The 57,671-nt window shown below is 53.7% G+C and carries 54 protein-coding genes, 1 tRNA gene and 1 pseudogene; 33 read left to right on the top strand and 23 right to left on the bottom strand.

The genetic code is table 11. The features are described 5' to 3' along the window. Positions 1-36 precede the first annotated feature (36 nt). The 7 genes and pseudogenes from L5470_RS10925 (at position 37) to L5470_RS10895 (ending at position 7,006) form a co-directional block, all read left to right on the top strand. Entirely contained in the window at positions 37-1,695 is a 1,659-nt protein-coding gene (locus L5470_RS10925) for a Ppx/GppA phosphatase family protein (RefSeq protein WP_499500000.1), read from the top strand. Between the two features lie 146 nt (positions 1,696-1,841). Then, complete coding sequence (leuB, locus tag L5470_RS10920; protein ID WP_499500024.1) at positions 1,842-2,927, top strand: 3-isopropylmalate dehydrogenase; 1,086 nt, start codon at positions 1,842-1,844, stop codon at positions 2,925-2,927. 117 nt (positions 2,928-3,044) lie between these two features. Further along, positions 3,045-3,575: a YqhA family protein gene (locus L5470_RS10915; protein ID WP_099797559.1), complete on the top strand. Its 531-nt coding sequence runs from the start codon at positions 3,045-3,047 to the stop codon at positions 3,573-3,575. A gap of 117 nt (positions 3,576-3,692) precedes the next feature. Next, positions 3,693-3,917: pseudogene (locus L5470_RS10910) on the top strand (IS1 family transposase); the annotation flags it as partial. A gap of 47 nt (positions 3,918-3,964) precedes the next feature. Next, a complete protein-coding gene (locus tag L5470_RS10905; protein WP_499499997.1) occupies positions 3,965-5,155 on the top strand; it encodes a PP2C family protein-serine/threonine phosphatase in 1,191 nt (396 codons plus the stop codon). Between the two features lie 127 nt (positions 5,156-5,282). Next, positions 5,283-6,734, top strand: coding sequence for a hypothetical protein (locus L5470_RS10900; RefSeq protein WP_499499995.1), 1,452 nt, complete (start codon positions 5,283-5,285; stop codon positions 6,732-6,734). A 113-nt stretch (positions 6,735-6,847) separates the two neighbouring features. After that, entirely contained in the window at positions 6,848-7,006 is a 159-nt protein-coding gene (locus L5470_RS10895; protein ID WP_499499993.1) for a hypothetical protein, read from the top strand. A gap of 14 nt (positions 7,007-7,020) precedes the next feature. On the opposite strand, the gene queG is transcribed toward L5470_RS10895, so the two are convergent. The 6 genes from queG to L5470_RS10865 all read right to left on the bottom strand — a co-directional run bounded on the left by queG (position 7,021) and on the right by L5470_RS10865 (position 12,263). Then, complete coding sequence (gene queG, locus L5470_RS10890) at positions 7,021-7,977, bottom strand: tRNA epoxyqueuosine(34) reductase QueG (RefSeq protein WP_499499991.1); 957 nt, start codon at positions 7,975-7,977, stop codon at positions 7,021-7,023. A gap of 54 nt (positions 7,978-8,031) precedes the next feature. Then, on the bottom strand, positions 8,032-8,706 hold the full coding sequence (gene folE / locus L5470_RS10885) for a GTP cyclohydrolase I FolE (RefSeq protein ID WP_499499989.1): 675 nt from the start codon (positions 8,704-8,706) through the stop codon (positions 8,032-8,034). A gap of 68 nt (positions 8,707-8,774) precedes the next feature. Then, a complete protein-coding gene (locus tag L5470_RS10880) occupies positions 8,775-9,482 on the bottom strand; it encodes an SDR family oxidoreductase (RefSeq protein WP_448515275.1) in 708 nt (235 codons plus the stop codon). Then, positions 9,479-10,453: an acetyl-CoA carboxylase carboxyltransferase subunit alpha gene (locus L5470_RS10875; RefSeq protein WP_099797554.1), complete on the bottom strand. Its 975-nt coding sequence runs from the start codon at positions 10,451-10,453 to the stop codon at positions 9,479-9,481. The genes L5470_RS10880 and L5470_RS10875 overlap by 4 nt, the downstream gene beginning before the upstream one ends. Before the next feature lie 48 nt (positions 10,454-10,501). Beyond that, positions 10,502-11,530, bottom strand: coding sequence for a long-chain acyl-[acyl-carrier-protein] reductase (locus L5470_RS10870; RefSeq protein ID WP_099797553.1), 1,029 nt, complete (start codon positions 11,528-11,530; stop codon positions 10,502-10,504). A gap of 37 nt (positions 11,531-11,567) precedes the next feature. Beyond that, positions 11,568-12,263 (bottom strand): aldehyde oxygenase (deformylating), encoded by a 696-nt coding sequence (locus L5470_RS10865; protein WP_099797552.1) that lies wholly within the window; start codon positions 12,261-12,263, stop codon positions 11,568-11,570. 159 nt (positions 12,264-12,422) lie between these two features. Between L5470_RS10865 and L5470_RS10860 the strand changes: the two genes are divergently transcribed. Beyond that, positions 12,423-12,496 (top strand) — tRNA-Pro (locus L5470_RS10860). A 15-nt stretch (positions 12,497-12,511) separates the two neighbouring features. Here L5470_RS10860 and L5470_RS10855 read toward each other — a convergent pair. Together L5470_RS10855 and L5470_RS10850 are read right to left on the bottom strand one after the other, a co-directional pair. Beyond that, the gene (locus L5470_RS10855; RefSeq protein ID WP_499499987.1) at positions 12,512-14,257 is read right to left on the bottom strand and encodes a phosphodiester glycosidase family protein; all 1,746 of its coding nucleotides are present in this window, start codon (positions 14,255-14,257) and stop codon (positions 12,512-12,514) included. A gap of 104 nt (positions 14,258-14,361) precedes the next feature. Beyond that, on the bottom strand, positions 14,362-14,589 hold the full coding sequence (locus tag L5470_RS10850; protein WP_499499985.1) for a hypothetical protein: 228 nt from the start codon (positions 14,587-14,589) through the stop codon (positions 14,362-14,364). A 432-nt stretch (positions 14,590-15,021) separates the two neighbouring features. Here L5470_RS10850 and L5470_RS10845 point away from each other — a divergent pair, with 432 nt between their 5' ends. The 3 genes from L5470_RS10845 (at position 15,022) to L5470_RS10835 (ending at position 17,668) form a co-directional block, all read left to right on the top strand. Next, a complete protein-coding gene (locus L5470_RS10845; protein WP_499500023.1) occupies positions 15,022-15,141 on the top strand; it encodes an IS1/IS1595 family N-terminal zinc-binding domain-containing protein in 120 nt (39 codons plus the stop codon). Between the two features lie 484 nt (positions 15,142-15,625). Next, complete coding sequence (locus L5470_RS10840) at positions 15,626-16,294, top strand: hypothetical protein (protein WP_499499983.1); 669 nt, start codon at positions 15,626-15,628, stop codon at positions 16,292-16,294. 30 nt (positions 16,295-16,324) lie between these two features. After that, a complete protein-coding gene (locus L5470_RS10835) occupies positions 16,325-17,668 on the top strand; it encodes a helix-hairpin-helix domain-containing protein (RefSeq protein ID WP_499499981.1) in 1,344 nt (447 codons plus the stop codon). Here L5470_RS10835 and L5470_RS10830 read toward each other — a convergent pair. Continuing rightward, positions 17,665-18,915 carry a SufS family cysteine desulfurase gene (locus L5470_RS10830; RefSeq protein ID WP_499499979.1) on the bottom strand — a complete coding sequence of 417 codons (1,251 nt, stop codon included), beginning with the start codon at positions 18,913-18,915 and terminating at the stop codon, positions 17,665-17,667. The genes L5470_RS10835 and L5470_RS10830 overlap by 4 nt on opposite strands. Positions 18,916-19,205: 290 nt before the next feature. Here L5470_RS10830 and L5470_RS10825 point away from each other — a divergent pair, with 290 nt between their 5' ends. Next, positions 19,206-20,441 (top strand): DUF4912 domain-containing protein, encoded by a 1,236-nt coding sequence (locus L5470_RS10825; RefSeq protein WP_499499976.1) that lies wholly within the window; start codon positions 19,206-19,208, stop codon positions 20,439-20,441. A 48-nt stretch (positions 20,442-20,489) separates the two neighbouring features. Here the strand turns inward: L5470_RS10825 and L5470_RS10820 are convergent, their stop codons facing one another. Both L5470_RS10820 and L5470_RS10815 read right to left on the bottom strand, forming a co-directional pair. Then, complete coding sequence (locus tag L5470_RS10820; RefSeq protein WP_499499974.1) at positions 20,490-21,365, bottom strand: alpha/beta fold hydrolase; 876 nt, start codon at positions 21,363-21,365, stop codon at positions 20,490-20,492. Between the two features lie 108 nt (positions 21,366-21,473). Beyond that, entirely contained in the window at positions 21,474-21,797 is a 324-nt protein-coding gene (locus tag L5470_RS10815; protein WP_448525189.1) for a DUF1815 family protein, read from the bottom strand. Between the two features lie 342 nt (positions 21,798-22,139). Here L5470_RS10815 and L5470_RS10810 point away from each other — a divergent pair, with 342 nt between their 5' ends. The 3 genes from L5470_RS10810 to L5470_RS10800 all read left to right on the top strand — a co-directional run bounded on the left by L5470_RS10810 (position 22,140) and on the right by L5470_RS10800 (position 24,153). After that, a complete protein-coding gene (locus L5470_RS10810; RefSeq protein WP_499499972.1) occupies positions 22,140-22,568 on the top strand; it encodes an NUDIX hydrolase in 429 nt (142 codons plus the stop codon). A 79-nt stretch (positions 22,569-22,647) separates the two neighbouring features. After that, the gene (locus L5470_RS10805; RefSeq protein WP_499499970.1) at positions 22,648-23,805 is read left to right on the top strand and encodes a PDC sensor domain-containing protein; all 1,158 of its coding nucleotides are present in this window, start codon (positions 22,648-22,650) and stop codon (positions 23,803-23,805) included. Positions 23,806-23,868: 63 nt separating this feature from the next. After that, positions 23,869-24,153, top strand: coding sequence for an RNA-guided endonuclease InsQ/TnpB family protein (locus L5470_RS10800; protein WP_099798909.1), 285 nt, complete (start codon positions 23,869-23,871; stop codon positions 24,151-24,153). Positions 24,154-24,479: 326 nt separating this feature from the next. Here L5470_RS10800 and L5470_RS10795 read toward each other — a convergent pair whose 3' ends face one another. The 3 genes from L5470_RS10795 to psaA form a co-directional block, all read right to left on the bottom strand. After that, entirely contained in the window at positions 24,480-25,085 is a 606-nt protein-coding gene (locus L5470_RS10795; RefSeq protein ID WP_499499967.1) for a Uma2 family endonuclease, read from the bottom strand. Between the two features lie 279 nt (positions 25,086-25,364). Continuing rightward, on the bottom strand, positions 25,365-27,590 hold the full coding sequence (gene psaB, locus L5470_RS10790; protein ID WP_099798907.1) for a photosystem I core protein PsaB: 2,226 nt from the start codon (positions 27,588-27,590) through the stop codon (positions 25,365-25,367). Positions 27,591-27,613: 23 nt separating this feature from the next. Further along, the gene (gene psaA, locus L5470_RS10785; protein WP_198405929.1) at positions 27,614-29,881 is read right to left on the bottom strand and encodes a photosystem I core protein PsaA; all 2,268 of its coding nucleotides are present in this window, start codon (positions 29,879-29,881) and stop codon (positions 27,614-27,616) included. Between the two features lie 351 nt (positions 29,882-30,232). On the opposite strand from psaA, the gene L5470_RS10780 reads away from it, so the two are divergent. Next, on the top strand, positions 30,233-30,640 hold the full coding sequence (locus L5470_RS10780; protein WP_099798905.1) for a RidA family protein: 408 nt from the start codon (positions 30,233-30,235) through the stop codon (positions 30,638-30,640). On the opposite strand, the gene L5470_RS10775 is transcribed toward L5470_RS10780, so the two are convergent. The 7 genes from L5470_RS10775 to L5470_RS10745 all read right to left on the bottom strand — a co-directional run bounded on the left by L5470_RS10775 (position 30,618) and on the right by L5470_RS10745 (position 34,042). Continuing rightward, the gene (locus L5470_RS10775; RefSeq protein WP_227517300.1) at positions 30,618-31,166 is read right to left on the bottom strand and encodes a DUF4330 domain-containing protein; all 549 of its coding nucleotides are present in this window, start codon (positions 31,164-31,166) and stop codon (positions 30,618-30,620) included. The two genes, L5470_RS10780 and L5470_RS10775, sit on opposite strands and share 23 nt — an antisense overlap. Positions 31,167-31,179: 13 nt before the next feature. Continuing rightward, positions 31,180-32,190, bottom strand: a complete 1,011-nt coding sequence (locus tag L5470_RS10770) for a WD40 repeat domain-containing protein (RefSeq protein ID WP_499499963.1) — start codon at positions 32,188-32,190, stop codon at positions 31,180-31,182. Positions 32,191-32,202: 12 nt separating this feature from the next. Next, positions 32,203-32,652 (bottom strand): ATP-binding cassette domain-containing protein, encoded by a 450-nt coding sequence (locus L5470_RS10765; protein WP_499500022.1) that lies wholly within the window; start codon positions 32,650-32,652, stop codon positions 32,203-32,205. Next, positions 32,653-32,958, bottom strand: coding sequence for an FHA domain-containing protein (locus tag L5470_RS10760; RefSeq protein WP_499499961.1), 306 nt, complete (start codon positions 32,956-32,958; stop codon positions 32,653-32,655). A 73-nt stretch (positions 32,959-33,031) separates the two neighbouring features. Next, positions 33,032-33,262 (bottom strand): helix-turn-helix domain-containing protein, encoded by a 231-nt coding sequence (locus tag L5470_RS10755; protein ID WP_499499959.1) that lies wholly within the window; start codon positions 33,260-33,262, stop codon positions 33,032-33,034. Between the two features lie 25 nt (positions 33,263-33,287). After that, positions 33,288-33,653, bottom strand: coding sequence for a response regulator (locus L5470_RS10750; RefSeq protein ID WP_499499957.1), 366 nt, complete (start codon positions 33,651-33,653; stop codon positions 33,288-33,290). Positions 33,654-33,694: 41 nt separating this feature from the next. Then, on the bottom strand, positions 33,695-34,042 hold the full coding sequence (locus L5470_RS10745; protein ID WP_099798900.1) for a YbaB/EbfC family nucleoid-associated protein: 348 nt from the start codon (positions 34,040-34,042) through the stop codon (positions 33,695-33,697). Between the two features lie 99 nt (positions 34,043-34,141). On the opposite strand from L5470_RS10745, the gene L5470_RS10740 reads away from it, so the two are divergent. Next, positions 34,142-35,836 carry a DUF655 domain-containing protein gene (locus tag L5470_RS10740; RefSeq protein ID WP_499499954.1) on the top strand — a complete coding sequence of 565 codons (1,695 nt, stop codon included), beginning with the start codon at positions 34,142-34,144 and terminating at the stop codon, positions 35,834-35,836. Positions 35,837-35,868: 32 nt separating this feature from the next. Here the strand turns inward: L5470_RS10740 and trxA are convergent, their stop codons facing one another. Then, complete coding sequence (gene trxA, locus L5470_RS10735; RefSeq protein WP_448515407.1) at positions 35,869-36,183, bottom strand: thioredoxin; 315 nt, start codon at positions 36,181-36,183, stop codon at positions 35,869-35,871. Positions 36,184-36,488: 305 nt separating this feature from the next. Here trxA and topA point away from each other — a divergent pair, with 305 nt between their 5' ends. Further along, positions 36,489-39,152 carry a type I DNA topoisomerase gene (gene topA, locus L5470_RS10730; protein ID WP_499499952.1) on the top strand — a complete coding sequence of 888 codons (2,664 nt, stop codon included), beginning with the start codon at positions 36,489-36,491 and terminating at the stop codon, positions 39,150-39,152. Between the two features lie 5 nt (positions 39,153-39,157). After that, the gene (locus L5470_RS10725) at positions 39,158-40,762 is read left to right on the top strand and encodes a B12-binding domain-containing radical SAM protein (RefSeq protein WP_499499950.1); all 1,605 of its coding nucleotides are present in this window, start codon (positions 39,158-39,160) and stop codon (positions 40,760-40,762) included. A gap of 302 nt (positions 40,763-41,064) precedes the next feature. Here L5470_RS10725 and L5470_RS10720 read toward each other — a convergent pair whose 3' ends face one another. Continuing rightward, positions 41,065-41,292, bottom strand: coding sequence for a hypothetical protein (locus tag L5470_RS10720; RefSeq protein WP_499499948.1), 228 nt, complete (start codon positions 41,290-41,292; stop codon positions 41,065-41,067). A 453-nt stretch (positions 41,293-41,745) separates the two neighbouring features. On the opposite strand from L5470_RS10720, the gene L5470_RS10715 reads away from it, so the two are divergent. The 14 genes from L5470_RS10715 (at position 41,746) to rnhB (ending at position 57,499) form a co-directional block, all read left to right on the top strand. Continuing rightward, positions 41,746-42,402 carry a DNA methyltransferase gene (locus L5470_RS10715; protein WP_499499946.1) on the top strand — a complete coding sequence of 219 codons (657 nt, stop codon included), beginning with the start codon at positions 41,746-41,748 and terminating at the stop codon, positions 42,400-42,402. Further along, complete coding sequence (locus L5470_RS10710) at positions 42,386-43,933, top strand: Eco57I restriction-modification methylase domain-containing protein (RefSeq protein WP_499499944.1); 1,548 nt, start codon at positions 42,386-42,388, stop codon at positions 43,931-43,933. The genes L5470_RS10715 and L5470_RS10710 overlap by 17 nt, the downstream gene beginning before the upstream one ends. Then, positions 43,926-46,451 (top strand): GIY-YIG nuclease family protein, encoded by a 2,526-nt coding sequence (locus L5470_RS10705; protein WP_499499942.1) that lies wholly within the window; start codon positions 43,926-43,928, stop codon positions 46,449-46,451. The genes L5470_RS10710 and L5470_RS10705 overlap by 8 nt, the downstream gene beginning before the upstream one ends. 349 nt (positions 46,452-46,800) lie before the next feature. After that, positions 46,801-47,091, top strand: coding sequence for a membrane protein insertion efficiency factor YidD (gene yidD, locus L5470_RS10700; RefSeq protein ID WP_499499940.1), 291 nt, complete (start codon positions 46,801-46,803; stop codon positions 47,089-47,091). 93 nt (positions 47,092-47,184) lie between these two features. Continuing rightward, positions 47,185-48,126 (top strand): AAA family ATPase, encoded by a 942-nt coding sequence (locus tag L5470_RS10695; protein WP_099798653.1) that lies wholly within the window; start codon positions 47,185-47,187, stop codon positions 48,124-48,126. Positions 48,127-48,209: 83 nt separating this feature from the next. Continuing rightward, positions 48,210-49,577 carry a DUF58 domain-containing protein gene (locus L5470_RS10690; RefSeq protein ID WP_499499938.1) on the top strand — a complete coding sequence of 456 codons (1,368 nt, stop codon included), beginning with the start codon at positions 48,210-48,212 and terminating at the stop codon, positions 49,575-49,577. A 700-nt stretch (positions 49,578-50,277) separates the two neighbouring features. Further along, the gene (locus L5470_RS10685) at positions 50,278-50,400 is read left to right on the top strand and encodes a hypothetical protein (RefSeq protein WP_257790478.1); all 123 of its coding nucleotides are present in this window, start codon (positions 50,278-50,280) and stop codon (positions 50,398-50,400) included. Between the two features lie 35 nt (positions 50,401-50,435). Beyond that, positions 50,436-51,797, top strand: coding sequence for an acetyl-CoA carboxylase biotin carboxylase subunit (gene accC / locus L5470_RS10680; RefSeq protein ID WP_499499936.1), 1,362 nt, complete (start codon positions 50,436-50,438; stop codon positions 51,795-51,797). Further along, positions 51,797-52,873: an undecaprenyldiphospho-muramoylpentapeptide beta-N-acetylglucosaminyltransferase gene (murG, locus tag L5470_RS10675; protein ID WP_499499934.1), complete on the top strand. Its 1,077-nt coding sequence runs from the start codon at positions 51,797-51,799 to the stop codon at positions 52,871-52,873. Before accC ends, murG begins: the two co-directional genes overlap by 1 nt. A 20-nt stretch (positions 52,874-52,893) precedes the next feature. Further along, positions 52,894-53,382: a low molecular weight protein-tyrosine-phosphatase gene (locus L5470_RS10670; protein WP_499500021.1), complete on the top strand. Its 489-nt coding sequence runs from the start codon at positions 52,894-52,896 to the stop codon at positions 53,380-53,382. Then, on the top strand, positions 53,382-54,401 hold the full coding sequence (purM, locus tag L5470_RS10665; RefSeq protein ID WP_499499932.1) for a phosphoribosylformylglycinamidine cyclo-ligase: 1,020 nt from the start codon (positions 53,382-53,384) through the stop codon (positions 54,399-54,401). Before L5470_RS10670 ends, purM begins: the two co-directional genes overlap by 1 nt. Before the next feature lie 117 nt (positions 54,402-54,518). Then, complete coding sequence (locus L5470_RS10660) at positions 54,519-55,475, top strand: UDP-glucuronic acid decarboxylase family protein (protein ID WP_448513928.1); 957 nt, start codon at positions 54,519-54,521, stop codon at positions 55,473-55,475. 13 nt (positions 55,476-55,488) lie between these two features. Beyond that, entirely contained in the window at positions 55,489-56,868 is a 1,380-nt protein-coding gene (locus tag L5470_RS10655; RefSeq protein WP_499499930.1) for a UDP-glucose dehydrogenase family protein, read from the top strand. 7 nt (positions 56,869-56,875) lie between these two features. Then, positions 56,876-57,499 (top strand): ribonuclease HII, encoded by a 624-nt coding sequence (rnhB, locus tag L5470_RS10650; protein ID WP_499499928.1) that lies wholly within the window; start codon positions 56,876-56,878, stop codon positions 57,497-57,499. Positions 57,500-57,671 lie beyond the last annotated feature (172 nt).

Here is a 57,671-nt window from a genome sequence, read left to right as displayed (position 1 = left end):
TAGTATAGGGGATGATTGTCTCCCCGCTGAACTCCCATGGCTGCTGAACAACATCTGCATTTGTGGCGACCGATCAATCTCAGCGATCGCATTCTCGCCGCTATTGATGTTGGCACTAACTCGATCCACATGGTGGTAGTGCAAATTCAGCCCAGCTTACCCAGCTTCAAAATTATTGCCGCCGAAAAAGATATGGTGCGGCTGGGGGAGCGCTGCCAGTTGACGGGGCAACTGACTGAGGAAGCCATGGCGCGGGCGATCGCCACTCTACGGCGATGCCGAGAACTAGCGACTAGCCTAAAGGCCGAAGACATCATTGGCGTAGCCACGAGCGCTGTACGCGAAGCCCCCAACGGGCGAGAGTTTCTGGCGCGAGTGCAGGAACAAACAGGCTTAACCATTGATCTGATTTCTGGCGAAGAGGAAGCCCGACGCATCTATTTGGGAGTGCTCTCAGGACTAGAGTTGAACGGTAAGCCGCACATCATCATCGACATTGGCGGCGGCTCAACAGAATTAATTTTGGGAGATGGCCACGAACCCCGCTATCTCAGCAGTACCAAAGTGGGGGCGGTACGGCTAACGGATTTGTTCGTAAAAAGTGATCCCATTAATGACCATGACTATAGCGCCCTGCGTGCCTACGTACGGGGGATGCTCGATCGGGCCGTGGAAGAATTGCGCGACCACCTTCAGCCCGACGAGACCCCCCAATTGGTGGGGACGTCAGGAACCATTGAAAGCCTGATGATGTTGCATACCTGCCTTCGCCTCGGCAGTTGCCCAACCTCCCTACAGGGGTATGAGCTGACTCTGGCGGATTTACAACACCTCCTTGGCAAGCTACGGCGGTTGAACGTTAACCAACGCTGCCAACTGCTAGGGATGTCAGAGCGGCGGGCTGAAATCATTGTGGCGGGAGCCGTGATTTTGGCAGAAGCCATGGATATGCTGGGGCAGTCTAGCCTGATCACCTGCGATCGCGCCCTGCGGGAAGGCATTATTGTGGATTGGATGCTCACCCATGGCCTCATTGAGGATCGGCTGCGCTATCAAAGCTCGGTGCGGCAGCGCAGTACCTATAGCATGGCGCAAAAGTTCCACGTCAACTTAGCCAGTAGTGAGCGGGTGGCGGATTTTGCCCTAACACTTTTTGATCACACCCAAGGAACGCTGCATCAGTGGACAGACGCCGAGCGGGAATTGCTTTGGGCCGCAGCGATTCTCCACAATGCTGGCCACTACGTGAGCCATTCGGCACACCATAAGCACTCCTACTACCTTGTGCGCCACGGGGGGCTGCTGGGTTACACCGATGGGGACATTGAAGTGATTGCTAATCTCTGTCGCTATCATCGCAAAAGTCCCCCCAAGAAAAAGCACGATAATTTTCGCCATTTAACCGGACGGCGACAACGGCAACTCGTGGAAGAACTTAGTGCTATCCTGCGCATTGCCTCAGCCTTGGATCGCCGCCAAATTGGCGCAGTGGATCACATTACCTGTGAGTGGCGATCGCCCCAGAGAGAACTCATTCTCTCCGTTTATGCCAGCCATCCCGACGATCGCTGTGAGCTGGAAGTTTGGAGCGTGAACTACAAGAAAGACCCCTTTGAAAGCCAATTCGGTGTCACCCTAACGGTTGAAGTCGTGAGTGCCTCGCCCCAGCGACTGCCCGCGTCCGCCAATGCCTAGGGCTTGCTTGTGATCTCTTCCCCATGACTGCGTTGGCACGGCAAGAACAGGGGCTATCGGCAAGCTAGCAGGCAGTTATGCCGTCGATAGCGCAAGTACACGGTCAAGATGCGCTACAGTTAGAGATTGCTGCTCTGAAGATGGCAATGACCACTGCGTATCGAATTGCTGTGTTGGCTGGGGATGGTATTGGGCCGGAAATTACGGAGGTCACCCTCAACGTTTTACGGGCGATCGCCCCTCGCTTTAACTTGGACTTTGAATTTGTCCCTGCCCTAATAGGAGGATGTGCCATTGATGCCGTGGGAGAGCCTTTGCCCGCAGCAACTCTGGAGACTTGTCGTCAAAGCGATGCCGTATTACTTGCGGCCATTGGCGGCACAAAGTGGGATACCCYCCCCCSACCCTTGCGCCCAGAAACCGGTTTACTGAAGTTACGCGCTGGCTTGGGGTTATTTGCCAACTTGCGCCCAGCGAAAATTTTGCCCCAATTGATCAATGCCTCCTCCCTGAAACCAGAGGTGGTGGCGGGGGTGGATCTCATGGTTGTGCGCGAGTTAACGGGCGGCATTTATTTTGGCCAGCCTCGCGGTATTTTCACAACAGAGTCGGGAGAGGCTCGCGGCGTGAATACGATGGCCTACACCGCAACAGAAGTGGATCGCATTGGGCGGGTAGCCTTTGAAACGGCTCGCAAACGGCAACGAAAGTTGTGCTCTGTGGATAAGGCCAACGTGCTAGAGGTGTCGCAATTATGGCGCGATCGCCTCACTGCATTGAGTGCCGAGTATCCAGATGTTGAACTAACCCATCTGTACGTGGACAATGCCGCCATGCAACTGGTACGCTCACCCAAACAGTTTGACACCATTGTGACCGGCAATCTCTTTGGGGATATTCTTTCCGATATTGCAGCAATGCTCACCGGTAGTATTGGTATGCTACCCTCTGCCAGTCTTGGTGCCAGCGGCCCAGGAGTGTTTGAACCCGTCCATGGTTCAGCCCCAGATATTGCCGGGCAAGACAAAGCAAATCCACTGGCTATGGTACTTAGTGCTGCAATGATGCTGCGTTACGGCCTTAATCAACCCGCTGCCGCCACGGCTATTGAACAGGCAACCTTGGCTGTTTTAGAGCAGGGGTATCGCACCAGCGATCTGATGACCGAAGGCTGTATCTTAGTGGGTTGTCAAGCCATGGGGGAACAACTCATTGCACAGCTCACCCTGTAAGTGCCTCGCAGAGACTCCTGTAATATCCTGTAACAGTTAATCGCAGTTAATACCAGTTAATAATGAAGACTCTGGTAAGATGTTAGCACCTTCTTCATCATTTTAGGTTTTCACCTCATGAGACGAATGTCCCAGCTAGAGAGACTGGTTGAGCCTGTTCTCTGGTATTTTCGTATCTTTGTGATTATTCCAGTGATTTTTAGTCTTCTGAGTACTTTCGCACTGTTTATTCTGGGCAGTCACGAAATTCTTCAAGGCTTGGGCGTTCAATTTAGTAACTATGGTGATTCGACTATTTATGTTAAAACATTGGGGTATATTATTACCGGAATCGATCTTTATTTAATTGGGATTATTCTATTACTATTTGCCCTCGGCATTTATGAACTGTTTATTTCTAAGATAGATGCAGGCTTATCTCGAGATACAAATACTGATATTTCCTTGATGCAGTCCCAGAGCTTAGATAAATTAAAAGATAAACTACTAAAAACTATTGTTATGGCTTTGGTGGTGACATTTTTTAAGCAGCTTATTTCCTTCAAGGTTAAAACCCCATTAGACCTATTACTTTTGGCTGCCTCAATCTTAATTATTGCTATTAGCACATACCTAATGTATCGCGTTAGTTCAGAGGCTCATCCCTAGGGGATACACGGGAGCGTGAGCAGATTCAGAAGCACGTGACATCCGAGATGGGCGTTTTTTTAGCGAAATAGTGGTAGTCCTAAAGATGTAAGGATAGGGAAGACGACGTTACCTCGTGCAGTCGCTTACACCGATTTTGGGTTGGTCTTTCCGAGCAAGCGACATCACAGTGTGGGTCAAGACAGTGGCAAAAGCAGCGATATTGAGTGGTTTAACTGCCGATTGCGTCAGCGAGTGTCGCGTTGAGTCAGGAAAACGCTATCATTTTCCAAAAAGCTGGAGAACCATATTGGAGCCAGTTGGTACTTCGTCCACCACTACAATGCATCCTCATCTGTTTAGCACTACCGTACACTGGTAGAGATGAGCCTCAACCTCAGCACGGTTTTATGCGTGGCACCCCCCCAACTCCTGCTCAGCAGCCCTACACGATTCTGGTGATTGATGATGACCCCACCACTCGTCTTCTGCTGCGGAAAACTCTGAAGGATTTGGGCTACAGTGTTGCGGTGGCAAGTCATGGGGCTGAGGGGTTGGCGATCGCCACCACAGCAAAACCAGCGCTCATCATCTGTGATTGGATGATGCCTGGCTTGGATGGGTTAGAGGTGTGCCGCCAAATTAAGCAAAACCCAGATCTATCACGGATTTTCTTCGTGCTCCTGACCGCCAAGGGGGAATTAGAGGATCGTATTCAGGGGTTAGATGCGGGTGCCGATGAATTTTTGGCCAAGCCCATTGATCCCAATGAGTTACGGGCGCGCATTCAAGCGGGGCTACGCCTCTATCAACTGAATCAGGATCTTCTGAAGCAGAAGCAACTGCTTGAGGCAGAACTCCATGAAGCCGCTGCCTACGTGCGATCGCTCCTGCCCGCTCCCCAAGATACTCCCCTGAAAATCAATTACTATTTTTTACCCTCGAGCCAGTTGGGGGGGGACTGTTTTGATTTCTTTTGGGTGGGCGATCGCTATCTTGTGCTCTATATCCTTGATGTGTCTGGGCATGGCCTTGGCGCGGCGTTACCCTCGGTGTCGGTCTTGAATCTCTTGCGCAATGCCACTAGTCGGCACGCAGGGGCAACCGTTGACTATCAACACCCGGCAAAGGTGCTCGAAGCACTGAATAATGGTTTTCAAATGAGTGACCAGCACGACAAATACTTTACAATTTGGTATGGCATTTACGATTGCCAAACGCGGATCCTCACCTACGCCAGTGGTGGGCATCCTCCTGCCCTTTTGGTCAGCCCTAGCGATCTTAGCTGCTCCGTCCAACAGCTAAAAACCGCAGGCATTCCCATTGGGATGTTTGAAAACATGAGTTTTAACGAAGACAGCCTTCAGGTTCCTGAGCACGCTGTGCTCTACCTCTTTAGTGATGGCATTTATGAGTTTGAAACCCCTAGTAGCACCGTGTGGGGTCTAGAGGCCTTTGCAGACCTGCTGCACCACGCCCATCAGCAGAACGGCGTGCCCTCGTTGCCCGCCTTGATTCGCCAAGTTCAGCAGTATGCCGCTCCCTATGCGTTTGGCAGTGATGATGTGTCGCTTGTTCAAGCCCAGTTGCACGGTTGCTGAAGCTCTGGCGATCGCCCATGCTACCGGCTAGGATGTTCGGGCAAGGACACTCAATTTGCAGTGGAGATTGCATAAATATGCGTCTTCTATGCAATATCGTAAGCAGTGGGAAAGTAATGGTTCAACTATGGGTGCATGGGAATTTTTATTACAAAAGGAGGGCGATCGCGAGTGGTTGCCCCTAGAGCCGCCATCGGCTGAGGTACTAGAGGGTAGCTATCGCTTGATGGCGCGCTGTCCAATTCCCGATACGTCCGTTGAAGTCCAAATTACCCACCTCTACGATGATCATGGCGTCCCTAAACAGCGTTACCAGCGCCGCATTCACCGCAGTAGTTCCACGGGGCTAATGGGGATTTTGCCCTTTACCTATCTTCAGGGAGGCCGCTGGGAATTTCAGTGTCGAGCAACTCAGGAGGGTGTACTGACCCCTGAAACCTTCACCATTGGCCTTGATGTTCTTGCCCCGGTCGAAGAGTGGGATTGGCTGCCTGCCCCTGAGGCCTCCCCAGCGCCGACCACCTCACCCGCCAGTTCAACGATGGAGGAGGCTGCTAGGGTTGCCGCTGCCACGCCGTTGCCCCAAGCCCTTATCCAACTGTCCCAGAGTGCCTACACGATTTTTGCCGATGAAACCTTGAGTCTTTCTGGTACCCTTGGGGTACCCGGAACAGTGCTCATTCGGTTGCGCAACCCCGTTACCCGCGATGTGGTGCATGAGCAGACCGTGGCGGCCATCGCCCAAGGCTCGGGATGGGTGTTTACGTGCACACTCCCCAACCTATCCGCCTATCCAGTGATGGTGGGGGAAGCGCGGGTCTTCCCCAGTGAACCTCTGGAACGCAGTGATCTGTCCCAAGTACAGGCGTTTATGGTGACGGTGCTGCCGGTACCAGAAGAGACGGTTAGCCCTCCCCCCAAACCCGTTACCCCCGTGAGGGAGCTTGACTCCCCCGAACCCGCCTCCCGTTCCCTCATCGCCACAGGCCCACAGTTACCCATTCTGGCCGATATTCCCTTAGAACCTGTTCCTGCGGCTAAATTTCAACTGCCACCACAATTGCAACCCACCAAGGTGCCCTTAACGGTTGATCTCCCCAGTTTTTGTCAACCTCTTTCAGTAGTCACGGTGCCCCCTCCAGCCCAACTCCCGATCGATCGCCAAGAACGATTTTGGTCTCGTTTGCAACAGTTAGCGGAGTTAGCTCCGCCACCGGACTTTACACCGGAAGATAGACCAACCGCGACCACCACGCCTTATCTGCTCAAGCCGCCCGAACTCTCCCTTACCCCCGATCCGCTGGTCTCCCCGCTGCACCTCAAGGTTAACTTGCCGCTAGCACAGCGAGGATGCTCTGTTAAAGTTTGGATTACCAATGCCGCCACTGGAGAGTTAATTGCTGGGCCACGCTGGCTAGTTGAGTTTGACTTTTACCGCCATGGCGATCTGTGGCAGGCGGTGCTACATATCGATGTACCAGCCACAGTTCGAACCATTGCCCTGATGGCGATCGCCATTGATCCTGCCACTGGGGCTGAAAGTCCTACCGTTGCCCTGCGGCGTGAGTTACCCTTGTGATCTGGAGCAACCCACTGCTGTCGATAAAATCACCTTGAGAGCAGGGCACAATCACTGGCAGTTATTGCCGTCCTTGGCATCCTAAGGGTATAGATGTTTTGAGGACTCTAGATATGCGTTCCCGGTTGCAAGCCATTCTCGAGCAAAAACAGCTAACCGCTCAAGGGTTTGCCAGCCCAACCCCTACCTCTAGCGACCCGGCCACAGATGTCAGCGTCATCCGCAAAGAGCGAACCACCATCTGGGGTAGCCGTGATTGCTACGTTAGTTGACTTTAATAGGGATGCTAGGGTCTCTTCCTTTGGGCATTAGCCAGAAGAGCTTGGGCATTGCGTCGCCACTGCGCCGGCTTGATCCGCCGTAGGGCAGAGCCACGGGTGAGGTGATCCCAGTCTGCGTCGGAGAGGGTGGCCAGTTGCTCTAGGCTGGTATCGAGGAGGGGCGATCGCGCCGCAAAGTCCTCAATATCAGTTGGTTGGGCAAAGCGCTGGTTCCAGGGGCACACCTCTTGGCAAATGTCACAGCCGGCGACCCATCCCTCCAATTTAGGGACAATCGCTGGGGGGAGTTCCGGTTGGCGGTTTTCAATGGTGTGGTAGGCAATGCAGTAGTTGGCATCCACGACGTAGGGTTCAACAATGGCGCCTGTCGGGCACGCCTCTAGGCAGCGGGTACAGGTGCCGCAGTGATTTAGGTGGGGGCGATCGCCCTCGAGGGCTAGGGTTGTAATCAACTCGCCTAAGGCGATCCACGAGCCATACTGGCGAGAAATGACATTACTGTGCTTGCCGATCCAGCCAATTCCCGCCTGCTGCGCCCATACTTTATCCTGCACAGGCCCAGTATCGACATACCAGCGGTAGGAAACGTCGGGAACCTGCTCCTTAAGCCACTGTCCCAACGCCTTGAGGCGTTTTCCTAAAACCTTGTGGTAATCTCGCCCCCAAGCATAGCGGGCAATCTTTCCCGGGCGATCGCCCTGAGGCGGAGAAGCCCCCGGAAAGTAATTGAGGGCAACAGCAATCACCGACTGAGCGCCGGGCAATACCGCTTGCAGGTTTTGGCGGTGGGGGGCACTCATCCACGCCATATCTGCGTGATACCCCTGAGCTAACCAGCGCCGGAGTGCCGCTGTTCCTGACGGATGATCATCGCAGTAGGTGCGTAGATCAACAATGCCCACGCGATGAACGCCCAAGCCATAGGCGTAGTCTTTAATCGTGGCGGCGCAAATCAATGGCACCTCCAATGAATCCCAAAGCCAGCTCCGTTGAATGAAACTGCTGGGGACAGCAAGCTAAAAATTGGGCTGGTGGCGAATCAAGTTAAGGAACTCCTCCCGCGTTTTTTGATCATCACGGAACACCCCTAGCATTGAGCTTGTCACCGTCCAAGAGCCGGGTTTTTGCACCCCGCGCATCACCATGCACATATGGCTTGCCTCCATCACGACTGCCACCCCTTTAGGATCAAGTACGGTTTCAATGGCTTCGGCCACCTGCCGCGTCAACCGCTCCTGCACCTGCAATCGGCGTGCATACATTTCGACAATGCGGGCTAATTTACTCAGGCCAATCACCCGCTGGTTAGGAATATAGGCCACGTGAGCCTTGCCAATAAACGGCAGCATATGATGCTCACACAGGCTGAAAAAGTTAATGTCCCGTACCAAGACCATTTCATCGTGGCCTTCGTCAAAAATTGCCCCATTGACCAAGGTGTCTAAGGATTGGCTGTAGCCACTGGTGAGGAATTGCATGGCCTCTGCCACTCGCTTTGGCGTTTTCAGCAGACCCTCCCGTTCTGGGTCTTCACCCACATTCAGCAAAATGCTGCGCACCGCTGCCATCATTTCCTCCTTGGCCGCTTCAGCCTGGGGGGGGTGGAGAATGGCTTCTTTCCCTTGGTGGGTATTCCGGTCAGGCAGGACAGTGGGAGTGGTCACTTTACCGTTGGCGATCGATTCAGACATAGTTAGGCGGTTAGAAGAAGAACTCGTCATAAAACTAGGGAAGATTCAGGTGCAAGGTAAGGATGAGCTTAGAGGGTTCCGCCAAGGGGCATCATCACTAGCTCTTCAACGAAGGCGTTTTGGGGGAGTAAAACAGTAGTCAAAATAGTGTCAGCAATGATGTCGGGCGTAAGCATACCGCTGCGGTCAAAGGTTCCCTCTACCTGTTCCCAAATGGGCGTATCAACGGCGCCTGGGCAAATAGCGGTGACACGAATGCCGTGGGAGCGTTCTTCACACGCTAAGGATTTGGTCAGCCCCATTAAAGCAAACTTAGAAGCGCAGTAAGCCCCCCAATCCGGAAAGACTTGTTTTCCAGCGATCGACACCACGTTTACTATCGTACCGCACTGCCGCGATCGCATCTGGGGAAGAACTGCTTGGGCACACAGTAAGGCACTGGTGAGGTTAACATTGAGCATGGTTTGCCAGTCCGCTAGGGGCTGCGCAATCAACGGCACCGTTTGCGCGATGCCAGCATTGTTGATGAGGCAGTGCACCTCACCGACGGCAGCTAAAATTTCTTCAAGGCGCGATCGCACAGGCAGTGGGTCAGCAAAGTCAAGGGTATGGCTGCTGGCATTGACGCCACAGGCCACTACTTGGGCATGAACAGTCGCTAGCTTGGCCGGCGATCGCCCCAAGAGCACTACGTTAAACCCTGCTTTGGCAAAGGCAATGGCCGTCGCTGCCCCGATGCCACTACTGGCTCCGGTAATGAGAACCTGTTGGGTCATACTGCTTGACTGAAGACCCCCATGCGGCGAAATTTTTGATAGCGTAGCTCGCGCCGCTCACTGCTACTGAGGGCTTGAACATCCGCTAAGTTACGCAGCAGAGCAGCTTTTAGGTTCTCGGCTGCTTCCACGGGGTTGCTATGGGCTGCCCCGACCGGCTCCGGAACAATTTCGTCAATGATGCCTAATTTCAGTAGGTCACGGGCGGTAATTTTCAGGGCTTCTGCGGCTTGGGGTGCTTTTTGGGCATCGCGCCAGAGAATGGCGGCACAGGCTTCCGGTGGTGCCACACTATAAACGGCGTGCTCAAACATTAGCAGGCGATCGCCCACGCCAATCGCTAGGGCACCGCCCGATCCGCCTTCACCAATCACCGTACACAGAATCGGCACCTCAAGACGGAACATTTCGCGAAGGTTATAGGCAATGGCTTCTCCTTGACCAAACTTTTCGGCCTCCACCCCCGCCCATGCCGCAGGGGTATCAATGAAGGTGAGAATCGGCATTTGAAAACGGTTGGCGTGCTCCATCAGCCGCAGGGCTTTGCGATAGCCGCCAGGCGAGGCCATACCAAAGTTGCGCGCCACATTATCTTTGGTGTCGCGGCCTTTTTGCTGCCCCAGCATCACAACAGGTTGACCATTAAGGCGACCCACCCCCCCCACCAAGGCAGGGTCATCACTGCCACGGCGATCGCCATGGAGTTCAAACCACTCATCACTAATGGCCTGAATATAGTCCAGCGTACTGGGGCGGCGGGGATGCCGTGCCACTTGCAGGGTTTGCGCCGGAGTCAACTTACTAAAGATTTCGTGGCGCAAGTGCTTGGCGCGCTCTTCGAGATCGCGGATTTGCTCCGAGACATCCACGCCAAACTCCGAAGACTTATCTCGTACCTGCTGGATTTGTGCCTCTAGCTCGACAAGAGGTTTTTCAAATTCCAGTAGGAGCGTGCGGCGTTCATTTGCCATAGATCGTTCAATTCCTTAAAACGTGAGTTGTAATAGTGATTGACTGAACTAATTCATATTGAATAACAGCGGCTGAAAACCATGTTTGCGAGACACCACTCCAATCTGTTTCATTTTCTCAACGGTAATTTGGTTGCGCCCCCAAGAAAAATTGGTGTGCCAGCCTTCAAACTCTAGGATCATAGCCTCCGCAAAACAGGCAAACATCTGCCGTGAGGGCACATTCATGTTGACGATTTCCATAATCTTCCAGTCAATATCAAGGGCGTGCTCAACAATGCCGCCATTCAACACATGAATGTCAGGGTGCTGAATTTTACTGCCCATGTTTTTGGGGTAACCGCCATCAATCATTAAGGAAGGTATCTTGAGTTGCTCTGGTGCGAGGTCTACCCCCTTGGGCATACTCGCCACCCACACCACAATATCCGCGAGGGGAAGCGCTTCCATCAACTCAAGAATTTTCCCCCGACCCAGTTCCGCTTGTAGTTCCTCAAGGCGATCGCGGTTGCGAGCCACCAGCAACAGATCGTGAACATCTAACTGCGTGTTTAACCAGCGGCACACCGCACTACCAATATCCCCCGTGGCACCACACACAGCCACGGTAGCATTCTTGAGATCAATCCCCACCTGCGGAGCCGCCTGTTCAATTTGCTGACAGATGATGTAGGCGGTGTGGGTATTCCCTGTTGTAAACCGACGAAAATCGAGTTCAATGTTCCGCACATGGGACATTTTCTCGAGGTCGAAATTTTCAAAAATGATTGAGGAAAAGCCACCCAAGGCAGTAATGTCAATGTTGTGCTTCTGAGCGTGAGCCATCGCATTGATAATTTTGCGGGTCGCTGCCTTGACCCGCTGATGAGCCAGCATTTCTGGCAAAAAGCACGACTCCACGTATTTACCGTAAATTGTTTTCCCCGTTATACTGGTCACCGTGATGTCATCGACGATCTGCGGTGGTGCCATGCACCAAAACTCAAGACCTTGATCAGCGTATTCGGGATAGCCTAACTGATGGGCAACCGCCTGAGCATGCTCAAGATTCGTCAGATGACCAATTAATCCAAACATATAGGGTGACTAAACGTAACAGTATATTAAGCCACCATTATGCCGCAGTCAGGCCATAAACAGACATTTTCATAATTTCGCGGGTGGTAAAGCCGATATTTTCTAGGGCACCACTGTACTGAATCATGAAATCTTCGACGAGGGCATCTTTTTCCATGCCTAACACCTTGGCATCCGCCTCCACCGCGTTGAGCATTTTCCACACAATGGGTAAGTTGTCGCGGTTGGCCTGCTCTAGTTCTGCTTTCACCGTGGCAAAATTAGCTTTGAGCCACACTTCGCCAAAGTTGAGGTGGGTGTATTCGTCCTTCACAACCCCCTCCGTAATTTTGCGGGCAAAGGGGTCAGCCATGGGGATGTAGATGTTGTAGGCGGCGATCGCAAAACATTCAATAATCAGGGCTTGAATTAACAGGCACGTTGCAATTTTGCCCTCAGCCGCTGCCGCTTGGAAGTTACCGTGTAGCTGCGCAAAGAATGCTTGGGCAAACTCCATGTTTGGCGTAACACTCAGGTTGCGACCACAGGCTTCAAAGCCTTTTTTGTGGCGGGCTTCCATTTTTGCTAAACGCACCAGCTCGTCCGTGTGCTGTGGTAGCAGTTCACCCAGTTGAAGATAGTTATCGTGAGCCTCCCGCTCCCCTTCAATGACAATGGCATTGATGCGGCTATAGGCATCTTTATAGCTGTCACTGGTGTAGTCCAGTACGGTCGTTGCAGTAGCCGTTGTCATTGCGAACTCTCCTAACACATACACTGGGATAGCAAGACTTCCGTTATCATACCGCAGACGGGATTGGATAGGGGCAGGTCTTGTTCCAGAAATTTTTAAAGCTCTCCATAGACAACGATGAGTTGCGTGGGTTCAATGCTAAGCTAGGGTAGGTAGTTGCGGGATGTAGCGCAGCTTGGTAGCGCATCTGCTTTGGGAGCAGAGGGTCGCAGGTTCAAATCCTGTCATCCCGATAGAGTCCGAGGGGGTCAAGGTGTAGGTTGCCAAAACACACCAATAGCATTATTCACGCGGGTGGTTGTCACTGAGTGCCGATCCACCAATACACCCCCTAGGTAAAGGGCGCTTGAGCTACCGCCATCGAGGTTCACCGCATTCACTAAGCCTAATTGCTGTACCACCTGTGCCCATTCCCCTAGGGTGGGGCCCGGGCCACCCACACGGTTATGGGTGGTTACCAAAACAATACTGCCATCACTGCGATTCCCCATGGCACTGCGGGGGGCGGCTTGGGCATCTAGACCGGCACCAAATTGCTCAAGGGCTGCATTGAGAACCACTCGTCCCTGCTCAACAAGGAGTGGTCCGGCACCCATAATATTGGCAAAGCCATCGAAGCTAGCGGGCACAGCACTCGTATTAATTTGGAGGGCAGCTCCTGGGGGAAAGTTACCGAGGGCAGAGTCAAAGTTGCGTGCAACCAGTAGGTAACCATCCCGGGGAATTGCTACGGCTTGGGGCTGGTTGCTGCTGGCGGGACGTTGGCTGATGACTTGTTCATTGCGAACCGTAATCACTGTTTCAGTCCCTGTTTTGGGGGTGTAGCTTGCCCCCCACGCCGGGGTATAAAGGGCAAGACCCGCCTGAACATAGCCAGAGTTAACGGTGACGATGGGCAGTGCACCGCTCGGCGTCGTAACGGTTTGCCGCAGGCTCAGACGACCAACGACGATCTGACCCGTGTCATTCCAACCAATGGCGCCACGGTTGAGAATGGGGCCTGAGATCCATTGGTTCTCACTGCGAATGGCGCCAAGGGGAGCTTGGCGATCGCGATTAAAAAACCCTGCATTAATGGCAGCCGCAGCTTGCCAGCGTTGTGCCAGTTCTGGTAGGGTTGCCAGCCCCACTACGGTGGCTGAATTCATCCACAGCGGGCGGATTCGCAGTCCGGGCGTTTGGGGGGTCATGACTAACAGGCTGACGGGAAACTGGCGTGCCCCCAAATTGACGGTCTGCTCCTGCCAGCGAAGGCCGGGTGCCCACTGAATTGTGCGGGCTGGGGGGGCATCATTGCGGAAATCGATCACGAGGCGCGGTGGGTTCAACAGCATGGAGGCCACTGGCCGAGTCGTCCCACCGATTTGGGTTTCCAATACGGTTCGATTGGCTGCCGCTGTAATTTTTACCCCCGCAATAGCGGCCAACTGACCGCTGGCTTCAATGGTTAAGCTGAGATCCCGGGGGGTGGTGCCCGTGCGACTAACGGTGAGGCGATTAACCTGCCAAGGGGTTGGTCGATCTAGCTCAAAGACCCAGCGATCGCCCCAGGGTTGCCGACCCTGCCGCCAACTAAGGATGCGACTGGGGGGCGTAGTAATCCGCAGCGTTGTACCCTGAGGCTGCACTTGCCACTGGTGCTGCTGGATCAGTGGGGTGATGTCTAGGTAGCGGTACATCCCATTTGGGCTAAAGCGAACGGCCAAGGGGCTAAATTGCTCTTGAAACCAAGCCACGGGCTGCTGCCACGGATCACTGGTATCACCTAGGAGTAGGCCAAACCGATTGGCAAGGGCGCCATCGCTAATGCCGGTGATCTGTTGATTTTGATCGTTCGTCCACTGACTCCAGGCCACAGGATAATCGCGCCCGTTCAAATTGAGGCGATCGCCCTGTAGAGTTTGCGCCTGTAAAGACGCTGTCGCCAATAGCGTTGAAGCGGTAACCGCAACGAGCACTGCCCCCCGCCGCCACAGGTCACTATGCTGAGACAACAACACGTTCCGCTACCTCATCCCTTGAACCTTAGAAATATTCAGTATCTTGGCATTATAGAGGGACGTTTCAGCAAAAACGTTTCCCTAACCCGCTGGGTCAATTAGTAAACCACCAGTACTCGATGTTGCCCCTCACCTTCATTGATTAAGTGAACCTCCGGTTTGACTGCGTTATTTTGGCGATTGCTAGAGTGCCAACACTCAAGACGGCGATCATTATTGGGCGATCGCTGTAATCCCGCCACCACCGAGTGGTTTATATTACAACTATTGATGACTACGGCTCCAACGCTAAGGGTTCCCGACGCAGAGTTCTGACTAGATGCCATTGGTATGCAGAACATCTGTAACCCAGCTAATAAAGCCACCACAAAGCTCACGGCAAACGACTGCCGTCCAAAGTATAGAATACAGCATAGTAACCCCCGCCTTCCCCCGCCGGAGACGTATGTTACCTGCCTCAATTCCTCAAAAGCAGTTTGAGAAATGATCAAAAGCCCTAGTATTTCTGTTGAAACTAAAGACTATAGGCAGCTAGGAACGAACGTTTATCCCCCGCAGAAGAATTATTGTTAATAAGTGTGAATGAGCGTCTGAGAAAGCATGATCTTTCTTAGTTCATACCTTTATTGTAAAGCGATTGCTACGCTTAAAAAATTACAGCTAATTTCGATACAGAATGTTACCCGCCGCAAAATATCGTTACCCTAGCCCCAAAATACGGCGTTGCATCATAAAGGGAGAAATTAGGATGAGTTCTCATACAATGCCCAGAATGCCAATCTACTCATATCTGTAAGAATGGTAAGAGAGGAGGTAAGCAAAATTACATGTGTGTCAGTTGTCATCATCAATTCATTGATACCTACCACAGGTGTTAAATTCTGCACAAAATTTAATATTTCTACTGCAGTGAAGCCCCTATCAGGTACCGCCTGCCCCAACGGTACACGTTCTGTTCCTCTCGTGTCACAATGAGCGTATATCTCAATTTATTTAGTAGTTGCTGTGGATATATCTTCGGACTGTCTAACAACACTAAGATTAAATACACAATCAAGGTTATGAAGGCTTGAAACAGCGCTCCTCGATCATGTTTTAATAGCATTTGGTTTGGCTTTAGATGCATTTTTGCAAATMAAAACATTCACTCAACCCGCCAGCGTTGGCGATAAATGCTCCCAATGTCTTCATCACTCAATACCTCAGCACTCAAGTTTGTTGCAAACCAATACGCTGTTCTACTTTCGATGTCACACAACTATACTAGACGACAACAGGCTTGCTTCTTGGCACCTAAAAAGGTTGCATTGGGGTCTGTGGTGAAGGATACTGACGTTTTCATCTAAACACTGGAGACAGCCCATGATGCATCAGACGAATGCCAAAAGAATTTGCATTTGGTGTAGCGCACAGCCTAGCGAACACGAGCTGTCCTACGAGCAGACGGTGGATCAGGTGGTACCGCTCCTGAGACAAGCCCATCCGGCAGCCGTAATTGAGGTGGGCGTGCTGAGTGCCCCTAACACCTACACTCCCTCGCTAGAACAGCTAGACTATAGCCTCACGTTTATGGCACCGTTAGCCTTACCAGTGTGGCAGCAGTGTCAGGAAGTGGGAGCGTTGCGTGCTCAGGTGGCGCAGTGGGGGATTCGGGTGGCTGAGGGCGGCACCTATCAGTTACCCCTTGCCCAAACGGCTAAGGGAACGCTCTTTGGCGAGGTGTTGGGTCTGGTGGCAGGGCAGTGGCAGGKACCAATTCATACCGCGGATCGTGACCGGCAACAGCTCTATGGTCTCGCGCGGCGATTACTGAGCGCCCTCAATGCCCCGGTCGGTTGTTACTTTCTGCAATTTAGCTGGCAGCAGGGGGTCATTTTTGATCGGCTGTGGCCGTTTCCGACGGTGGCGGCATTGGCCAGTGTGGGGGTGCAAACCCCTGATTGGTTCACGGCCTATTACTGTTGCCTAGCGGGTCAGCCCTTGCGGGATCTGCGCCTGCCCGATCTGCCCGCGGTGCCATGCCTAGAATAGAGAGCAGCGGTTATTGGAGCGGGCAAACCTATGAAAATTATTGGCCGACGGGTGATTGGCTGGGAGGCAGTTTACGATATTGGTTTGGCCGGAGATCATAACTTCTTGCTGGCCAACGGGGTGGTTGCTGCCAACTGTTTCAATAAGTCCCACTCCACCGCCTACGGCTACGTCACCTACCAAACGGCTTTTCTCAAAGCTCATTTTCCCGTAGAGTACATGGCGGCGCTGCTCACCTCCACGAGTGGCGATCAAGATAAGGTGCAGCGCTACATTGCCACGTGCTTGAGTATGGGGATTGAGGTACTGCCCCCAGATGTCAATCGTTCCAGAATTGACTTTACCCCAGTGGGCGAAAAAATTCTCTTTGGCTTATCGGCGGTACGCAATGTGGGGCAGGGAGCCATCGAAGCCATCCTGACAGCGCGAGAGCGCGGCGGTGCGTTTCAAAGCCTTGGGGATTTTTGCGATCGCGTCGATAGCCGTGTCCTCAACCGTCGTGCCATCGAGGCATTGATTAACTGTGGTGCCATGGATGAGTTGCATCCGCAACGGAACCGCAACCAACTCCTTGCGGATCTGCCGTTGGTGCTGGAGTGGGCGCAAGGGCGAGCCAAAGATCGGGCGATTGGCCAGGTCAACCTCTTTGATCTGCTGGGGGGCAGCACGAGCACTGAACCCACGGGCAGCTATGATCCGGCTCCTACGGCTCCGCCCGTGCCAGATTTGCCCGAATCCGAGAAATTACGGCAGGAAAAARAACTCCTTGGCTTTTACGTCTCGAACCATCCCCTCAAGGATGTACATCGGTCTGCGGCCATGGTTGCCCCCGTTAGTTTGGGGGATTTAGAGCACGCCAGTGCCGATAGCACGATTAGTGCCATTGTCTTAATTACTGAGTTAAAGCCGATCACAACGAAAAAAGGAGATCGCATGGCGATCGCCCAGCTAGAAGACCTCACCGGCCAAGCAGAGGCAGTTATCTTTCCCAAAGCCTACGAACGGATTCACGAGCACTTGCGTGTGGATCACCGCTTACTGGTGTGGGGCACCGTGGATCAGCGGGATGAGCGCCTCCAACTCGTCATTGAAGATGCCGAACCGCTGGAAGAGGTGAAACTGGTCATCGTACAGTTGCCGGTTGAAAAAGCCAATGACATTCAGGCACAGAATCGTCTGGCGGAGGTACTTAAGCAACAGGGGGGAGATCTCCCGAAGGTACCTGTGGTCGTGAAGGTGACCGATGGCCGCCACCATCAGTACGTGCGCTTGGGGGCACAGTTCCGGGTTGAAGATGCAGACCGCGCCTACCGTGCCCTCAGCAGTGCCGGCTTTGAGGCTCAGGCCAAGGAACTCCTGCGCTTAACCCCCTAGGCAAAAACCTCCCCAAAGAAGTCAATGGCTTCGCCAAGCGCCACAATAAACTGATCAATTTCCTCGCGGGTGTTGTAGAAGTACAGGCTGGCTCGTGCCGTCGATTGCACACCTAGATAGCGGTGTAGCGGCTGGGTGCAGTGGTGCCCCGCCCGGATAGCAATCCCCGCTTGATCCAAAATCGTCGAGAGATCGTGGGGATGAACCTGGGCCACCGTAAAGCTGGCCAAGGCTGCTCGCTCGCCAGCGGTTGGGCCGTAGAGGGTGACATTGGGTAGGGTCTGCAATCGCTCAAACAGATACGCTGTTAGCTCTTGCTCGTAGGCGTGGATGCGCTCCATCCCCCATTGGTTTAAGTAGTCAATAGCTGCCCCGAGGGCGATCGCCTCGGCAATGGCGGGGGKACCCGCTTCAAACTTGTGGGGAATATCGGCGTAGGTGGCATGGTCAAGAAAAACATCGGCAATCATTTCACCGCCACCGAGGAATGGGGGCATCTGCCGCAATAACTCCGCCCGCCCCCACAGAAAACCGATCCCGGTAGGGGCGCACATTTTATGACCAGAGGCCACCAGCCAATCACAGCCCAACTGCTGCACATCGATGGGCAGGTGGGGCACACTTTGGCAGGCATCCACCAGTACCCGCGCTCCCTTGGCATGGGCAAGGCGGACAATGTCCGGAATGGGGTTGAGGCAGCCCAAGGTATTCGAGACATGAGCCACCGCCACCAAACGGGTGCGATCGCTGAGCAACTCTTCATAATGCGCCAGATCAAAGGTCTGCTCTGGGGTCAGCTCCACAAATTTAAGGCAAGCACCCGTCTGCTGTGCCACAAACTGCCATGGAATTAAATTACTGTGGTGCTCCATCACCGAGAGGATGATCTCATCCCCCGCCTCCAGCGTTGTCATCCCCCAACTACGGGCAACCAAGTTAATGGCTTCGCTGGCATTGCGAGTGTAGATAACCTCGGCAGCACTAGAGGCATTGATAAAGCGAGCAACCGTTTCCCGCGCCCCTTCGTAGGCCGTTGTGGCTTGGGCGCTGAGGGTGTGCACCCCACGGTGAACATTGGCGTTGTAGCAGCGATAGTAGGTCTCAAGAGCATTTAAGACCGCCAGAGGCTTTTGGGAGGTGGCGGCATTGTCAAAGTAAATTAAGGGGCGATCGTGAACCCGCTGCGCCAAAATCGGGAAGTCGGCGCGGCACAGATCGGCGAGGGAGCGGCTAGAGGCAATTGTCATGGTTGAACCCATCACAGCAACGAAATAGACCCACGCGGGTACGGCTTAGTTCTTACTATACTCTTTGTCCCCGTACCCCAACGACATCCCTGCTGCTGCAGGAATGAAACGCGTGTGATCCCCAGTCGCTATAAATGTCATAGATTCATGACATACGATCCCCGAATTTCGGGGAATTACGTATCGGTTGGTCAATATTACGTTTTATTGCCTTGACGGCGCGGATTTTTTTTGCCAAATATGAAGGGCAAGGGATAGCAAGGTCTATCAACACTACTTAGGAGGCACCTATGCCGAAAGATCGCCCCCCCTTAGAAGAAATGACGTTGCGGCAGTTGCGGCGAGTCGCCAGTGAACTGCAAGTGTCCCGCTATAGCCGTATGCGTAAAGATCAACTCCTCGCTGCCATCCGTGAAAAACAGGCAGAAGCCAACGGAACAACTACGATTCCGGTACAACCTGTCCCCTCTAAATTGGAGTCGCAAGAAAAAGTGGAAGCAGCAAAATTCGATCTCGGTCCTGCTCAAGATGAGGTTCTTTTAGCCACAGTGGATGAAGGGCTGGGGGATTTACCCGGCGGCTACGGCGAAAGCCGCATAGTCCTGATGCCCCGGGATCCGCAGTGGGCTTATGCCTACTGGGATGTGCCTAACGAGCACCGTGAAGATCTGCGCCGCCAAGGCGGGCAGCAACTGGCTCTGCGCCTGTACGATGCCACCAATATCAACCTCGACAGTCAAATTCCCCACAGTGTTCAAGAGTATCCCTGCGATGAATTGGCGCGAGAGTGGTACTTACCTATCCCCGTCAGCGATCGCGACTATGTTGTCGAAATTGGCTATCGTTGCCCCGATGGGCGCTGGTTAGTGTTGGCACGCTCTGCCCCGGTTCATATCCCGCCGACCTATCCCTCCGATTGGGTGTGGGATCAGTTCATTACCGTGGATTGGGACATGGATTTGCGGGGCAAGACCCTCTTTGATCTAGGGGCACCCCTAGCGGGTACCGCAGAACCCAACCCCATTTACGAAGGCATCTTTGCCATGGCGGAAGGGGCAGAGGCACAACGGGTCGCCGGGTCTCTCTTTGGTTCTATGCACCAAGTTCCCAGTTCTATCTCGCAATTGCCAGAAATGGCCATTAGCTCCTACGTGTTCCCCTCGGGCGTGGGGTTGTGGGCAGTCCCCACTGTTTCTGGCCTGACAATGTCAGGGGTAGGCTTCTCAGCCTCGGCAGCACCGATCCGTCCCCGCAAGTTCTGGTTAGTGGCAGACGCAGAACTCATTGTCTATGGTGCCACTGAGCCGGATGCCACCGTTACCATTGGCGGTCGTCCCATTAAGCTGAACCCCGATGGCACCTTCCGCTTCCAGATGTCGTTCCAAGATGGGTTAATTGACTTCCCAATTTTGGCGGTGGCAGCAGATGGCGAGCAAAACCGTGCTATCCACATGAAGTTCACCCGCGAAACCCCTGAGCGCCGCACTAATACCAAAGAAGAAGCGGTGTTGGAGTGGTTAGCTTAGGCTGAACCCTTCGCAGGCGTCCCTCTCCCAAGGTGGGGGAGGGATTTTTTATGCCCGTAAAAAGGCGAGGAGTTCACGATTGACGAGGCCGGGAACTTCCTGTTGTGCCCAATGGCCACACTCCGGCAACCACTTGAGTCGCCATGGGGCATGAATCCACTGTCCCATACCGTCTGCAAGGGTTGGTTGCGCAAGGGGATCATCGGCTCCCCAGAGGACGAGGGTGGGGCTAGTAATGGCTTCTCTGTGCTGTTGCAACAACTGCCACCATTGCTGGGGGGAGCATAGGTGGCGATAACTTTTGAGGACAGCGGCGATCGCCCCCGCCTTTTCGAGAGCCGCTTGGTACAGTTGCAGCGTCTCTGTGGAAAAAGCTGCCTTGCGAATGGAGTACCGCTGAAACAGATCGTGGAGAAAGCCCTGTAAATTTTGGCCGAGCCAGTATTCTGCCACCCCAGGAATATGACAGGCCAACAGTGGCCAAGTGCGCCAAAACTGCTCTAGCTGTTGCCATAGTTCTTGACCCGTGCGGTAAGGATGGGGACTATTCAGTACCGCTAAGTGCTGCACCATCTGGGGGAAGCGAGCCGCCACATGCCAAGCAATCAGCCCGCCACAGTCGTGGCCTACAATATGCGCCCGCTCATAGCCCAGTTCCTGAATGAGGGCAACCACATCTTGGCTGAGGGTATCGAGATCATAGCCGTGGCTCGGTTTATCAGAGTCGTTATAGCCCCGCAAATCTGGCACCACCACCTTGAAATGCCGCGCCAAAACGGGAATTTGGAATCGCCACGAGTACCAAAATTCCGGGAAACCGTGGAGCAAAACGACGAGATCACCTGTGCCTTGGGTGACGTAATGCAGGCGAACTTGGTTAACGTAGAGGTACTGATGCTGCCAATTAAAAGACAATTCGGTCATGGATTATGGCGTGGGATCAACGCAGAGGCCAAGGTGTATTTCTAACCTAGCACTACAGCGTTGTTGCTAGCTCAGGGAATGGTCAGCCTTAGGAATAACCGGCAGCGCCTAGGCCGTGACTGCTACGATGGGGGATTGTTTTAAGAGGTTGGCTAATTCTTGCAGTTGATTAATGGCATCTGCCCCCTCTAATTTCATGAGTTCGCGATCATCGCGCATTTCTGTCCAGGTAATGCCATAGTCCGACACTAAAAAGCGGATGAGGTGGTTGTCGGCCAAACTGACCATGAAGGAGGCACTGTTCAGCTCGCCACCACAGGTGTAGCACGAGGCCATGAACCCACGATGCTCAAGGGCAGTGGCTAAGGCTTGCAAATTCAAGACCAGATCTCGGATAAACTGGCGATGTTGCTCGGCTAAGCGATAAAACATAACACAACAAACTCCACAAAACGAATAAACCGATACGACAACCCCCAAGAAAATATTAAGACAATCTTAAGAGTGTGCCACTATATACCAGTTTGTAAAATCTTATGCAAGGGATGAGTTCGTACAACAATTGCTATAGGAGGAGTAACGATAGGGCACTTAACGGTGGTTTCTTGGATTGTCCCTAGGCAGCGCATGGGTCTCAAACAGGTCTCAATGGTAGGGGTTAGGGAAAATTACGCTGCGCGGTCTGATACATCTAGGGGATAGATAGCTTCCATTTTACTTTACAAATGTCAGTCATGGGTTAAGGTGTCTCTGGATACCAAATACCTCAGATGTATGGCCGCATCACCCCTGATCCAAGTTTCCCTTGCTATTCTCTACCAAGGCGATCGCGTCCTCATGCAGTTGCGCGATGACGTTGCAACGATTCTTTACCCCGGGCACTGGGGCTTATTTGGCGGTCACTTAGAGGCCGGCGAAACCCCTGAAATGGGAGTGGTGCGGGAAGTCTATGAAGAAATTGGCTATCGCCTTCCTGAATGCAGGTTTTTTGGGGACTATGTGGATCCCTATGCGCGACGGTCTGTGTTTGTTGCCCCCCTAACCTGTGGTCTCGATGCGCTTGATCTACAGGAAGGCCAAGGGATGGATTTGGTGCCCTATGCGTCCGTGGTGCAGGGGGTTCATTTTGCCACCACCCTTGGGGAACCCCGCCCCCTGGGGAGTATGCATCAGCGCATTCTCCTCGACTTTTTTCACCAGTAGGCATTTGCAACACCCTGCAGTCTGTCTCACCCTAGGATAGAGACATTCAGTTGCGCCGCATCCTTGGAGGGCGATCGCCATGGTGGGTCAATTATCCTTCCGCCACAAACTTTTGCTGTGGACGCTGTTACCCATTGTGGTGATCTATACAGGGCTGTTTTTGTACATTCGCTCCCGCATCGTGCGCCGCAATACCCTTGATTACGAGGAATGGCAGCAGCATTTGGTGGTGCTGTATGCGACGCAGTTTAACGACAACTTGAGACAGATAGCAGAGCTAGCCAGCACAACGGCTCATGCCCTTGAAGTGCTTCCCACGGCTAGTGAGGCAGAGCTTTATCAGTTCTTAACAAAAAACGTACAACTGAATCCGTTGACCTACGGGTCGGCGATCGCCTTTGCCCCCTACAGCTTTTCACCCCAAAAACGCCTCTTTTGCCCCTACGTGTTTAAGCAGGGGAATCAACTGCGCAAGGTGGACACAGGGCAAGTCTATGACTACACCGAGCCCCAATGGCAGTGGTATAGCGAGGCTGTACGGACAGGTCAAGCCCGCTGGAGTCAACCCTACTTTGATAAGGGGGCTGGCAATGCCCTCATGGTCACCTTCTCAGCACCATTTCGTCGCAACGGCCAAATTCGTGGTGTTGCCACCGTAGATGTTGCCCTAGAGAGCCTTGAAGAGCAGATAGATATTGAGGGGTTGCAAGAAGCGCAGTTTTTTGTGCTGGATCATCAGGGACAGGTTATTTTCCATGGCGATCAGACCTACATCGGACAGTCTGTTTTTGAGGTTGCCCAGGCACAGAATCGGTCAGATTTGAAAGAACTAGGGGCGGCGATGGTAGCTGGCCAAACCGGTCATCGCTGGATGCAGGACTGGAGCTCAAGCCGACGACAGTGGATCTTTTATGCCCCAATTTCCCAAGCCCAGTGGAGCTTAGCCATTCGCCTTTATGAGGCAGAATTTCTTGCCTTTGTCCATCAAGAAACCCGGTTTGGCCTACTGATTCTCGTCACCTCCTTTGGCCTGATTAGCATTGTAAACTACTCCCAGCTAAAGCAGGGAGCTTTTAGTAGCCCTGCAGTTAGCAAGCCAACCGCGAGCCTCTGGGGTGGTTTACAACACCCCCAATCGACCGTTACCAGTGCCTTGAACAACCGTTTCTGGTGTCCGCAGTACAATTATAACCTAAAACAACTGAAGTTGCTAAAGGAGCTTTCCTCCCCGCACTGAAGTACGGGGCTTCCAGCCCTACCCGATGTAACGTTCGCCTTTGGCGGCGCGGAGCGCTTTGTCGTGGCGTATGAGGACGTGCAAATCAGAAACGTGGTGAAGACCCATCAGGTAGCCAAGTCGATTGTTGATGCAGCGTGGTATCAATTCCGCCAGTGGCTGGACTATTTCGGGACCGTATTTGGGGTGGTAACTGTCGCTGTCCCACCTCAGTACACCTCCCAGACATCCTCGTGTTGCGGCCATTTGGTCAAGACATCCCTCAGCACTCGTACGCATTTGTGCCAGTGCGGAACTGTGCTGGACAGAGACCCCAACGTAGCTATCAACATTGTGGAGCTAGGTTGACGTACTGTGGGGCACACAGGCTCTTACGCCGGTGGAGAGGAGGCCGCTACTCATCTTCTGGAGATAGAGGTTGAGCACGTCACCTCGTTGACGCAGAAACCTTCATCGGCGACGATGAAATCCCCTCCCTTCGCTGCGCTCAGGAGGGGGAGGATGTCAAACTCATTGCATAACTGGGATGCACTCAACGACAAGCGTACGGCTTTGTAAATTTCAACAATTTTCGGTAAAGGTTGTTAGCTTGCTTCTCTAATTAGTAAAAGTTATCACCGTACTAATAATACTTTGTCTCTAGTTTTCATTGCATTTGATCCTTTTCTGATTACTCATGCCATCTGTGACAACGGCTCAGGTAATTCCACCTCTTCATAGACCAACGCCAAGGGACACTGAAAATCCAAACTCACCAGTTCTAAAATGGGGTTTTCCTCATCCGCTACATCATCTGGATAGGCCGTCAGTTCCCACTTGCCCCCACTGGTTTTGCGATAGCAGTCTATCCCCACTTTCTCGGCATCAATCAACACATATTCCTGTAGAGTAGAGATGCGGCGGTAAAACCTAAACTTATCCCCCCGGTCAAAACCAGCCGTGCTGGGCGAGAGAACTTCAACAATGAGCTTAGGATATTGGATAGCTTCTGTGGCTCGGCGATCGCGCTCATCACAACTCACCACCACATCGGGATAAAAATATGGTCCTCTTTGGCTAACCTGTACCGTCACATCTGCTACATTAATGCGACAGCCCCGTTTCCGTAGGTGTGGTCGTAATTGGCTATAAAGATTCAGGGTAATGTCATTGTGGGGCAATGTCCCACCCGTCATCGCATAGACTTCCCCATCCATGTATTCGTGTTTGATGGGTTGCTCCCTTTCCCATGCCAGATATTCATCAGGTGTTAAACCGCTAGCTTGAGGGTTGGCAATCATGACGGACCTCCATTGGGGGCGAACTCCTCTATCAGTGTCTCCATTTCTTGCAAGGTATTGGCTAAATGGGTGGCGATCGCGGCGGCAATTTTCTCCGGCTCCGTCAGATCATCTTCTGGATTGTTGCCAATATCCCGCAGCCTAGATTTGTATCGTTACACCGTTTCTGTTTTTGGTAATCAATTTGTCCAGATTTAAGTGCATCTTAAGAAATTTTCATAAAAAATCCCCCACCAGAGCAGCAGGGGATTTTGTAGACGTTAACCTAACCTAGCTAGATCAACCGTACTTCGAGGCGGTTGAAGCAATCAGGAAGGCGGCGTAGGTCAAGACATACCCGACGCTAAAGTGAGCTAAGCCAACCAAACGAGCTTGCACGATAGAAAGCGCCACTGGCTTATCTTTCCAACGCACTAAGTTCGCTAATGGTGTCCGCTCGTGCGCCCACACCAAGGTTTCAATCAACTCTTGCCAGTAACCGCGCCAGCTAATCAGGAACATGAAGCCAGTGGCCCACACGAGGTGACCAAACAGGAACATCCATGCCCACACGGAGAGGTTATTGGTGCCAAAGGGATTGTAACCGTTGATGAGTTGAGACGAGTTCAACCAGAGGTAATCCCGCAGCCAACCCATAAGGTAGGTCGAGTTTTCATTGAACTGTGCCACGTTGCCTTCCCAGACACCAAGGTGTTTCCAGTGCCAGTAGAAGGTGACCCAGCCAATGGTGTTCAGCATCCAGAACATCGCCAGATAGAAGGCATCCCACGCAGAAATATCGCAGGTACCGCCCCGGCCAGGGCCATCGCAGGGGAAGGCATAGCCGAAGTCTTTTTTATCGGGCATCAGTTTGGAGCCACGGGCATCCAGCGCACCTTTCACCAAAATCAGGGTGGTGGTGTGCAGCCCCAAGGCAATGGCGTGGTGAACCAAGAAGTCACCGGGGCCAATGGTTAAGAAGAGCGAGTTGTTGCCACTGTTGATGGCATCTAACCAGCCGGGCAGCCAGACGTTACCGTAGTTGGGCCAAGCAGTTGCAGCAATACTATCGGGATTCGACAGCAGCGTGTCAAAACCGTAGAGCAATTTACCGTGCGCCGCTTGGATAAACTGGGCAAAGACTGGCTCAATAAGAATTTGCTTTTCAGGGGTGCCAAAGGCCACCACGACATCATTGTGAACGTACAGACCTAAGGTGTGGAAACCCAAGAAGAGGGAGACCCAGCTAAGGTGGGAAATAATCGCCTCTTTGTGCTGCAACACCCGATCCAACACGTTGCCTTTATTTTGTACCGGATCATAATCCCGTACGAGGAAGATGGCACCATGGGCAAAGGCACCCACCATCAAGAAGCCAGCAATGTACTGGTGATGGGTATAAAGAGCCGCCATGGTGGTGTGATCTTGGGCAATAAAGGCATAGGGCGGCAAAGAATACATGTGCTGTGCCACCAAGGAGGTGATAACCCCTAAACAAGCCAAGTGCCACCCCAGTTGGAAGTGCAATGAGTTGTTGTAGGTTTCGTAGATGCCTTGGTGGGGCATGTTAAACGGCCCCTCTACCTTCGTTCCAAAGAAGTCTTTGGCATCCATCATTTCTTTGATGCTGTGGCCAATACCGAACTGGGTTCGATACATGTGACCGGCAACAATGAAGAGGACGGCGATCGCCAAATGGTGATGCGCCATATCGGTGAGCCACAAAGACTCGGTTTGGGGATGGAAGCCACCCAAGAAGGTCAGAATTGCGCTACCTGCTCCTTGCGAGGTGCCAAAGACATGGCTCGCGGTATCGGGATTCTGGGCATATACCCCCCAGTTACCGGTAAAGAAGGGTGCCAACCCCGCTGGGTGAGGCATGGTGCTCAGGAAGTTATCCCAGCCGACATGCTGCCCCCGGGATTCGGGAATAGCAACGTGAATCAGGTGGCCAGCCCACGCCAAGGAGCTTACCCCAAACAGCCCCGCCAAGTGGTGGTTCAAGCGCGATTCAGCATTTTTGAACCAAGAGAGGCTAGGACGGAACTTGGGTTGCAGGTGCAGCCAACCAGCAAACAGTGCCAAGGAGGCCAACACCAGTAGGAAGATAGCGCCTTGGTAGAGGTCGCCGTTGGTGCGCATACCGATGGTGTACCACCAGTGATACACACCGGAGTAGGCAATATCCACAGGGCTGGACGCACCCGCTTGGGTAAACGCATCAACCGCTGCTTTGCCAAATTGGGGATCCCAGATCGCATGGGCGATGGGACGGGTGTTCAGGGGATCTTGAATCCACTGCTCAAAGTTGCCTTGCCACGCAACGTGGAATAGGCTACCAGACACCCACAGGAAGATAATGGCCAGATGCCCAAAGTGGGAGGCAAAAATCTTTTGGTAAAGATTTTCCTCGGTCATACCATCATGGCTTTCAAAGTCATGTGCCGTAGCGATGGCATACCAAATCCGGCGTGTGGTCGGATCCTGTGCGAGGTCTTGGCTAAACTTAGGAAATTTAGTTGCCATAGTCGGTAGTATCCTCCTCGCCCCTATCCTACAGAAATAATTCGAGCTAGGAAGAATGCCCATGTGGTGGCAATCCCCCCTAGGAGGTAATGCGCCACACCGACCGCCCGACCTTGAATAATACTCAGGGCACGGGGTTGAATTGCTGGCGCAACTTTTAGCTTGTTGTGTGCCCAAACAATGGACTCAATCAGCTCTTGCCAGTAGCCACGGCCACTGAACAGGAACATCAGACTGAAGGCCCAAACAAAGTGAGCACCCAAGAAGAGCAAGCCGTAAGCGGATAGGGCTGAACCATAGGAGCCAATCACCTGGGAGGCTTGTGCCCACAGAAAGTCCCGTAGCCAGCCGTTAATGGTGATGGCACTTTGGGCAAAGTTACCGCCCGTAATATGAGACACGGTGCCATCGGGGGCAACCGTCCCCCACACATCCGATTGCATCTTCCAACTAAAGTGGAAAATAACCACGGAAATGCAGTTGTACATCCAGAACAAGCCAAGAAAGACGTGATCCCAACCGGAGACTTGGCACGTGCCACCCCGACCGGGGCCGTCGCAGGGGAACCGGAAGCCCAAATTGGCTTTATCGGGAATTAAGCGAGAGCTACGGGCAAACAGCACACCCTTGAGCAGAATCAATACCGTCACGTGAATGGTGAAGGCATGGATGTGGTGCACCAAGAAGTCAGCGGTGCCAAGGGCGATCGGCATCATGGCGACTTTGCCACCCACTGCCACAACATCACCCCCAAACGCCACGCTAGCAGTGGCTGCGGCGTTGGGAGCAGTACCGCCCGGCGCAAGGGTATGCAGGTGCTGCACCCACTGGGCAAAGACCGGCTGCAATTGAATGCCAGTGTCAGAGAACATATCTTGGGGACGACCAAAGGCTCGCATGGTGTCGTTGTGGACGTACAGTCCGAAGCTGTGGAAGCCCAAGAAAATACAGACCCAGTTCAGGTGAGAAATAATGGCATCCCGATGCCGCAGAACGCGATCCAACACGTTGTTTTGGTTGACGGCTGGGTCGTAGTCCCGCACAAAGAAAATTGCCCCATGAGCGGCACCGCCAACAATCAGGAAGCCGCCAATCCACATATGGTGGGTGAATAGCGATAGCTGGGTTGGATAGTCGGTGGCAAGGTAGGGATAGGGCGGCATCGCGTACATGTGCTGCGCCACGATGATGCTAAGCGACCCCATCATGGCCAAGTTGATCGCCAGTTGGGCATGCCAAGACGTGGTCAGCACTTCGTAGAGACCTTTGTGCCCAGTCCCAGTGAAGGGGCCTTTGTGAGCTTCAAGAATTTCTTTGAGGCTATGGCCAATTCCCCAGTTGGTGCGGTACATGTGACCGGCAATGATAAAGAGGACGGCGATCGCCACGTGGTGGTGTGCCGTATCCGACAGCCAAAGGCCACCGGTAACGGGGTTTAAACCACCTTTGAAGGTCAAGAAATCTGAGTAAGCGGCCCAGTTAAACGTGAAGAACGGAATCACACCGCTGAACACCCCCCAATTGATGTTGGGGTAAAGCTCTGCCATCAAGCTGGGGTTGAGAATGAACTCATGGGGCAGCGGAATATCCTTCGCCGCCACACCCGCATCCAGGAGCTGATTGATGGGGAGCGAAACGTGAATTTGGTGACCCGCCCATCCCAAGGAACCGAGGCCGAGTAAACCAGCCAAGTGATGGTTGAGCATGGACTCCACGTTTTGGAACCATTCCAGCTTGGGAGCGCGCTTGTGATAGTGGAACCAGCCTGCAAAGAGCATTAAGCCAGCCATGACCAAGCCACCGATCGCGGTGCAGTAAAGCTGGAACTCATTGGTGATCCCAGAGGCTCGCCAGAGTTGGAATAGCCCCGAGGTGATTTGGATGCCGTGGAAACCACCGCCGACATCACCGTTGAGGATGCCTTGACCGACAATGGGCCAGACAACTTGAGCACTGGGCTTGATGCCGGTAGGATCGGCCAGCCAAGCCTCATAGTTAGAGAATTTTGCACCGTGGAAGTACATCCCACTCAGCCAGATGAACACCACTGCCAGATGGCCGAAGTGTGCACTGAAGATTTTGCGGGAAATATCTTCGAGGTCGCTAGTGTGTGTATCGAAATCGTGGGCAAGAGCGTGAAGGTTCCAAATCCATGTGGTGGTTTGGGGACCTCTGGCCAAAGTGCGATCAAAATGCCCAGGTTTTGCCCATTTCTCAAAGGACGTAGGTACCGGGTCATTGTCAACCACGACTCTGACTTTTGGCTCTCGCTCCGGTGGACTGATGGTCATCGAGTCTCTCCTCTCTCTTAGGCAAGGAAGGAACGAGGGCATTCGCTTCATTTAATAGACTGGTCGTTAGGATAAAGATTATGAAGAATCTTTACTCTAATGACACCGAATGGAACGATAAAGCCCGTTCTGGAGGCGAATGCTCAATTCAGCATTATAGAAGGGTAGTACAGGCTTTGCCGATAATTAACATTATTTAAGATGCTTGAATTCTTGACATGTTTATGGGGGTATAAATGCATATCTTTGCGCTATGATACCCATTGATTTGTTGCTGGTATGGGTTTGACAATGCCCTATATCATCAGCTTTTAGGGCGATCGCCCCGCTTTGTAAACTATTTTAAGTTTTATGACGAAAGTAATTATTTATACACCGGATGCCCCAGCCCCCGTTGGGCCTTACAGTCAAGCGGTACAGGTGGGGGAGTGGGTCTTTTTGGCGGGGCAAATTGCCCTTGATCCGCAGACGGGGGAGGTGGTTGGTGGCGAAGATGTTGTTGCCCAAACCCGTCAGGTGATGCAGAACCTGAGTGCGGTGCTCAGGGCAGCGGGGAGTGACTGGTCGCAGGTGGTGAAAACAACAGTATATTTAGCGGACTTAAATGATTTTGCTGCCATGAATAGCGTCTATGGTGAATATGTTGACCCCGACACAGCTCCCGCACGGGCGTGTGTTGAGGTTTCACGTCTGCCCAAGGGGGTGAAGGTGGAAATTGACTGTGTGGCAATGGTTCCTAAAATGTCCTCACGGCAATGACGGATGCGCGAAAGTTATACTCTTTGCCCTCTAGTTCGACAGGGGTACCTACTTTGATGGCACTGTTCCCAAGGACAGGGCCACTGTTAGTCACTTGACCTTTGCCTTCGAGGGTGACTAAAAGATTGCTGCTAAAGGCCATTTCGGGGCGCGGGTCGGGTAGGGCTTTTACCGAGCCGTCGGGCTGCGAGACGGTGACGGTGCGGGGTAGCACTTGGACATTTTTGACTGTAATTTGGCCGTAGGGCTGGTTGCGGATAATAAAGTTTGCCGTACTGCCGTTGGGAATTAAGTCTTGGGGCGTTGGGGTACTTAAGCCCAACACGAGGATATCGACTTCTATGGGCTTGGCGGTGGTGATTTGGGCAAGGGAGGTGCCCGATCGCCCCGGCAACACAAACAAGCCCACAAGTACGCACAGCAGCACAACTCCGGCACCAATGTCTAGCAGACTGAGTTTGCCAAAAAGGCGGCCATAGCGATCGATCAACTGCATCCACGTTGCCCCATACCTGAGCAGCAACATCCTACCACAGGCATTACCCCGCTTGAGCGCTCCAAACCCAGACCTCCCCTTGAGAGCCACCAGCGGCAAGATAGTGCCCTAAGGGATGCCATGCCAGCGCACTCACATCCCCAGCATCTAGGAGTTGGCGGGGTTGCAACTGCTGCCAAAGACAGAGCCACCCCTCATCCCCGCTGGAGGCAAAGCCTTGGCCATTGGGATGTAGGCTCAGCGCTCGCACGGTGCCACGATGCAGCTCCAAGAGATTGGGTTGCCAACTGTCCTGTTCTGGGCTGAACTGCCAGAGGATGATCCCCTCTTGGGAGCTCGTGAGAAGGCGCGGCGCGATCGCCCCTAGGGTAGGACTCAGCCAGTTCAAGTTTCGCACTTTGCCGGGGAACCCCTGCATCTGCCATGGATACTGATCGCCCCATCGCCAGACAAAGAGGGTGTGATCCATGTTGCTGGCGGCTAGGTAGTCGCCTTGGGGCGACCATGCGAGACCCACAGCGGCGGACATAAACCCAAGGGCGAGGGGATCGGCATCCCAATCTGCCACCGCCCACACCTGAATCCCGCGGTAGCCTGCCACAGCCAAGGTCTCTCCCGTGGGTTGCCAAGCAAGTGCTAAAACGGAGGACTCGCCAAAGTCGAGGGTCGTGATCACCTCTGCGGCAGCTGCATCCCATACTTGGACGTAGTGCCCCAAGCTAAAGGCCACCCATGGGTGGTGCGGGTGCCATGCGAGCTGATCGATCCACACTGAACCATAATTCAGAAGGTGACGGCGATCGTCTCCTTCGTGCCAAGAGCCGATGATCAGCCGTCCTTGCTGGCCAGCCGCCGCCCAGCGATCGCCTGCGACCGCAAGCACATCAAGGCTTTGCTCGGTTGCTGGTTGCAGGATCACCTGTTCCCCTAACAGCGGATCAATCTGATACACATCCCCTGCGGCAGAAGTAGCTAAAAGATAGCGATCGCCCCACGCCACGGCGGTAACGTAGTCCTGAAGTTGGGTCTGCCCCAACAGGGTTAAGGTGGCCATGGGGTACCTCCCTTAGTGCAGGGTGTCAATGAGAACAACGGTGCAGCCATCATTGGCTAGACCCCGCAGTAAGCACATGACCTCTGCTTCGGTGCCCGGATCCAAACCGGAGGTGGCCTCATCTAGAAAGAATAAGCTGGGTTTGGTCAGCAATYCCACACCAATAGAGACCCGCTTTAGCTGACCGCCACTCAAGTTTTTGATAGGGACATCGCGGCGATCGCTCAAGCCCAAAATGGCCATGACCTCTACAACCCGCTGCTCACGCTCACGGGGAGTTACATCGGCAGGCATCCGCAACTGAGCGGCAAAGTTCAAGGCTTCTGCCACGGTTAATTCTTTGTGGACAATATCTTCTTGGGGGACGTAGGCAAACTCAGACCGGTAGGCATCAAAATGGCGGTAAAGGTCGTTGCCGTTAATGAGAACCGTACCACTGGAGGCGGGGGTAAAGCCTGTCAGTTAGCCAATAAAAAATGTGTCGCCATCCTCGAGATGTTTATGGTTGACGGGGCGATCGCCAAAAAGCAACCCTAATTTACTTCCTAAATCCTGAATGGTGTAGCCTGTATCAGTTTTACTGATTTCAAAATGGTGCCGCGAAATGGTGGGATAGGAAATGACAATTTCATTGTGGGGCGATCGCCCCGCTCGCATTCGCGGTTGACTTAGGCGAATCTCTTGGACTGACGCTGGCGTTGTAATTTGTAAAACTGGCCACTCTTCATCGGGGGCTAAAATTGTTGCTGCATCGCTCTGAGATGTCATGGGACACACGCTCAACGCACGGATAAACAGGTCTCCTTTACAGTAGCAACTGCTCCGATAAGCGTGTGGGTAGTTATACCAAGCCGTTACGAAGTGCAACAACCGCCGCTTGAACGCGATCGTCCACGGCCAGTTTATTTAAGATACCCCGGACATGGGTTTTAATCGTATTGGGGCTGAGGAACAGCTTGCCCGCAATTTCTGGGTTGCTATAGCCCTCCACCATTAACCGCAATACATCCAACTCCCGCGGAGAGAGGGAATGCTCAAGTTGGGGATGAACTGGTCGCAAGTGCTGAATCACGTGGCGGGCAATTTGCGGATCTAGGTTAGGTGGCTCCCTCGCAGGCAGCGGCGATCGCCGTCACTAATCGCTCCACTGTAACCCCCTTAATACAATAGGCATCAGCGCCACTAGAAAGGGCAGCAACTGCTTCAAGGGCGGACTGATGGGACGTGAGCATCACCACATGAATCTCTGGTAACTCTTGCTTAATGCGCTGCGTTGCCGCAATCCCATCTAAGCCAGGTAGGCCAATATCCATGACCACAACATCCGGTCGCAGCTCTCGTGCCAAGCCCACACCGCGATAGCCATCCTCAGCAAAGCCCACCACCGTAAACTGCCCTGCTAGAGACTGCTCTAGCCCCAACTGCATCATGGGGTCGTCTTCCACAATCAGAATACGCAGCACGATAGCCTCCACAGTGAGATGGCGGGCAGGAACGGGCTAACTCAACCTAAACCAGACACATTCAAGCCACCAGTCAATTCTTCCATCCGTTCTCGCATGGTGGCGGTGGACTTCTGGTAGGCATCTTTCATCGCCGCAGTCACCAGATCAGAGAGAACCTCTGCCCCTTCGCTGAGCAGTTCGGGGTTGATTTCCACCCGACGCGGCTCTTGGGTGCCGCTCATAATCACCTTGACTGCTCCCCCCGCAGCTTGACCCTCAATATCCATTTGTTCAAGGTCTTCTTGGAGTTTTTTGGCGCCTTCTTGAACCTGCTGTGCTTTTTGGATGGCCGCGGCCAACTCTTTCATTTTGCCCAGACCAAAGCCAAATCCTTGTCCCTGTGCCATATGGTTGCCTTTATCGATAGCGGACTATTGCCTGCTATCTTATCAGCAAGTGAGAAGCTAGGTAAAATGCGGGTTTAGCCACGGCAGGAATAATGGGTAATGGGGTTGATGCTCTTGGGGAATGCTCTGCGCCGCTACTGGCGTTATCTGGCGCTGTTTTGTATAGGGGTGCTCCTTGCCCTCGTGGTGCTGAGCCAGTTGCGCTCCAGTCCGTTGGTAACCACGTCCCTAGAGCCGCTGCCGCAACACCCCCAGATTGCGGTGCATATGAATCACTCCCAAGCCCATCGCTATCGGGAACCCTATCGCCCCTACACCCGCGACGGCGAAGATCTCGAGGCCATTCTTATCGAAGCGGTTAAGGCAGCGCGTACCCGTATTGATGTAGCTATCCAAGAGTTTCGGCTACCTCATTTAGCCAAGGCACTGGCAGCTAAACAGCAAGCGGGAGTGCCGGTGCGAGTGATTATGGAAAACACCTATACCGAGCCGTGGGCAACCTATAGCCCAGCGATGGTGAATCGGCTGGATCCGCGAATGCGGCAGCGCTATGATGACTGGCACGCCTTAGTGGATACCAATGGCGATCGCCATCTTAGCCCCCAAGAGCTAGCGGAACGCGATGTTTTGACGATTTTTGATCAGGCTCACGTGCCGTGGCTCGATGATACTGCCGATGGCTCAAAGGGCAGTATGCTCATGCACCACAAGTTTATGGTGATTGATCATCAGCGGGTGGTGGCCACAACGGCAAACTTTACCCTCAGCGATATTCACGGCGATCTAGGCCGACCGGAAACCCGTGGCAATGCCAACTCGCTACTGGTCATTGACAGTCCAGCGGTGGCGCAACTATTTACCGAAGAATTTAACATCATGTGGGGGGATGGGCCAGGGGGCAAGCTGGATAGCCGCTTCGGCGTGCAAAAGCCCCTCCGGCCAACGCGACAGGTACAGGTGGGGGATGCGATTGTGGCGGTGCGCTTTTCTCCGACCTCGCGATCGCGCCCGTGGGCAGAGTCCACCAATGGTCTGGTTGGCCGATGGCTGGCCAGAGCACGGCACGCCATTGATCTGGCTTTATTTGTCTTTTCGGATCAAGAGTTGTCCGACGTGCTTGAGGCACAACACCAGCGGGGAGTCACCATCCGTGCCCTGATCGATGAGGATTTTATCTACCGCGATTTTAGTGAGGCGCTAGATATGCTGGGGGTGGCCATGGCAAACACGGCTCAAGCGGGGCGCAGCCAATGCTACTACGAAGCGGGGAATCGACCTTGGCAGACTCCCCTTACGACCGTGGGAACCCCAACCCTTCCCCAAGGGGATAAGCTGCACCACAAGTATGGACTGATTGATCGTCAGACCGTCATTGTTGGCTCCCATAACTGGTCTGAGGCGGCCAATCGCGGCAATGATGAATTCCTGCTGGTGATTGAGCACCCGACCGTTGCGGCTCACTACGAGCGAGAGTTTGAGCGGCTCTACGCCAACAGCCGTTTAGGATTGCCCCCCCAAGTGCGCGATCGCATCGCCCAACAACTGGCCAAGTGCGGCGGGGKCATTGAAACGCGCTCCCCATCGAGAACCACTGGCAGCAGTACCCCCAAGATAAATTTGAATACCGCCACCGCGGCTGAGCTACAAACCCTACCGGGGATTGGCCCCAAACTGGCGGCAGAGATCCTGAAGGCACGGCAGAAAAAACCCTTTACATCTTGGGCAGAGGTGGACGCCGTTCCGGGGATTGGACCTAAACTCATAGAGCGGCTGCGAGAGCACGCCACATGGTAGCCCCCTCACGCAGGCTGATGCTCTCAAGCAGCCTACAGTCGCCGAATGGCATCAATCAATACTTCAGGTGGCTGAACCCCTTCCCACCGCTGCACTTCCTGACCACGGTAAAAGAGTAGGAGCGTAGGTAAGGACTGAATCCGGTACTGGCTTGCTAGTTGTGGGTAACGTTCAGAATCTATCTTAACGATCTCAACCGCTGTTTTAAGATGCTGCTTCACCTGATCAAGAATTGGCACCATCATCCGGCAGGGGCCACACCAGTCTGCATAAAAATCAATGAGGAGTGGCTGGGAGGTATGGGAGATCAGATCATTGAAGCTGCTAAATTGTCGTGTTGTGGCCATGGCATTATCCTTAGGACAACCTCTATGTTCCATGTTAGATGCCAGCCAACTGACCTGGGGCTAACTCCCCATCGGCAACTCCAACCCCGTGGTTAGGTAGTCCTGCTAGGTTGCCTGCCATTTCTAGTGCCTTAATTCCAGCCGTACAGACAACAAAAGACAACAATAGACAGCTAGGGTACGCTAAGTTATGGATCAAGGTCTTGCCCCTTTGCTCCCCATGATAGGGTGAGATAACATCACTCAAATATAATGCCCTGTCCTATACTTGAGTGTGCTTGAGAGCCTATTCCGCAGCGTTTGCCATGTCCACCCTTGTTATTGTTGAATCGCCCACCAAAGCCCGTACTATTCGCAAGTTCTTGCCCGCGGACTATCGCGTTGAAGCCTCCATGGGACACGTTCGGGATCTTCCCCGCAGTGCTGCCGATGTACCCGCAGAATTTAAGGGGGAAGAGTGGGCGACCTTGGGCGTGAATGTGGCCGCAGGCTTTGAGCCACTGTACATCGTCCCTAAGGATAAGCAAAAAGTTGTTAAGGAACTAAAAACAGCCCTTGAGAACGCCGATGAGTTACTCCTAGCAACTGATGAAGACCGCGAAGGGGAAAGTATTAGTTGGCACCTACTGCAACTTCTCAACCCTAAGGTGCCCGTACGGCGCATGGTCTTTCACGAGATTACCGATGAGGCGATTCAAGCTGCCCTCCGCAATTGCCGCGAGGTGAACCAGCAACTCGTGCGCGCCCAAGAAACGCGGCGAATTCTAGATCGCCTAGTGGGGTACACCCTATCCCCCCTGCTGTGGCGCAAAATTGCCCCCCATCTGTCGGCGGGGCGGGTACAGTCTGTGGCGGTGCGCCTACTCGTGCAGCGGGAGCGGGAGCGCCTAGCCTTTCGTAAAGGTCAGTTTTGGGATCTCAAGGCGGTTCTTGATCAGCGGGGAACTCTATTTCCAGCGCGGCTTGTGAGTGTGGGTGGGCAGCGGGTGGCTGCGGGCAATGATTTTGATCCGGCCACTGGGCAACTGCGTCATCCCAACGCTGTCCTGCTGCTGGATGAGGCTGCGGCTAATGCCCTGCGCGATCGCCTCTTGACGGAAACCTGGACGGTTAGCGAACAGGAAGAGCGCCAACAAGTCCGCAAACCTGCTCCCCCTTTTACCACCTCTACGCTGCAACAGGAGGCCAACCGCAAGCTGCACCTTTCAGCGCGCGAGACAATGCGGATTGCCCAAAAGCTTTACGAGGAGGGCTATATCACCTATATGCGTACCGACTCGGTGCATCTGTCGGAGCAGGCGATCGCCGCTGCCCGCAGTTGTGTTGAAACCATGTACGGTAAAGCCTTTCTTTCCCCCCAGCCCAGGCAGTACACCACCAAAACCAAGGGTGCCCAAGAAGCCCACGAAGCCATTCGCCCTGCTGGCAGCCAGTTCCGCACCCCCCAAGAAACAAACCTGCGGGATCGCGAACTAGACCTCTACGAACTGATTTGGAAGCGCACCGTTGCCACCCAAATGGCCGATGCCCGCCTCACTCTCTTAACGGTGTCCATTACTGCTGGCGATGCCCTCTTCCGGGCCCACGGCAAACGGATTGATTTTGCGGGCTTTTTCCGTGCCTACGTCGAAGGCTCCGATGACCCCGATGCTGCCCTCGAAAGCCAAGAAGTGGTTCTGCCGCTGATGCAGGTGGGAGAGATTCTGCGCTGTCAAACCCTCGAAAGTGCGGGGCACGAAACGCAGCCTCCGCCACGCTACACCGAGGCCAGCTTAGTCAAAGCTCTAGAACAAGCAGGAATTGGCCGCCCCAGCACCTATGCGACCATCATTAGCACCATCCAAGACCGAGAGTATGCCCTGCGTCGGGGCAATGCACTTGAGCCAACCTTTACGGCTTTTGCGGTTACCAGCCTCCTTGAAAAATACTTCCCCGACTTAGTGGATATAAACTTTACTGCCCGGATGGAGCAAACCCTTGACGATATTTCTACCGGCGAGGTAGAGTGGCTGCCCTACCTAGAATCGTTCTATTTGGGGGAGCAGGGTCTAGAGCAGCAGGTCAAAGAGCGCGAGCGCACCATTGAAGCGACAGAAGCCCGAGCGATCGCCCTGCCGGAACTGAACGCTGAGGTGGTGGTGGGTCGGTTTGGACCGTTTATTGTTTACCAAAATGGCAATGGTAGCGAACCCATCAAAGCCTCCCTTCCCCAAGATGCAACCCCCGGAAGTCTGAATCGTGAACAAATCGAGCAACTGATCCGCCAAAAGCTCGAAGGCCCCGATAAGCTGGGGGTACACCCAGAGACAGGCGAACCCATCTTTTTGCTCACAGGGCGATTTGGCCCCTACGTACAACTGGGGGAAGCTACCGCCGAGAACCCCAAGCCCAAGCGCGCCTCATTGCCTAAAGGGGTTAGCCCCGATGAAGTGACCCTCGATTTGGCAGTGACCCTTTTATCATTACCGCGCACCCTTGGGGTACATCCAGACTCCGGCAAGCTTATTCAAGCGAATCAGGGGCGATTTGGCCCTTACATTGTGCTAGATCCCGATGGCGAGAAAGAGTACCGCTCCCTCAAAGCCGAAGATAGCGTCTATACCATTACCCTTGAGCGGGCGCTGGAACTACTGGCGATGCCAAAGTCAACCCGTGGCCGCGCCAAAAAGCAAGTTCTTGCGGTGTTAGGCAACCACCCTGAAACCGATGAGCCCGTGCAAATTTTTGATGGTCCCTACGGCCCTTACGTCAACCACGGTAAAGTGAATGCCGCGTTGCCCGATGGTGTGAGTGTTGAGACCATAACCCTTGAGCAAGCCCTGCCACTGCTTGCCGCTAAGGCACCGCAAAAGACCTCGCGGCAAAGGGGGAGTGCAACTGGCGCAGCCGGGAAAACCCGAAAAACTAAAAGTGCACCTAAAACAACAAAAACAACAAAAACGGCCTCGCGTAAGCGGGGGTCTGCCTAGCGCCTGTGAACCATCCCTTCACTGCGGAAACGTACCTTTTTGAGCCAGCACACCCCAACAGTGATGCATTACAGGTGATTTATGGCTTTCCCAACACCTACAGTGTTGGCATTACTAGCTTGGGCTATCAGCTGGTGTGGGCCACCTTAGCCCGCCGCCGAGATGTTGCCGTCAGCCGCCTATTTACCGATGTGCACGAACCCCTCCCCCGGCATCCAGAGTTGGTGGGGTTTTCTCTCTCGTGGGAACTGGATTATGCAAATCTGTTGGCGCTTCTAGAGCAGTTAAACATTCCTATTTGGCAGCGCGATCGCCACGAGGGGCATCCCCTTATCTTTGGCGGCGGGCCAGTGCTAACGGCAAATCCTGAACCCTTTGCCGACTTTTTTGATGTGATTCTCCTAGGGGATGCCGAACCCCTGTTAGAGCCGTTTTTGACCACCGTTGCCCACGAACGAAGCGCACCTCGCCAGACGCAGTTACACCGTCTTGCTCAGGTTCCCGGCCTCTATGTTCCCAGCCTTTACACCGTTACCTATACCAGCCCCAGGGGTGACATCAACGGGATTGAACCCACCCAGCCCTCTGTGCCGAGAGTGGTGCAAAAACAAGTCCATCGGGGACACACCTTAGCCGCTTCGACTGTGGTGACCCCTCTTGCAGCGTGGGAGAGCATTTACATGGTGGAGGTGGTGCGCAGTTGCCCAGAACTGTGTCGCTTTTGCTTGGCAAGCTATCTCACCTTACCCTTTCGCACCCCCAGTATCGAGACGCTGATTCCGGCGATTGAGCGCGGCTTGGCAGTGACCGATCGCATTGGCCTGCTGGGTGCCTCTGTGACCCAACATCCAGAATTTGTTGCCTTGATGGACTACCTAAGCCAGCCCCAATTTGCACAGGTGCGTCTGAGTATTGCATCGGTACGCACAAATACGGTAACAGAAGCATTGGCGCAACTGCTGAGCCAGCGGGGTACCCATTCCCTGACCATTGCGATTGAAACGGGGTCTGCCCGTCTGCGGCACGTGATTAACAAGAAACTCGAGACTGAGGAAATCCTCGCAGCTGCCACCCACGCTCAAGCGGGAGGACTCAGGGCGCTCAAATTCTACGGCATGGTGGGGTTACCCACAGAAACCACTGCCGATGTTGAGGCCACGGTGGCTTTATTTCAAACCCTCAAGAAAACAGCGCCGCGCTTACGCTTCACCCTTGGCTGTAGTACCTTTGTTCCCAAAGCGCAAACACCGTTCCAGTGGTACGGGGTACAACCCTTGGCGGAGAAACGTCTTAAGTTTCTCAAAAAAGAACTGGGGAAGCTGGGGGTGGAGTTTCGTCCAGAGTCCTATAATGATTCCCTCATTCAAGCCTTGCTCTCCCGGGGCGATCGCCGCTTGGCACCGTTGCTAGAGCGCGTTCGCCATTATGGCACGTCTTTGGGCAGCTATCGACGCAGCTTTAAGGAGTTGCAGGGGCAGCTTCCTGAGCTGGATGACTATATCTGGGCTGATTGGCCGCAGGATAAGGTTTTACCGTGGCAACATCTCCAAAGTGGGTTGCCGGCGAACACCCTTGCTAAACATGCGGCGGTTGCTTTGCAGGTGTCTTAGCAGCTCAGAGGCTAAGGAGTTTTAATGACACGGCAGGCTAAATAACGGCCAATGCCATAGCCCAGCCACTCTAGGTCTTGCGGTGTTAAGTAAACTACTCCCAGCTAAAGCAGGGAGCTTTCAGTAGCCCTGCAGTTAGCAAGCCAACCGCGAGCCTCTGGGGTGGTTTACAACACCCCCAATCGACCGTTACCAGTGCCTTGACCAACCGTTTCTGGTGTCCGCAGTATTATTATACCCTAAGGCAACTAAAGTTGCTAAAGGAGCTTTCTTCCCCGTACTGAAGTACGAGGCTTCCAGCCTTACCCGTTGTGAGACTGGGCTTCCTCTAGTTCGATGGTTTGCGTTCCGGCTCGAATGATCATCTTGGCAGTCACTTGTTCCCGCTCGCCATCGCGGTTGCGATAGAACCCCTTGGGCTGCACTTCCACCTGTTCGATGGCAGCTACGGGAAGGACTTTAGACCGCTGCCAGCGCAGCCCTAAAATATGCTGGTGAAATCGCACCTCTGTTGGGGTAATGGCGAGCACTTGGGAACCAAACAGGGTATGGAGAATGGTGCCAATGAGTTGTCAGTGCGAATCATAGGTTTACGGATTATGATAAAGCAATTGTACCAGCATAGTGTGAGACTCAAACCCTACGGACCCTGTTTCGGAGCCATCAATATCGAATCTGATCGGAAAACCCCGTCTGCTTGCGGCGGAGAGTATGTCAATAACTCTCCAATAGATTAAGCTAATGTGCTGATGCCAGTCGCGATCGCCACACAACGTTAAGCTACCAGCGCCAGAGTTGTGCCCAGTTAAGGTTGTCGGTGAAAGGTCGGTGGGTAGCAGAGGCGATCGCTGCAAAAATTTACACAACATAACAAGAACAAATCACTGCTTCCGACTTACAGCTATACTTTCGAGCATTACCCAAAACTACTAGTAGCGGGTGAGATTAGCCGTTAGCCCTGCTACGATGAACATGCAAAAGCAATGATGTCACATGTAAAATCCAAGCACCGCGTCGCCCAATACGGCGAGGTGCTGACGCCAAGGCATATCGTCAATGCGATGCTCGATCTCGTCAAGCAAGAGACTGAGCGGATTGATTCGCGCTTTCTCGAACCTGCCTGCGGGACGGGTAACTTCCTCCTTGAAATCTTGGAACGCAAGCTAAGAATGGTCGAGAAGCGCTACAGCAAGAGTCAATTGGACTATGAGCGCTACGCCATCCTAGCCCTATCGTCCATCTACGGCATCGAGCTTCTGGAAGACAACGCCGAGGAGTGCCGCAAACGTCTTTTCGAGGCCTTTGATGCGGCGTACACGCGGCTTTTCAAGACCAAGGCTAAAGAGCAGTGCCGGGAAGTTGCGCGCTATATCTTCAAACACAACATTGTTCACGGCGACGCCCTTACCCTAAAGACCGTAGGCGAGAACCCTCAACTGATCGTTTTTTGCGAGTGGTCGCTGGTTAACGGCAGCATGATCCAGCGGCGGGATTTTGCCTTCCATGAATTGGTGAATCATGGCTCGATGCGGGAGCTTCCCCTTTTTTCCGACCTTGGCGAGGAAGTGTTCATCCCTGAGCCGGTGAAGGAGTATCCGCCCGTCCATTTTCTTGAGGTAGCCCATGCCTACGATGACTAGCTACAACCCCGATGTGCTTTTGTGTCTGGCCAATCTCTCCAGCGACGAGGTCTTCACCCCGCCGCAACTGGCCAACCAGATGCTCGACCTCCTGCCGCAGTCGCTCTGGAGCGATCCCGAAGCCCGCTTCCTCGACCCAGCCTGCAAGACCGGCGTGTTTCTGCGCGAGATCGCCCGGCGGCTCGACAAGGGGCTGGAAGCGCAAATCCCCGACCGGCAGGAGCGCATCAACCACATCATGAAGCACCAGCTCTTCGGCATCGCCATCACGGAGTTGACTGGACTCATGTCCCGGCGTTCTCTATACTGCTCCAAGATTGCCAACGGCAAGTACTCGATCTGTACCACCTTCGATACCCCTCAAGGCAACATCCGCTTCCGGCGCATCAAGCACACCTGGGAAAATGGCCGATGTAAGTTTTGCGGGGCGAATCAGGCAAACTACGAGCGCGGTGAAGAGCTGGAGACACATGCTTATGAATTCATCCACACCGAAAACCCGGAGGAGATATTCAATATGAAATTCGATGTCATCATCGGCAACCCGCCGTATCAGTTGAGTGATAGTGGATATGGAGCGAGCGCAGTCCCTATTTACCAAAAATTTGTCCAGCAAGCCATGAAACTTAATCCGCGCTTCCTGACGATGATCATCCCTTCTCGCTGGTTTGCGGGTGGACGCGGTTTGGATAATTTTCGCAAAAGCATGTTAACCGACAATCGTTTGCGCATACTCGTGGATTATCCTGACGCAACAGAATGCTTCCCTGGAATAGACCTCAGCGGCGGTGTTTGTTACTTTTTKTGGGACAGAGAGAACAAGGGTTACTGCAGGATCACAAATATTGTTGAAGGCAAGTCTTGCACTTTGGAACGCCCATTGCTTGAAAATGGAGCAGATGTTTTTATCAGATACAATGAGGCGATTCCAATTCTTCACAAGGTATTCGCCTTCAAGGAGAAAAGCTTTAGTGAGTATGTAAGTACGCAAAAACCTTTCGGCCTGCGAACATATGCTAAAGGAAAAAGCAAACCCTTTCCAAATTCCATTAAACTTTATGGAAGTACAGGTGTCACTTACATTTCAAATGATGAAGTTACCCAGAACGTTGGATGGATAAACAAATATAAGGTCTATATTTCAGCGGCTTATGGAGAAAGAATTGCTAAATCCTACTGGGTAACAGGCAAACCTTTTTTAGGCGAACCGCAAACTTGCTGTTCAGAAACTTATCTTGTGGTGGGACCGTTCGCGTCAAAGCGTGAATGTCTTAATGTGATGAGTTACATCCGCACAAGATTTTTCCGTTTCCTGGTTTTGATGATCAAGAATACTCAACACGCCCCACAAAAAGTTTATTCCTTCGTTCCCATGCAAGACTTCAGCAAGCCATGGACAGACGAAGAACTCTACAAGAAATACGGCTTGACCGAAGACGAAATCGCCTTTATCGAAAAGATGGTTCGCCCGATGGATGCCGGCACGGAGCCAGACGAGATGGAAACTCACACGGAGCCGGACGATGAGTAAGGACTTTTTCCCGCCGCGGCCGCAGGTACAACCCAAAATCTATGCCTACGAGGACACTAACCCGCAGTATACTGGCCTGCTCAAAATAGGCTACACCACGAAAGATGTCCGGGAGCGCGTGGCGGAACAATACCCCACGCTTCGGCCTGGGCCACTTCCCTATCGCATTGTCCTGGAAGAGCCGGCCATGCGCAGTGACGGCACGGTGTTTACCGATCGAGATGTCCATCATATGCTGCGCAACAACGGCATTAAAAATCTAAAAGGCGAGTGGTTTCAGTGCACCGTCGAGCAGGTAAGAGCGGCGATTGTGGCCGTGCGGGAAGGTCAACTGTTTGAAGAACAGCGGTCGTTGGACTTCACGATGCGGCCGGAGCAGGAAGCCGCGGTTGAGAAAACGATGGCGTATTTCCAGGCCTATCGTCGCGAGAACAACAAACCGCCGCATTTTCTCTGGAACTGCAAGATGCGCTTTGGCAAGACCTTTGCCGCCTACCAACTGGCCAAGCGGATGGGCTGGAAGAAGATTCTCGTCCTGACCTTCAAGCCGGCGGTGCAGAGCGCCTGGGAAGAAGATTTACGATGTCATATTGATTTTCAAGGCTGGCAGTTCATCGCCAGCAAGGACGTCCCGACGTGCGGTGCCCCGTTGTATGACAAGAACCGCCCAATCGTGTGCTTCGGCTCGTTCCAAGACTATCTAGGCCGCAATCCCAACACCAACGGCATCAAAACCAAAAATGAGTGGGTGCATGCCACGCATTGGGATTGCGTGATTTTTGACGAATACCATTACGGCGCTTGGCGCGAAAAGGCCAAAGAGCTGTTCGAGGCCGAGGATAAAAACGAGCGCAAGTTCGCTGAAGGCGAGGGCATCGAATACTTCGATGAAGACATCCTGCCCATCACCGCAGACCATTATCTCTACCTTTCCGGGACGCCATTTCGGGCCATTGCTACCGGTGAGTTCATCGAGGAGCAGATTTACAACTGGACCTATTCGGATGAACAGAAGGCCAAGGAAGAGTGGCAAGGGCCAAATAATCCTTACGCTGTCTTGCCGCGCATGGTGCTGATGACCTATCAGTTGCCGGATGCCATCCGGGAAATTGCCATGCAGGGGGAATTCAATGAGTTCGATCTGAATCTGTTTTTCGCGGCGGAAGGAATGGGCCATCAAGCACGCTTCAAGTATGAGGACGAGGTGCAGAAGTGGCTGGACCTGATTCGRGGGGCGTTTCTTCCCGCCAGCATCGACAACCTCAGGCTCGGCGCGCAGAAGCCGCCGCTACCCTTTTCCGATGTCAGGCTTTTGAGTGTGCTCTCCCATACGCTGTGGTTCTTGCCGAGCGTCGCTTCCTGCTGTGCCATGCGCAATCTGCTCAGGCAAAAACAGAACAAGTTCTATCATGATTACAGAGTCATCGTCGCCGCGGGCAGTGCCGCTGGGATCGGCCTTGCCGCATTGCCGCCAGTGTTGGAGGCGATGGACGACCCCCTCAAGACGAAAACCATCACGCTTACCTGCGGCAAACTGACTACCGGGGTCACGGTCCGTCCCTGGACAGGCATCTTTATGCTGCGGAATTCCTCCAGCCCGGAAACCTATTTCCAGGCGGCTTTTCGGGTGCAGAGTCCGTGGGGCATCAGAAATGCCGATGGTGCATCGCCCAATGAGGAACTGATCCTCAAAGAGGAATGCTATGTTTTCGACTTCGCCCCGGAGCGTGCCTTGCGGCAGATTGCAGATTATAGCTGCCGCCTCAATGTCAATGAGGACGACCCAGAAAAGAAGGTGGAAGAATTCATCCGTTTCCTGCCGGTGCTGGCTTACGACGGTAGTTCCATGAAACAGATCGATGCCGCCGGCGTTCTGGACATGGCCATGAGCGGAACTACGGCGACCCTGTTGGCGCGACGCTGGGAAAGCGCCCTGCTGGTGAATGTGGACAACGACACCCTGCGGCGGCTGATGAACAATGAGCAGGCCATGCAAGCCCTGATGAGGATCGAAGGATTCCGGAACCTCAACCAAGAGATTGAAACCATCATCAACAAATCCGAAGCCGTGAAAAAGGCCAAGAAAGCGGCGAACGACCGGGAACTTGCCCCCGGCGAGAAGAAAGAATTGACGAAAGAGGAGAAGGAGTACAAGAGCCTCAGGAAGAAGATTCAAGAGAAACTGATCAAATTTGCTACGCGGATCCCCGTCTTTATGTATCTGACAGATTATCGCGAAAGAACTCTCAGGGACGTGATCACGCAATTGGAACCGAGCTTGTTCAAAAAGGTAACCGGGTTGACGGTCAAAGACTTCGAGCTGTTGGTCAGCCTCGGCCTTTTCAACAGTGCTCTGATGAACGATGCGGTGTACAAATTCAAGCGCTATGAGGACCCAAGCCTCACTTACACAGGTATCAACCGGCATGAAGGAGAAGACATCGGGCTTTACGATACAGTCTTGCGGCGGTCAGACTACGATGCGGCATTGGTAGAGGTGAAATTGCAAGAGGCTTGAAAAGTTCAGCTAACAAGGGGTTGCAGCCGACGTTGCTACACATCAAGATGATTGGCGCGATCGGCGCTGGCAGTCGCACTTAGTGAGAAATTTATTAGCGTATTAGCGATTATTAGCGTATTAGCGATCGCGCCACAACGAGAGATAACAAATCACTGCACCCGACTGAGAAGTATACTTTTACTTTGGTCATTACCCAAAACTACTAGTGGCAGGKGAGTTCAGCTGTTGTACCTTAGCTTGGGAAAATCTAATGGAAACTGCGGTTATTGTTGTGGGTTATTTTCTGCGGCTACGCTTGGCTGTTGTATGCTGTGGACATACCGTTTGAATACCACTGTCAATGCTAATGGTTAACTGGGTGAGCACCCTCCTGATTGGATTGATCCGCGCTTATCAGCGGTGGATTTCGCCGCTGTTTTTACCGACCTGTCGCTATACACCTACCTGCTCTAGCTATGCTGTTGAGGCGATCGCCCGTTTTGGGCCGTGGCAAGGCACCTATTTAGCGGTAAGACGCATTTTGCGCTGCCATCCCTTTGCCGCCGGTGGGTATGATCCAGTCCCTGAGGCATCGTCCCCAGAGCAGTCGCGAGGCGATCGCCCCACACCCTGCGATCAGCACTCAGAACCGCACTGACCCTGAACTGCGGATTGCGGATCCGGATTTTCTCTTGCTGAGGGATGTTGCGCTGAGGTTTATGATAAAGGAGTCTGTTTTCGCTCTAATTGCGTGAAAGAGCTTTTTACGACCCTACAGCAGCGGCTCAGTGAGATTGTTATTGGTCAAGCGGCGATCGCCAACGGCCTTTTAGTGGCACTTCTAGCTGAGGGACATGTTATTCTTGAAGGCGTTCCCGGCACTGCCAAAACGCTTTTAGTAAAGTTACTCGCGCGGTTAATTCAAGCCGAATTTCGCCGCATTCAACTCACGCCCGATGTCTTGCCCGCCGATATTTTGGGCACCAGTATTTTTGACTTTAATAGCCGCACCTTCCGCCTGCGTAAAGGCCCGATTTTTACCCAAGTGCTGCTGGCAGACGAAATTAATCGCACGCCGCCAAAAACCCAAGCTGCCCTATTAGAGGCAATGGAAGAGCGGCAAGTAACGCTTGATGGCACAACCCTGCCATTGTCAGGACTGTTTTGGGCGATCGCCACCCAAAATCCCCTAGAGTTTGAAGGCACCTATCCCCTGCCGGAAGCCCAGCTAGATCGCTTTCTTTTTAAGTTGGTGGTGCCCTACCCCGCCGCCGCCGCTGAGCGGCAAATGCTAGATAATGCCCTTGAGGGGTTCGAGGCACGGAATCTAGACCAGCTCAATTTGGTACCCCTCGTCACGGTGGATCAGGTGCTAGCGGCACGGCAGCAAGTGCGGCAAACCCACGTAGAGCCACCCGTGTTGGACTACTTGTTAGCCTTGGTGCAGGCCAGTCGGCAACATCCAGAACTGTTGCTGGGGGCATCCCCGCGGTCTGCCATTGGTTGGTTACGCGCCACCCAAGCCCAAGCATGGCTAGAGGGACGGGAGTATGTGACCCCCGAAGACGTGAAAGCGATCGCCGTGCCGCTGTTGCAGCACCGCCTCATTCTCAAACCCGAAGCGCAACTGGACGGCACCACCGTTGAGCAAGTGATTCACGGTATTCTTGCCAAAGTACCTGTGCCCCGATGAGTGTCTCCGCTAGCTATCGTTTTGGAGCTCACCGACCACGGGTTGTTCCCACAACCCGATTTTATGGCCTGTTGCTCCTAGGCATGATATGGCCGGTACTGACCAGTTTCCTGCCCCCAGAGCTACTGCCCCTGTCATCGCTGCCGCGGGGGGAACTGCGGCAATTGCTCAGTTACTGGCCCGTTGGGTTAGGGTTAGTGCTGATGGCGCTCTACGATCTCCTTGTAGGGGCACTGACCCTCTGGGACTATTACCAATCGGGTCAATGGCAAATAACCCTGCAACGACAGTGCGACCCTCGGCTTTCGATTGGTCGCCAAAATCCCATTCACCTAATTGTGCAGATAGGAGCCAGCCTTCCCTTGACGGCCACGACTCGCGTTGAACTGTACGATCACGTCCCCGCCGAGATACAGAGCGAGGTTCCGTATTTTCTTTTCAATGCAGTGCCCAACGGTGAGCTAACCCTGCTCTACCATGTGTTCCCACCACGACGGGGAACCTTTACGTGGTCTGGCTGTGATGTGCGTCTGCGCAGTCCGTGGGGCTTAGCGTGGCGGCAGTGGTTTGCAGCTCTCAACACCAACGTAGACGTGTATCCCGACCTAGTCGGGTTGCGATCCCTGTCCATTCGTCTCAGTCTTGAGTCCAGCGGCAGCCTACGGCGACGACGGCACGCCCTTGGGGGCACAGAATTTGCTGAACTGCGGGACTACCACCTTGGAGATGATCTGCGGATGATAGACTGGAAGGCGACCGCGCGGCGCGGGCGACCCCTCGTGCGCGCTATGGAGCCAGAGCGAGATCAACTGCTGATTATTCTGTTGGATCGCGGTCGCTTAATGACCGCCACCGTCGCTGGCTTAAAACGGTTTGACTGGGGCTTAAATGCTGCGTTGGCACTCGCCTTAACTGGGCTGCGGCGCGGCGACAAGGTGGGACTTGGGATCTTTGATAAGCAACTGCACACATGGCTTGCCCCCCAAAGTGGTGATTCTCATTTGGGGCATATTCTTAGCCATGTGTATCAGTGCGAACCTGTTTTTGAAGAGTCTGACTACATGGGTACCGTTAGTGCCATTTTAGGTCACTACACCCGCCGTGCCCTTGTGGTTGTGCTCACGGAAATTATTGACGAGGTAGCATCTCAAGAGTTGCTCGGAGCAATGGCGCGGCTCACCCCCCGCTTTTTACCCTTTTGCGTGGCGCTGCGCGATCGCCACATTGAATCCATTGCCCACCAGCCCCTGACCCCCCAAGCAATCGATGTGCCCGATCAAGTTACTGCCCTGTACGAACAGGCGGTCGCGCTGGATCTGCTTCATCAACGCCAACGAGCGTTTGCGCGGCTAGAGCAACAAGGTGTACTGGTATTAGATGCCCCCGCCGATCAGATCAGTACCCTGCTCGTAGATCGCTATTTACTCCTGAAGGCACGTGGCCGCCTCTAAGGGGTGGTATAACCATGAGTAAGCAAATATCGGCGACTGAAGCCAAGCACATTATGGGCTGACTGCAATCTATGGATCAGACGCTAGAACTCCATAATGTAAAAAATACCAAAGCTTGCAAGCACGGATAGATTCAAAGTCGATCCTTCAAGATAATTTTTTCGTATTGGCATCAGGCTGCAACAGTTGTGGACTAGAACATACTAGAACTTGACTTCTCCCCTCTTTGAAAGAGAGGGGATTCCCAAAGGATGCTACGCAACGGGCTGAAGCCACATTGCTTCGCTTTTCCCTTGAGCTGTCACCCACAACTTAATGCGGGTGGGAGCAGTCAAAGACCCCCTACTCACCTCAAGCATTCCTGCTATTGGGACTACGTTTATGTTTCGGTTTGTGGTTTCGCTCTTTTCAACACTAGCCAATTCGATACGCTCAACATCCTGCCATTGCTTGCAGTGGTTTAGGCTTGCCGCCAAAGCGGTAGTGACTTACTTGCCTGGATTTCTCCGTACTAGGATGTTTCTTCGCGTAGTTGATACGCCTACTTTCCACGTCTCTAGTTTAACACATAGAGAGGGCTAAAGCCCCCTAGTTGGCTGTATCTCCTCGCTAAAGCGGAGGGGTTTTAGCCCGCCCACATCACTCCTATAACAGTTCTTGCCTGATCATAGGCATACTGCGCCAACATTGACACTCTGCTATGCCAAATCTCAGGCGCTGGGCACAAGCTCGTCGTTGCTGGAGTTTTCGCGTTAGGGAGCGGTATCCTAGCGATCTGAGCAGTGCCGAGGATGAAGGGGCGTGGGTTCACGCTCCATGGTAGCATTAAGGATCGCTTCCCCCCTATCGTTCTCGGTCATGGCATTTACAAAAATTCTCATCGCGAATCGCGGCGAAATTGCCCTACGCATCCTGCGTACTTGTGAGGAGATGGGGATTGCCACGGTGGCGGTGTACTCGACGGTGGATCGCCATGCCCTACATGTGCAACTGGCGGATGAAGCCGTTTGTATTGGTGAAGCTCCCAGTGGTCGCAGTTACCTGAATATCCCCAACATTATTGCGGCGGCGCTGACCCGTCATGTGTCGGCCATTCATCCGGGCTACGGATTTTTAGCGGAAAACGCCCGCTTTGCTGAAATTTGTACTGACCACAAAATTGCGTTTATTGGACCCAGTCCAGCGGCAATACTGGCAATGGGAGATAAATCCACCGCTAAAGCCACGATGCAACAAGTCGGGGTTCCTACGATTCCGGGGAGTGAGGGGTTGGTTCACGATGAAGAGACGGCTCGGGCGATCGCCAGTAAAATTGGCTATCCCCTCATGATTAAAGCCACCGCAGGCGGGGGTGGGCGCGGTATGCGCCTGGTGCGATCGCCCGAAGAATTGGGTCGCTCCCTCAGTGCTGCCCAAGGCGAAGCGGAAGCAGCGTTTGGCAATGCGGGGGTGTATCTAGAGCGCTTTATTGAGAATCCTCGCCACATTGAAGTGCAGATTCTCGCCGATAGTTATGGCAACGTCATTCATTTGGGAGAGCGGGATTGCTCGGTGCAGCGGCGCCACCAAAAACTCCTTGAAGAGGCACCCAGTCCAGCCCTAACACCAGAGCTACGCGCCAAGATGGGTGCTGCTGCGGTGGCGGCTGCCAAGGCCATTGACTATGTGGGGGCTGGCACCATTGAGTTTTTGCTAGACAGCCACAACAATTTTTACTTTATGGAGATGAATACCCGCATTCAGGTAGAGCATACCGTTACTGAAATGATTACGGGGCTGGATCTCATTGCCGAGCAAATTCGCATTGCCCAAGGGGAAGCCTTACGGCTCACACAAGCTGATGTCAACTTAAGAGGGCACGCCATTGAATGCCGGATTAATGCCGAAGATCCCGAGCGCAACTTTCGCCCTCACCCCGGTCGCATTAGTGGCTATCTGCCACCGGGTGGGCCTGGGGTGCGCATGGACTCCCATGTTTACACCGACTACGAAATTCCACCCTACTATGACTCCCTCATTGGTAAGTTAGTGGTGTGGGCCAGCGATCGCCCCGCGGCCATTGCCCGCATGAAACGCGCCCTGCGCGAATGTGCCATCACCGGCGTTCCCACAACGATTCCCTTCCACCAGCAGGTAATGGAAACGCCAGAATTTCGCAGTGGCGTGGTTTACACAAACTTTGTGGATAAACTCATGACCACCTTAGGCTGGAACACCTAATGGCCACGCCGCCGAAGCTGCTGATTGCCGCCAGCGGTACCGGGGGACATCTCTTTCCTGCCCTCGCCGTGGCCGCCACTCTCACGGACTATGAGATCCATTGGCTGGGGGTGAGCCACCGCCTAGAAGCAGACCTTGTGCCCCAGCAGTATCCCCTGCACACGATTAACTTTAGTGGCATGCAGGGGAAAACACCCTGGGCAAAACTACGACCCCTGTGGCAGTTCCTTGGAGCATTTTGGCAAACCCGGCAGTTGCTCAAAACCGGTCAGTTTCAGGGGGTCTTTACGACGGGTGGCTATATTGCTGCCCCTGCGATCCTTGCGGCGCGGAGCTTAGGGTTAGTGACCATTCTCCACGAGTCTAATGCTCTACCTGGCAAAGTGACCCGCGCTTTAGCGCCGTGGTGTACCGTGGTGGCCTTAGGAACCCCTGCCAGCCTGCCCTACCTTGCAAAACGCAAGGCTAACCTGCGGGTCACGGGTACGCCAGTCCGACCCGATATTCTTCATCCTGGACCATTGGATCTGCCGATTCCACCAAAGGCTCCCCTCATTCTGGTGATGGGGGGCAGCCAAGGTGCCGTGGCTATTAACCGTCTGGTTCGGGAGGCCGTGCCTCAGTGGCTAGCGGCGGGAGCATGGGTGGTGCACTTGACTGGCCAAAACGACCCGGAGGCAACAGCCGTGCAGCATCCCCACTATGTGGTGTTGCCTTTTTTTGAGCCTATGGGGCCACTGTTACACCGCGCTGATCTTGCCATTAGCCGTGCTGGTGCGAGTGCCCTCACAGAACTGACCCTCACGGGTACCCCCGCTCTATTGATTCCCTATCCCTACGCCGCAGAGGATCATCAAACCGTCAATGCTCAGGTGTTGGTGAGCGCAGGTGCTGCGGACATGATTCCCCAAGCTCAACTTACGGGCGATCGCCTCGGACAAATCATTTTAGAATGGCTAGGGCAGCCGCAAAAACTGCAACGGATGGCGGCCAATGCCCGGCGCTTGGCCGTGCCCGATAGCACCCAGCAGGTCGCTGGGCTGATCCGCTCCCTGATTCCACCTGTTGAACCCTAAAACCAGCCAAATTTATGCCAATTCGACTGTTGTTTGTTTGCCTTGGGAATATCTGCCGCTCTCCTGCTGCTGAAGGCATTATGCAAGATCTCGTGGCCAAAGCAGGGCTTGCGGATAAGATCCAGTGTGATTCTGCGGGTACCAGTAACTTCCACATTGGCGATCCTCCCGATGCCCGAATGGTGATGACCGCCCGGCAGCGCGGCTTACACCTGAACAGTCGAGCACGCCAGTTTCACCACGGCGATTTTGAAGAATTTGACCTCATCTTAGCCATGGATCGGGACAACTATCAGGATATTCTCCGCCTTGATCCGGAGGGAAACTACCGCGATAAAGTGCGTTTGATCTGTGACTTTTGTCAGCAGCACACCACCAAAGATGTCCCCGACCCTTACTACGGGGGTCGCCAAGGCTTCGAGAAGGTCTTAGATTTGCTAAACGATGCCTGTGCCGGACTGTTAACCTACCTTCAGCAGACCTATCCCCAACTACAGGAGCAGCCTTGATGGACTATCGCACCGCAGGAGTTGATGTGGCAGCAGGGCGGGCATTTGTGGAGCAGATTCGCCCCCTTGTGCAACGTACTCAGCGACCAGAGGTGGTGGGTCGCTTAGGGGGGTTTGCCGGACTGTGTCGTCTGCCGAGTAACTATCGCCAACCGCTACTGGTCTCAGGCACCGATGGGGTAGGCACCAAGCTGAAGCTAGCACAAACGCTGGGTCGTCACGATACCGTGGGGATAGACTTAGTGGCGATGTGTGTGAACGATGTCCTCACCTGTGGAGCAGAACCCCTCTTTTTCTTGGACTACATTGCCTGTGGTCACCTCAGTGCCAACATCCTGACAGCGGTGGTAGCCGGGATTGCGAGCGCCTGCGAAGCAGCAGGCTGTGCCCTCCTGGGGGGGGAAACCGCAGAGATGCCCGGCTTCTATGGTGAAGGGGTCTATGATCTCGCTGGTTTTTGTGTTGGGGTGGTCGAAGCAGATCAGGTACTGGATGGCTCGCAAGTACAACTGGGGGATGTGGTGCTGGGGCTAGCGAGTTCAGGGCTTCACAGCAATGGCTTTAGTTTAGTGCGTAAAATCGTGGCAGATCGCCAGTTGAGTTGGCAGGAGACCCCCGTGGGCGATCGCCCCCTTGGAGAACTGTGCCTAGAACCAACACGGCTGTACGTACAGCCCATTCGCGCTGCTTTGAAGGAACAAATTCCCCTGCACGGTATGGCTCATATTACCGGCGGTGGCCTGCCCGAAAATTTGCCCCGCTGTTTGGGGCACGGCCAGTCTGTGGTGGTGAACCTAAACTCATGGCCAATTCCACCGCTGTTTCAGTGGCTTGGCAAGGTGGGGGAGGTCAGCCAGCAGGAACTGTTGAATACCTTTAATATGGGCATTGGCTACACCGTCATTATCCCCCCCGCCGCAGTAAAAGACGCACAGAACTGTTTTGAGCGCTTTGGCATTGCCAGCTACGAAATTGGAACCGTGATCAATGGTGATGGCACCTTGACGTTCTGCCCCTAACAGGTTTAACGCCAGTCTTACGCCCACTGCCCAGTGAACTCATGCTACTCTGAACAAAGGTTGCAGAGCCGCAGCCAACCTCATCATGCTCTTAATAATCTTGATAATGAACTAAAAATGCGTATTCTTGTAACCGGCGGCGCGGGTTTTATTGGTTCCCATCTTGTGGATCGGCTGATGGAGGCTGGCCACGAGGTGATTTGCTTAGATAATTATTTTACCGGCACTAAGCGCAATATCCTACGGTGGCTGGGTCACCCCAACTTTGAGCTGATTCGCCATGATGTCACCGACCCTATCCGTCTTGAGGTCGATCAGATTTACCACCTTGCCTGCCCCGCCTCGCCGGTGCATTACCAGTACAATCCGGTCAAAACCATTAAAACCAACGTCATGGGCACCCTCCACATGCTAGGGCTAGCCAAGCGAGTCAAGGCACGGTTCCTGTTGGCCTCCACGTCAGAAGTCTATGGCGATCCGCTGGTGCATCCTCAATCAGAGTCCTACTGGGGGCATGTGAACCCCATTGGTATTCGCTCGTGCTATGACGAGGGCAAGCGGGTTGCTGAAACCCTCGCCTTTGACTACCACCGTCAAAACAATGTAGCGGTACGAGTAGCACGGATTTTTAACACCTATGGCCCGAAAATGCAGGTTAATGATGGCCGCGTTGTCAGTAATTTTATTGTGCAAGCGTTGCAGGGAACTCCCCTCACGGTCTATGGTGATGGCTCTCAGACCCGTAGCTTTTGTTACGTGAGCGATTTAGTCGAAGGACTCATTCGGTTGATGAACAGCGAGCACACTGGCCCTGTGAACTTGGGGAACCCTGACGAATATACGGTTCTGGAGCTCGCCCAAAAAATTCAAGCCCTGATTAACCCCAGTGCTGAGATTCAGTTTAAGCCCCTCCCCAGTGATGACCCGCAACGCCGCCGCCCCGATATTACGGTGGCGCGAACCCTGTTGGACTGGCAGCCGAGTGTGCCGCTATCGGAGGGTCTGCGCCGCACGATTCCAGACTTTGCCGAGCGGTTAGGGGTGCCCTATACGCCTATGATGGTCGAAGTTTAGGGAGGCAGAGACAATGCGGGTTTGTGTCATTGGCACGGGCTATGTGGGCTTGGTCACTGGGGTGTGCTTGGCCCATATCGGCCATGATGTGATGTGTATTGATAACAACATCGATAAGGTCAAGCTGCTGCAGCAGGGGGAGTCGCCCATTTATGAGCCAGGGTTGACGGAGCTGTTACGGGGGTGTATTGCCAGCAACTGCATTCACTTCAGTAGTGATCTGGGGGCAGGGGTGGAATTTGGCGAGGTGCTGTTTATTGCGGTGGGGACGCCCTCCCTCCCCAATGGCGAAACGGATACCCGCTATGTCGAGGCGGTGGCGCGGGGGATTGGTGCCCACCTGCATCTGGGCTACAAAGTCATTGTCAATAAGTCCACGGTGCCCATTGGTTCTGGCGACTGGGTGCGGATGATTATTCTCGATGGGGTGGTGGAGCGAGAACCGGAGCTAGCGGATGCCATTAAAGCGGGTGCCACCCACCCTCCGTTAGATTTTGATGTGGTGAGTAACCCAGAATTTTTGCGGGAAGGCTCGGCGGTTTACGATACCTTTAACCCCGATCGCATTGTCTTAGGGGGCAGTAGCCGCAAGGCCATTGCTCTGATGCAGGAGCTTTACGCACCGATCATTGAGCGCAAGTATGCTGCAGATCCCAATGCGCCCCCTGTGCCTGTCCTAGTGACGGATCTCAGTTCGGCGGAAATGATTAAGTACGCGGCTAATGCCTTTTTGGCCACCAAAATTAGCTTTATTAACGAAGTTGCCAATATTTGCGATCGCGTCGGCGCGGATGTGGTGCAAGTGGCCAAGGGAATTGGCCTAGATTCGCGCATTGGTGAGAAGTTTTTGCAGGCGGGGCTAGGCTGGGGCGGCTCCTGTTTTCCGAAGGATGTTTCTGCCTTAATCCATACTGCTGATGACTATGGCTATGAAGCGCAATTACTGAAAGCAGTGGTACAGGTGAACCAACGCCAGCGCTTTTTGGTGATCGAAAAGTTACAACAGGTTCTAAAAATTCTGAAGGGCAAAACCATTGGCTTGCTCGGGCTTACGTTTAAGCCCAATACTGACGATCTGCGGGATGCCCCTGCTCTTCACTTAATTGAGGAACTGCATCGCCTTGGTGCCAAGGTGAAGGCGTACGATCCTCTAGTGTCCCAGACGGGGCTGCGCTCGGGTCTGTCTAACGTGATTGTGGAAACGGATCTGCACCACTTGGCAGATGGCTGTGATGCCTTGGTTCTGGTGACGGACTGGCCGCAGTTTCGTGAGGTGGATTATGGCGCTGTTGCCAAGGTGATGCACCAACCCGTGATTGTGGATGGCCGCAACTTTCTAGACCGCAAAGCCCTAGAGGGATTGGGCTTCCGTTATCTGGGGATCGGGCATTAAGGCAGCCATGCCAACGGTAGCCTATGAACAGCAGTACTGGCAGCAGGGCTATTCCCGTGTTGCTGGTGTAGATGAAGTGGGGCGGGGGTGCTTGGCAGGGCCGGTGGTGGCAGCAGCAGTGATTCTGCCGCCGAACTGTGCCACCATTGCTGGGGTACGCGATTCTAAGCGGTTAAGCCCAAAGCAGCGCGATCGCCTCTTTACCCTCATTCAACAGCAGGCGATCGCCATTGGGGTCGGCATGGCCAGTGTTGCGGAAATTGATGAGGTGAATATTTTGCAGGCTACGTACCGGGCAATGGTGCGCGCCCTTGAGCGGGTTGCCCCGTGGGATTACGGGTTGATTGATGGCAAACTTAGCAAAACTGCGCCTTTTGAGCGGGCGATTGGGATTGTGGGGGGCGATCGCTACTGTTATAGTATTGCCTGCGCCTCTATCATTGCCAAAGTCCGGCGCGATCGCTTCATGGCGCGGCTGAGCCACCGCTATCCTCTCTACGGTTGGGAGCGGAATGTAGGCTATAGTACCCCCCAGCATCGCCGCGCCCTCCTGCAGCAGGGTGTAACGCCATGGCATCGGCGCTCCTTTCTCAAGCAGTACGGGGAGCACGCATCTCCCCTACCGTTATAGGAGTGATGTGGGCGGGCTAAAACCCCTCCGCTTTAGCGAGGGGATACAGCCAACTCAGGGGGCTTTAGCCCTCTCTATGTGTTAAACTAGAGACGTGGAAAGTAGGCGTATCAACTACGCGAAGAAACATCCTAGTACGGAGAAATCCCGGCAAGTAAGTCACTACCGCTTT

This window comes from Synechococcus sp. PCC 6717, assembly GCF_022698185.1.
GTDB lineage: Bacteria > Cyanobacteriota > Cyanobacteriia > Thermosynechococcales > Thermosynechococcaceae > Thermosynechococcus > Thermosynechococcus lividus.
Note: the sequence above shows the minus strand (reverse complement) of the source record. Positions and strands in the feature narration are given on the sequence as shown.

Coding starts and splice junctions, on each gene's coding strand:
- L5470_RS10925 (WP_499500000.1), top strand. CDS start 37: ATGGCTGCTGAACAACATCTGCATTTGTGGCGACCGATCAATCTCAGC.
- L5470_RS10915 (WP_099797559.1), top strand. CDS start 3,045: ATGAGACGAATGTCCCAGCTAGAGAGACTGGTTGAGCCTGTTCTCTGG.
- L5470_RS10905 (WP_499499997.1), top strand. CDS start 3,965: ATGCGTGGCACCCCCCCAACTCCTGCTCAGCAGCCCTACACGATTCTG.
- L5470_RS10900 (WP_499499995.1), top strand. CDS start 5,283: ATGGGTGCATGGGAATTTTTATTACAAAAGGAGGGCGATCGCGAGTGG.
- L5470_RS10895 (WP_499499993.1), top strand. CDS start 6,848: ATGCGTTCCCGGTTGCAAGCCATTCTCGAGCAAAAACAGCTAACCGCT.
- folE (WP_499499989.1), bottom strand. CDS start 8,706: ATGTCTGAATCGATCGCCAACGGTAAAGTGACCACTCCCACTGTCCTG.
- L5470_RS10880 (WP_448515275.1), bottom strand. CDS start 9,482: ATGACCCAACAGGTTCTCATTACCGGAGCCAGTAGTGGCATCGGGGCA.
- L5470_RS10875 (WP_099797554.1), bottom strand. CDS start 10,453: ATGGCAAATGAACGCCGCACGCTCCTACTGGAATTTGAAAAACCTCTT.
- L5470_RS10870 (WP_099797553.1), bottom strand. CDS start 11,530: ATGTTTGGATTAATTGGTCATCTGACGAATCTTGAGCATGCTCAGGCG.
- L5470_RS10865 (WP_099797552.1), bottom strand. CDS start 12,263: ATGACAACGGCTACTGCAACGACCGTACTGGACTACACCAGTGACAGC.
- L5470_RS10850 (WP_499499985.1), bottom strand. CDS start 14,589: ATGGCATCTAGTCAGAACTCTGCGTCGGGAACCCTTAGCGTTGGAGCC.
- L5470_RS10825 (WP_499499976.1), top strand. CDS start 19,206: ATGCCGAAAGATCGCCCCCCCTTAGAAGAAATGACGTTGCGGCAGTTG.
- L5470_RS10820 (WP_499499974.1), bottom strand. CDS start 21,365: ATGACCGAATTGTCTTTTAATTGGCAGCATCAGTACCTCTACGTTAAC.
- L5470_RS10815 (WP_448525189.1), bottom strand. CDS start 21,797: ATGTTTTATCGCTTAGCCGAGCAACATCGCCAGTTTATCCGAGATCTG.
- L5470_RS10810 (WP_499499972.1), top strand. CDS start 22,140: ATGGCCGCATCACCCCTGATCCAAGTTTCCCTTGCTATTCTCTACCAA.
- L5470_RS10805 (WP_499499970.1), top strand. CDS start 22,648: ATGGTGGGTCAATTATCCTTCCGCCACAAACTTTTGCTGTGGACGCTG.
- L5470_RS10795 (WP_499499967.1), bottom strand. CDS start 25,085: ATGATTGCCAACCCTCAAGCTAGCGGTTTAACACCTGATGAATATCTG.
- psaB (WP_099798907.1), bottom strand. CDS start 27,590: ATGGCAACTAAATTTCCTAAGTTTAGCCAAGACCTCGCACAGGATCCG.
- psaA (WP_198405929.1), bottom strand. CDS start 29,881: ATGACCATCAGTCCACCGGAGCGAGAGCCAAAAGTCAGAGTCGTGGTT.
- L5470_RS10780 (WP_099798905.1), top strand. CDS start 30,233: ATGACGAAAGTAATTATTTATACACCGGATGCCCCAGCCCCCGTTGGG.
- L5470_RS10775 (WP_227517300.1), bottom strand. CDS start 31,166: ATGTTGCTGCTCAGGTATGGGGCAACGTGGATGCAGTTGATCGATCGC.
- L5470_RS10770 (WP_499499963.1), bottom strand. CDS start 32,190: ATGGCCACCTTAACCCTGTTGGGGCAGACCCAACTTCAGGACTACGTT.
- L5470_RS10760 (WP_499499961.1), bottom strand. CDS start 32,958: ATGACATCTCAGAGCGATGCAGCAACAATTTTAGCCCCCGATGAAGAG.
- L5470_RS10745 (WP_099798900.1), bottom strand. CDS start 34,042: ATGGCACAGGGACAAGGATTTGGCTTTGGTCTGGGCAAAATGAAAGAG.
- trxA (WP_448515407.1), bottom strand. CDS start 36,183: ATGGCCACAACACGACAATTTAGCAGCTTCAATGATCTGATCTCCCAT.
- topA (WP_499499952.1), top strand. CDS start 36,489: ATGTCCACCCTTGTTATTGTTGAATCGCCCACCAAAGCCCGTACTATT.
- L5470_RS10715 (WP_499499946.1), top strand. CDS start 41,746: ATGATGTCACATGTAAAATCCAAGCACCGCGTCGCCCAATACGGCGAG.
- yidD (WP_499499940.1), top strand. CDS start 46,801: ATGGTTAACTGGGTGAGCACCCTCCTGATTGGATTGATCCGCGCTTAT.
- L5470_RS10690 (WP_499499938.1), top strand. CDS start 48,210: ATGATATGGCCGGTACTGACCAGTTTCCTGCCCCCAGAGCTACTGCCC.
- L5470_RS10685 (WP_257790478.1), top strand. CDS start 50,278: ATGCCAAATCTCAGGCGCTGGGCACAAGCTCGTCGTTGCTGGAGTTTT.
- accC (WP_499499936.1), top strand. CDS start 50,436: ATGGCATTTACAAAAATTCTCATCGCGAATCGCGGCGAAATTGCCCTA.
- murG (WP_499499934.1), top strand. CDS start 51,797: ATGGCCACGCCGCCGAAGCTGCTGATTGCCGCCAGCGGTACCGGGGGA.
- purM (WP_499499932.1), top strand. CDS start 53,382: ATGGACTATCGCACCGCAGGAGTTGATGTGGCAGCAGGGCGGGCATTT.
- L5470_RS10660 (WP_448513928.1), top strand. CDS start 54,519: ATGCGTATTCTTGTAACCGGCGGCGCGGGTTTTATTGGTTCCCATCTT.
- L5470_RS10655 (WP_499499930.1), top strand. CDS start 55,489: ATGCGGGTTTGTGTCATTGGCACGGGCTATGTGGGCTTGGTCACTGGG.
- rnhB (WP_499499928.1), top strand. CDS start 56,876: ATGCCAACGGTAGCCTATGAACAGCAGTACTGGCAGCAGGGCTATTCC.